This window comes from Vibrio sp. 2092, assembly GCF_033339635.1.
Classification (GTDB): Bacteria; Pseudomonadota; Gammaproteobacteria; order Enterobacterales; family Vibrionaceae; genus Vibrio; species Vibrio alginolyticus.
In genome coordinates this window covers 57,672-115,342 of record NZ_JAWOUY010000017.1, presented here as the reverse complement: position 1 = coordinate 115,342, position 57,671 = coordinate 57,672, and the positions used below count along the sequence as shown (strand labels likewise).

The following is a 57,671-nucleotide window of genomic DNA, read 5'->3' as shown; positions in this document are numbered from 1 at the left end:
AACAGCATGGGGTTAGAGGAGCGAATTGACGCAGCCGCTATCGATTCTGCTGTTCGCGCGACGATGTTCCGTTTGATACCAAATGACAGCCCAGTCACATACCAACGTATTTCTTCTTCTTACGGCAGTCGTATTAATCCGATTTCAGGTAAGAGGCATGTTCATACTGGTATCGATCTGACTTGTAAAAGAGGAGAAGAGATCCTGGCACCGGCTGACGGTGTGGTGGAAACCGTTCGCCCGAGCAATCGTGGTTATGGTAACTATGTCACCATTCGTCACTCATTTGGCTTTATGAGCTCCTTTGCTCATCTACAACGCTTCAAAGTGAAAAGCGGTCAGTTTGTTAGTAAAGGCGACATCATTGCTCAATGCGGTAACTCTGGCAACTCCACGGGGCCACACTTGCACTATGAAGTACGCTTCCTCGGACGAGCACTCAACCCTCAATACTTAATGGAGTGGACGCCAGAAAACTTCAATGACGTCTTTGAAAAAGAGAAAAAAGTGAAATGGGGACCTTTGGTTCAATTGATTGATAACGTTGTACGCCTACAAGTCAATTTAACCAATTCACCCTATCGCGATACCAGTATCAACACAGTATCAAGTGAAGATACGAGTAATACTGCGACGAACTGATTTGTCCATCAACACGAAAAAGAGCAGCTTACGCTGCTCTTTTTGTTTCGGACTCTGCACGGCTAAATGACCCGTGATTAGCCGCGATGAATATTATCATTCGCCTGTTTGAGTAAGTTTTGGCTCTCATTCATAAATTGTTGAGAATAAGTACCAAACCAATCACTCACCTGCTTAAAGCTTTCGATGAATCGCGCTTTGTCTCTGCTATCCAGAATCGCTACTGCATCACCTAAACGCTGATGGAATCGCTTGATCATATCGATATTCTCTTGAGAAGAGAAAATGATATCACCGTACAAGTTCGGATCCTGACCAAACAGTCGTCCCACCATCGCCAATTCAAGGCGGTAGATTGGCGAGCTTAACTTCAACAACTGATCGATGTTCGGATTCTCTTTGCTAAGGTGCATACCGTAAGCAAACGACGTGAAGTGGCGCAGCGCCTGAATCAACGTCATGCCATGATCGTGCTCTTGTGCATCGATTTGGCACAAGCTTGCGCCCCAAATCCCAAACTGTTGCAATAGCCATTGGTAATGCTCGTGACCACGGCCATCACAGTACACAATAACCTGCTTGGCAAGGCTCGGAACATCTGGGCCAAACATTGGGTGTAAACCAACTACAGGACCTTGGTGCACATTCAACATTGCTTGCAGAGGCTTCGATTTGATAGAAGTCAGGTCACACAGAATACAGTCTTGCGGCAAGTTCCCCAGTTTTTCGATCACCCCTTCCGTTAGATGAATCGGCACCGTGACCACGACTAAACCCGCGTTGTCTAGAATCTCATCCGCATGATCCCAGTCTTTACTACCGAGAACTTTGACCTGGTAGCCCGACAATTTGAACATACGCCCAAACAGGCCACCCAATTGACCATTACCACCAATAATAACAACTGAGCGTAAATCAGGGTTCAAACACTTAAAACCGGAATCTTTCTCGCTGGCATAAGACTCACGCATTGTTCGACGCAGAATATCTTCAATAAGCTGTGGAGGAATTCCCATTTTTTCAGCTTCAGCGCGACGAGAAGCTAACATCGCCGCTTCGCGGTCTGGAGCATAAATTGGCAAACCATGTTCGCTTTTTACTTCCCCAACTTTCTCTACGAGCGCTAAACGCTGAGCCAATAGCTCCAACATTTGCTTGTCGACTGCATCAATCTGATCGCGTAATGCGTTAAGTTCAACTGCCATTGATGTTCCTTAAATCCTGTATTAATTAGCCTTTAGACGATTTTCTAAGAAAGGCACTAGCTCTTCATGTGCATGACGTAATAGTGCCTCAGTTGAATCCCAATTGATACATGCGTCAGTGATAGATACACCGTATTTCATCTCTTCAAGAGCTAAGTCAGAAGATTGATTTCCTTCATTGATATGGCTTTCAATCATAAGACCGATAATAGATTTATTGCCTTCACGGATTTGATGAATCACATCCTCCGCGACTAATGGCTGGCGACGGTAATCTTTACGTGAGTTGGCGTGACTGCAATCCACCATTAATGAAGCATCAAGACCAGATTTCGCCATCTCTTGCTCACACTCAGTGACTGATACCGAATCGTAGTTAGTTTGCTTGCCGCCACGTAAGATCACATGTCCATTAGCATTGCCCTGGGTGGTCAACAGTGCGACTTGTCCCTCACGGTTAATTCCCATAAAACGGTGGCTAGAGGACGCAGCTTGCATCGCGTTAATTGCGGTTGCCAAACTGCCATCGGTGCCATTCTTAAAACCGATTGGCATAGACAGGCCGCTTGCCATTTCACGGTGAGTTTGTGACTCCGTCGTACGAGCACCGATGGCTGCCCAGCTAAAAGTATCCGCCAAGTATTGTGGGCTAATTGGGTCTAGAGCCTCAGTCGCGAGCGGGATTTCCATCTCTGCCAACTCCACCAGAAGTTCGCGTCCAACATGCAGACCGTGTTCAATATCGAAACTGCCGTCTAGGTGTGGGTCATTGATCAGGCCTTTCCAGCCGACCGTGGTGCGCGGCTTCTCAAAGTAAACACGCATAACAATATACAGTTGGTCACTTAGTTGTTCAGAGAGTGCTTTAAGTCGCTTTGCGTAATCCTTCGCCGCTTCTACGTCGTGGATAGAACATGGACCGCATACAACAAGCAGGCGGTGATCCTTCTTGTGAATAATATTAGCGATAGTTTGACGAGACTCTTGAATAAAGCGACGTGCTTTTTCACTCAAAGGAAGCTTGGTTTTTAGTTCCTCCGGAGTAATAAGAACCTGTTCTTCGATAATATTAATATTGCTCAACTCACTTTTCTGCATAACTCTAACCTGTATATTTATTTTTACACCCAACCAAACCTTTGGTGAGACAACTAAGCTTTAACGACAAGATAACAGGCTAAAAAAGAAAAACAAGCGTACACAATAAAAAACATTTAGTGTAAACTTAGGTTTACAGTCAAATAAAAAGCCAAAGTATAATTAACTTTGGCTTCTCATCGCTGTTTTGAATCTTTTACAAGAGGTTTAGCTAGTCAAGCGTTTCATCGCTTCACTCGCCGCTTTCCACTCTTGAGATAGCTTAAGTTCGCTTGGAGAAAATGACTGTTTTTTCAGTAATCCATCCGCGAGTGGCACGGTTGAAACCGGTAAGTTGTCTAATACCTCAACGTGCGCTTCTCGTTTATTACACATTAACAACATATCGCAACCAGCTCTCAATGCTTGAGCACCTCGCTCGGCTGGGCTGCCCATAATCGCAGCGCCTTCCATGGTCAAGTCATCCGAAAAAACCAAACCTTTAAAACCCAATTGCTGACGCAGGACCTGTTTTAACCAGTATTCAGAACCGCTGGCTGGTTGAGCATCATAATGTGGGAAAATCACGTGAGCAGGCATCATGGCATCTAAAATACCGGCATCAATTTGCGCTTTGAAGATCGCCATATCTTGTTCAAAAATATCACTGCGCTCGTCGTATGGTGTTTCTAGATGTGAGTCTGCAATCACGCCACCATGTCCAGGGAAGTGCTTGCCTGTCGTTGCCATGCCAACACTCTTCATTCCTTGCATATAAGCAGTGCTATAGCGAAGAATGGTATCGGCATCTTCACCGAATGCACGGTTACCGATCGCTTTACATTGATGGCCTTGGTCAAGTACCGGGGCAAAGCTTAAATCAATATCATGGGCAATCAGCTCTGCTGCCATTAACCAACCGCCCATACGAGCAAGCTCTTCACCATTTTGATGTTTAGCGTACTCATCAGCAGCAGGAATTAATGAGAAACCTTCACGAAAGCGCTGCACTCGGCCGCCTTCTTGATCCACACCGATCAAAAACGGGCGCTTAGCCGCCTTTCGGATGGATTGAGTAAGTGCTTGAAGCTGTTCGCTATCATGATAGTTGCGGGCAAATAGAATTAAGCCACCAACCGTAGGATGCTCCAAGATTTCTTTGTCTTCAGCGGTCAGTTCATACCCCGCAACGTCAACCCATAACGGTCCCATGTTTTCTCCTCAAAATCGGCTGAATATCTCGTATTCGATGAGGTTATTCGCTTCAGATTTGCTTTACAATAAGTGAATGAAGAATTGACGAGATCGGCTATGAAATTTAACGAACTGTACATTGGTGTGATGTCTGGAACGAGTATGGATGGTGTTGATACCGCTCTAGTTGAAATAAGCGATGAGCACGTTCGCCTGATTGCGCACGACGACTACCCAATGCCCGCAGCACTAAAAGACATGCTGTTATCTGTTTGTACCGGTCAAGCAACAAATTTAAAAGCCATAGGTGAACTTGACCACCAGCTCGGCCACCTATTTGCAGATGCCGTGTTACAGCTGCTCAATAAGTCTGGTTACGTCGCAGAGCAAATTCGTGCGATTGGTAATCACGGTCAAACAGTGTTCCATCAGCCTACCGGAAACTTGCCGTTTACCACTCAATTGGGCGATGCCAACATTATCGCGGTCAAGACAGGCATTGATACGGTAGCGGATTTTCGTCGTAAAGACATGGCGCTAGGTGGACAAGGTGCCCCACTCGTCCCTGCTTTCCATAAAAGCATTTTTGCGATGCAGGATTCCACAACTGTGGTACTTAACATTGGAGGCATTGCCAATATCTCGGTACTGCATCCAGAACAACCAGTCATTGGCTATGACACAGGCCCGGGCAATATGTTGATGGACGCATGGTGTGCGCTGCATACTGGGCAAAGCTTCGACGAAGATGCACAATTTGCACTTAAAGGAACGGTAAACGCTACTTTGTTGACTCAATTACTCAAAGAAGCTTACCTCGCCATGCCTGCCCCTAAAAGTACCGGGCGAGAACTGTTCAATATTGACTGGCTGCATCTACAACTGGCCCATCACAATTTACCAATCGAAGACGTACAACGTACACTTTGCGAGTATTCTGCAATTACCATTGCCAACGAAGTCGACAAGTTTTCTCATGGCATCACACCTCAACTATTGGTCTGTGGCGGTGGAGCAAGAAACCCGCTTTTGATGCAACGACTGGCCAAGTTATTGCCACAATGGAGCGTTGCGACAACGGCAGAAAAAGGTGTTGATGGCGACTACATGGAAGCAATGGCGTTTGCTTGGCTTGCGCAGCGCCATATTCACGGCCTCCCTAGCAACTTACCGGAAGTTACGGGGGCAAGTCGTCTCGCTTCACTGGGTGTACTCTATTCAAAAAATTAAGGGCAATAGATCCTAAACAAAAAGGCTTAATTCATTATGACGAACGATGCACTTATCGCAGCTTTATCCCATCTGGTATCTGAAGGGCGAAATCCAGACACCATGGACATCGACTTGCTGCCTTCTCTCGATATTGTTCAACGCATCAACCAACAGGACAAACTCGTTCCTCTTGCCGTTGAAAAAGTATTGCCTGAGATCGCTGAAGCCGTTGATAAGATCACGGAAGCATTTAAGGTCGGAGGTCGGTTGTTTTACATCGGTGCGGGTACCAGTGGTCGACTTGGCGTTTTGGACGCTTCAGAATGCCCACCAACTTTTGGCACAGATCCAGAGATGGTCGTTGGTATTATTGCCGGTGGAAAAGAGGCAATGTTCCGTGCAAAAGAAGGGGCGGAGGACGACCCTACATTAGGCGAGCAAGATCTTAAAGAGAATACGCTAACACAACGCGATGTCGTCGTTGGTATTGCGGCAAGTGGACGAACACCTTACGTGATTGGTGGCTTAGAGTATGCGAACGAGCTTGGTGCCACCACTGTAGCACTATCTTGTAACCCTGACTCTCCGATTGCAGATATTGCTGATATTGCGATTAGCCCCGTTGTTGGACCTGAAGCGTTAACGGGATCCACTCGCTTAAAATCAGGGACGGCACAAAAACTCGTACTAAACATGCTCACTACCGCAAGCATGATTCGCCTGGGCAAAAGTTATCAGAACTTAATGGTAGATGTGAAAGCGACGAATGCAAAGCTAGTTGCAAGAGCGGCTCGTATTGTTATGCAAGCAACAGATTGTACTAACCAAGAGGCTAAAACGGCGCTCAAAGAAACGGACTACGACGCCAAGTTAGCGATTTTGATGATTTTAACCGGGCTGGATAGAGAAAGCGCGACTGAGCAACTGAACGCCAAGCAAGGATATTTAAGAAAAGTCGTGATCGCGCAAACTAATCAATCTTAATCAATAAAGCGCCTCACTTATTTAAAAGTCAGGCGCCTTTTATGGCTTAATTTAGTAGTTCAATCGTTCAATGTGAGTAATACCGACTTTACCTTCAAGGTCACTGAACATATGAACCATTGCTGGGTATGGTTGTGCTCCAGGGTAGACAACTTCTGCATTACAGAAAAACGCATAGTTTTGTCCGGCTACGACTTGAGTAGCCACAACCAAAGGGGAGTATTTGACACCGACAAACCCCTCGATACCTTTAGCAAATACTTCTTTATTCTCTGCTGTGAGTTCATGAAATGGACTCCAGCCACCAGCCATTTGCGTTGACATAATGTGATTCCTTTTTTTGCTGTGCTCACTATCAATCAATATGAACATAGTTTAATAAGGAAGATTTTGCCACATTTATGTGATGCAGACAGTGTAACAACGGCTTTATTGACTATTAATTTGAGTATTCATTCCAACCACGTTGCCATTCCATGCGGAATTTTTGCGATTGCTCAGTACCTTCACAAACCCCTTCGTAATACTGACCAGATAACCCCATTTGATACGCAAAAGCAGGATTACAGTACTCACGTAAACCTTCTAAATAACCTTGGTCGTAGTCACTTTGCTTAACACTACCCAACTCACGAAGCTCGCTCATCGTGCGCGATGTGTGTCCGGTTATGCCATCTTGATATCCGATCTGATGCCAATCTCCCGACTTGGCAAGATCTGCTGTCGTTGCTGTGCATCCTGCAAGTAAAGCCAGTGCCAGACCTACCGTTACCTTTTTCATGGTTCTTCCTTAAGTAATTGTTTTCAAAAATAAGCTTACCACTAATTATTGGCGCTTGCCGCTGAGCTTGCAGATTTAACCACTGATGACTCAAATCAGCCGCTCAAGCAGCATATCGACCACTCAGTGCTCTATTCGACCACTCATCTACTAACCGAATGCATTTAACACAAGTGACGCATAACATGCATCCTGAGATTAAAAAATTACCCTACCCAACTAAGACCAAGGACAATTGCTATGATGTGGTTTCTAACCTGTGTCGCAGCCCTAATCGGCGGATACTTCATCTACGGCGCTTTCGTCGAGAAGATTTTCGGCATCAATGAAAAACGCCAAACGCCAGCTCACACCAAATCGGACGGTGTTGACTTCGTTCCAATGTCAACAAAGAAAGTTTACCTAGTTCAACTACTTAACATCGCAGGTGTTGGTCCAATTTTTGGCCCGATCATGGGGGCACTATACGGTCCTGCGGCGATGCTTTGGATTGTAGTCGGTTGTATTTTTGCTGGTGCAGTACACGATTACTTCTCAGGCATGCTTTCAGTGCGTAACGGCGGTGCATCTGTACCTACCATTACAGGTCGCTACCTAGGTAATGGCGCAAAACACTTTATGAATATTTTTGCCATTGTCCTATTGCTTCTAGTTGGCGTAGTGTTCGTTTCAGCCCCTGCTGGCATGATTACTAACCTCATCAATGATCAAACAAGCTTGAGTGTAAGCATGACAACGATGGTTATTGCTATCTTTGCTTACTACATCATTGCGACGATTGTTCCTGTCGATAAAATCATTGGTCGTTTCTACCCACTGTTTGGCGCCCTACTTATCTTTATGTCTGTTGGCCTAATGACAGCCGTTGCTTTCTCTAGCGAACACACAGTAATGGGTGACTTCCAAGTTTCGGACATGTTCTCTAACCTCAACCCAAATGACATGCCGTTATGGCCTGCATTGTTCATCACTATCGCATGTGGCGCTATCTCTGGCTTCCACGCAACTCAGTCTCCACTGATGGCGCGTTGTATGGAAAATGAGAAAAACGGTCGCTTCGTATTCTACGGTGCAATGATTGGTGAAGGTGTTATCGCGCTAATTTGGTGTGCTATCGCTCTGTCTTTCTTCGGCTCTCTAGACGCTCTATCAGAAGCTGTGAAAAACGGTGGTCCTGGTAACGTGGTATACAGCGCATCATTTGGTCTGCTAGGTGTGTTCGGTGGTATCCTTGCGTTCCTGGGGGTGGTTATCCTACCAATTACGTCTGGCGATACAGCGTTCCGTTCAAGCCGCTTGATCCTTGCTGAATACTTCAACATGGAACAAAAAACGCTACGTAACCGTCTACTGATGGCACTTCCACTGTTCGTTATCGGCGGTATCTTAACTCAAGTAGACTTCGGCATTATCTGGCGCTACTTCGGTTTTGCAAACCAAACAACAGCGGTAATGATGCTTTGGACTGCGTCCGCTTACCTACTGCGTCACAACAAGCTGCACTGGATTACCACTATCCCAGCTATCTTCATGACCACGGTATGTGTCACGTTCATCTTAAACAACAGCTCGCTAGGTTTTGGTCTGCCAATGCAACTATCAACTATCGTAGGTATTGTGTTTGCCCTAGCTGTGACAGGTTACGTTATCAAAACCTCTAAGGGTAAAGGTGAAACTGAACTGGCTGACGAAGAGAAACCACAAGCCGTATCAGAAACAGCGTAATACTCGTCACATCTGAGTGACTAAGATAGGAGCCTGCCAATTGCAGGCTCTTTTTGTTTTATACCCAAGTCACTTTAAGACTCAGAAAGCACAGCGCAGCATCATTTACTTAGCTGTTCTTATCTATCTGAGCCAAGCATCTTGAGGTTACTTAGGTATACAATAACAACATTGATTCTAGGTTAGGTTCACTATGGAACTGGTCATCTCCCTTTTACAACAGATGTGTGTGTACTTAGTTTTGGCTTACATGCTAAGTAAAACGCCAATCATCTTACCTTTGCTGAGTATTTCTTCGCGCTTAAGCCACCGCCTAATTTGTTACGTACTCTTCTCTGGCTTTTGTATTCTCGGCACCTATTTCGGTCTGCACATCAACGATGCTATTGCCAATACTCGTGCGATCGGCGCAGTTATGGGCGGGCTGTTTGGTGGACCTGTTGTAGGTTTCGCCGTCGGATTTACTGGTGGCATCCATCGATACTCTCTTGGTGGCTTTACTGACCTAGCCTGCGCAATTTCAACCACCGCCGAGGGCGTAATTGGTGGCTTGCTCCACGTTTACCTTATCAAGCGAAATAAAGGCGCATTGCTGTTTAATCCAAGCGTCGTATTCAGCGTCACGTTTGTTGCAGAAGTGGTGCAAATGATTTTGCTGCTCGCCGTCGCGAAACCTTTTGATCAAGCCTATGAACTGGTGTCCGCTATTGCAGCGCCTATGATCATCGCGAACTCATTTGGTGCGGCGTTGTTCATGAGTATCCTGCAAGACAGAAAAGCAATCTTTGAAAAGTTTTCTGCGACGTTTTCGCGTCGAGCGCTCACCATTGCTGATCGCTCAGTGGGAATTCTAAGCAACGGCTTCAACACCGAAAACGCAGAGAAAATCGCACGTATTATTTACGAAGAAACCAAAGTGGGCGCTGTCGCGATTACTGACCAAGAAAAGATCTTGGCGTTTGTGGGCATTGGCGATGATCACCATAAACCGAACACGCCGATTTCATCGCAAAGCACATTAGACTCCATGGAGAAAAACGACATCATTTATCTTGATGGTGCGGAGCGTCCATACCAATGCTCCATTGCAAAAGATTGCAAGCTCGGATCTGCGCTGATCATCCCACTGCGTGCAGGGAAAGAGGTCATTGGTACCATAAAGCTGTATGAACCGAAGCGTAAATTGTTCTCGACGGCCAACATGTCGATGGCGGAAGGAATAGCCCAGCTTCTATCTAGCCAAATCCTTTATGGCGATTACCAACAACAACAAGCCTTACTCGCCCAAGCAGAAATAAAATTGCTTCACGCTCAGGTGAATCCACACTTTTTGTTTAATGCTCTCAATACTATTAGTGCGATTACTCGTCGTGACCCTGACAAAGCGCGCGAGCTAATCCAAAATCTATCGCACTTCTTCCGCAGCAATTTAAAGCAGAACATTAATACCGTGACGCTAAAGGAAGAGCTTGCACATGTGAACTCGTACTTGAGCATCGAAAAAGCGCGTTTTACGGACCGCTTAGAGGTTGAAATCGATATTCAACCTGAATTGCTGGACATCAAATTACCAAGCTTTACACTCCAGCCTTTGGTTGAGAACGCCATTAAACATGGAATTTCAAACATGCTTGAAGGTGGTAAAGTTCATATATACAGCGAAGCACACCCACAAGGTCACTTGATTACCGTCGAAGACAACGCAGGCAGTTTTGAACCGCCAAAAGAAAACCACTCAGGGCTAGGTTTAGAAATTGTCGACAAACGTCTCACTAATCAATTTGGACGTGATGCAGCGCTAAAAATTACGTGCGAGCCACATCAATTTACTAAAATGAGCTTTATCATTCCCCCAAAATCATAAAAGCACGCTGAAGCAATAAAGGTAATGTTGGATGTTAACCGCACTCGTCATTGATGATGAACAGTTTGCTCGTGAAGAGCTAGCAGAGTTACTGGATGAAACAGGCCAAGTCGAGGTCGTGGGCGATGCCTCAAACGCAATCCTTGGCCTAAAAAAAATCAATGAACTTAAGCCTGATGTGGTGTTTCTCGATATCCAAATGCCTCAAGTCACGGGGATTGAACTACTTGGGATGCTTGATCCAGAAACCATGCCTTATGTGGTTTTTGTCACGGCTTATGATCAGTATGCGATTCAAGCATTTGAAGACAATGCCTTTGATTACTTGCTCAAACCTGTCGACCCATGCCGGTTAACTAAAACGGTCAAACGACTAAACAAAGTCATTAGCCAATCCGCCCTAACGCAACGACTGTCTGCTATTACACCTGACACGTTGGATCAGATACCGTGCATCGGACACAACCGCATCGTTATCATGGCCACCGACACGGTGGAATGTGCTTACAGTGATATCAGCGGCGTGCATGTACGCTCCACCAGCCAAACCGCGAGCACCCAACTGACATTAAAAACGTTGGAAGAGAAAACCCCTCTAGTCCGCTGCCATCGTCAATACTTAGTCAGTATTAAAGCGATTAGCGAAATCAAGTTACTGGAAAATGGGTTAGCGGAAATCATTACCAAAACAGGCTTTGAGATACCAGTAAGCCGCCGCTACTTAAAGGTGCTCAAAGAGATGCTCGGCATTAGCCACTAACACAAAAACTTCACACATCATCGCTGAGTTTCCGCTAGCGTATAAATAGGACGCTCTGAAAAGACGAGGCGATGATGTATAAAGTTTTATTCATATGTAAGCACAACGCTGGACGAAGCGTCCTCGCGGAGTCAATCGCAACCAATATCCTGCCAGCAGATTTTAGTGTCACCAGTGGAGGCTCACATCCCACAGGCAAGGTGCACCCAGTGGTGCAAAAATATTTAGATGACCACCAACTCCCCATTCCGCATATCCACACGCATTCATGGGAGGAGCGAACTCAGTTTCTTCCCGACATCGTTATTATTCTCTGTGATTCTTTACATCAAGAAACCGCTCCTCAGTGGCTTGCAGGTGGTGTTCGAGTAAACTGGCAAGTTGATGCTTTTCCGACCGATGGTTCTGATGAAGACATGTACGCACATTGCGAAAAGGTTGCTCAATCGCTTGAGCGAAGAATCACGAAGGTGTCTGATATGATTATCGATGGTTTAGGAAAAGACCAAATTCGTGATTACCTAAATGAGTTAAGAGAGATGTAAAAAAGGCGACACACAGGTCGCCTTTTGAATATTCGATAAATAGAGACTAATCCACTTGCTTGATTTGAAGTTCTTTAGGTACTTCAAAGAACATATTCTCTTCACGGCCAAGTACTTCATCAACCGCTTCGGCACCAACGAGTTCTTTGATTCGCTCTAGAATCTGATTAACGAGCTCTTCCGGAGCAGATGCTCCCGCAGTCACGCCGACCTTTGTTTTGCCTTCGAACCACTCAGGTTTGATATCTTCCGGACAGTCGGTTAAGTAGCCAGGTGTCCCTAGCTTTTCAGCTAGCTCTTTAAGACGTGTAGAGTTTGATGAGTTTTTAGAACCCACCACAACCATCACATCTACGTCACCAGCTAATTCACGTACGGCATCTTGGCGGTTTTGTGTCGCATAACAGATATCGTCTTTACGTGGACCTTGGATATCTGGGAACACGCGGCGTAGCTCTTCGATAACATCGGCAGTTTCATCGACAGAAAGCGTCGTTTGGCTTACGTAATGAAGATCGGATGGATCTTTCACAATCGCCTTCAGTTTCTCAACATCGGCTGGAGTTTCAACCAAGTACATACCACCGGTTTCACTGGCGTATTGCCCCATCGTACCTTCGACTTCAGGGTGACCTGCGTGACCAATCAGAACCACTTCCATATTACGACGGCTCGCACGCGCCACTTCCATATGCACTTTGGTTACTAAAGGACACGTTGCGTCAAATACGGTCAAATCACGCTGCTTGGCTTCCTGACGAACTGCCTGCGATACACCATGAGCGGAGAAAATCACAATGTTGTTGTCTGGCACTTCGTGCAGTTCTTCAACGAAGATAGCACCACGCTGTTTTAGACCTTCAACCACAAAACGGTTATGCACCACTTCATGACGCACATAAATCGGTGGCTGATACATCTCTAGCGCACGCTCTACGATGCTAATCGCGCGGTCAACACCAGCACAGAAACCACGTGGGTTAGCTAACAGGATTTTCATTTCATTGCTCATGGAAGTTATCTTTTATTTGGTTCGCTATTCTACTGACAAAATTTCAACTTCGAAAGTCACGTCTTGTCCCGCTAGAGGATGGTTGAAGTCCACAGTGACTGAATCGCCTGCAATCTCTGTAATAATGCCCGGGATTTCCATGCCATCAGGGCCACTGAAGGCCATGATTGTACCAACTTCCACTTCTGCATCACCTACAAATTTAGTGCGATCCATATAGTGAATATGATCAGGGTTTGGCATACCAAACGCGTCTTCTGCCTTTAGCTCAATCGCTTTTTGTGCGCCTGTTTCGAGGCCTATCAAGCACTGCTCAAAGTTTTCACTCAAGCTGCCATCACCCATAACAAATTTCGCTGGTTTACCCATGTTATGAGTACTATCTGCAACCGATCCGTCTTTCATTTTAATCGTAAAGTGAAGGGTTACTACCGATTCATTGGTTATTGTTGTCACGTTAATGCTTCCTTGTTCTTGGGTTATTACGCTGTCAGCTTGGTCTTTTTATACATTGATATGCTGATTGGCGCTCCAACATAATAAAAAGCGTCGCTCGAATCAACGGACGACGCTTAGGGTTATTCGATATACCGCAAAAGATTACTTGTCAGCGTCTTTTTTACGGAAGCCATCCAGAATAATCATTGCCGCACCAATACAGATCGCCATGTCAGCAAGGTTGAATGCTGGCCAGTGGTAGTTACCCCAGAAGAAGTCTAGGTAATCAACAACAAAGCCATGAACGACGCGGTCAAACACGTTGCCCACTGCACCACCAATAATCAGTGCATAAGCAATGTTGTTCCATTTTTCTTTTGCTGGAAGCTTACTCATCCAGTAGGTCAAAAGACCCGTAACAACAAACGCGATACCTGTAAATAACCAGCGCTGCCAACCGGCTTGATCGCTCAAGAAGCTGAAAGCGGCACCGTAGTTATGAACGTAAAGTAGGTTGAAGAATGGCAACACCTCAATTCGGTTTGCCCACCCGTAGCCCATGTTGTCCATCACCACCAATTTGATGCCAATATCTGCAATAAATACCAGAATTGCTAACCACAGCCAGCGAACTCCAGATTGCTTTAACGTCAGTGCTTTTTCACTCATTACTTTACCTACAAACAGCCCCAGTAAATACTGGGGCTGTTAATTTTAAAAAAAGTTCAGTCGTTCTAGGCAATTACGCGAATTTACGTACTTCACCTTCGCCGTCTACGTTAGACACACAACGACCACAGATCTTCTCGTGACCTTCAATTGTGCCTACGTCTGGCGTGTGGTGCCAACAACGGTCACACTTCTCGCCTTCAGCTGCTGCTACTTCTACAAACAAGCCTTCGATATCCGTCGCTTGTGCTGCATCCGTCTTCTCACCTAGAGGCTTAACTTTCGCAGCAGATGTTAGTAGAACAAAGCGCAATTCATCTTCAAGTTTGTTGATCTTCGCCGCTAGTGCGTCATCAGCAAATAGAGTCACTTCAGCTTGTAGTGCACCACCAATGGTTTTCTCTTTACGCGCATCTTCTAGAAGTTTGTTAACCGCACCACGAACCGCTTGGATCTCAGACCAGAATTCGTTGTTCAGCTCTTCACCTTCAGCAAGACCGAATAGACCGTCGAACCACTCACCAGTGAATACGAACTTGTCGCGTTGACCTGGCATTTCGTTCCAGATTTCATCTGCAGTGAACGACATGATTGGCGCCATCCAACGAACTAGCGCTTCTACGATGTAGTAAAGTGCAGTCTGACAGCTACGTTGAGCGTTGCCGCCACGTTTTGCTGTGTACTGACGGTCTTTAATTACGTCTAAGTAGAAAGAGCCCATTTCGATTGAACAGAATTGCATTAGACGCTGAGTTACACCGTGTGTGTTGTACTCTTCGTATGCTTTAACAATCTCTTCTTGTGCTGCTAGTGCACGACCAACCGCCCAACGATCTAGCGCAACCATCTCTTCAACAGGAACGATGTCTGTTTCAGGGTTGAAGCCGCTCAAGTTAGCTAGGAAGAAACGCGCTGTGTTACGGATACGACGGTACGCATCTGCGCTGCGTTTTAGGATTTCATCAGAAACCGCAACTTCACCAGTGTAGTCTGTAGAAGCAACCCATAGACGAAGAATGTCAGCACCTAGCTTGTTGGTTACGTCTTTTGGCGCAACCACGTTACCGATAGATTTAGACATCTTACGACCCTGACCATCAACCACGAAACCGTGTGTCAGTACTTGTTTGTAAGGCGCTTCGTCTTTCATCGCGATAGATGAAATTAGAGAAGACTGGAACCAACCACGGTGTTGGTCAGAACCTTCTAGGTATAGGTCTGCACTATTGCCGTTGTACTCTTCACGAGCATCAACAACAGAGAAGTGAGTAACACCTGAATCGAACCATACGTCTAGCGTATCTAGCACTTTTTCGTATTGGTCAGCGTCAGCACCTAGTAGTTCAGCAGCATCTACATCCCACCATGCTTGAATGCCTTTCTCTTCAACCAGCTTAGCGACTTTCTCGATCAGCTCTAGCGTGTTTGGATGAAGTTCTGCTGTTTCTTTATGAACAAACAGAGCAATTGGCACACCCCAAGTACGTTGACGAGAGATACACCACTCAGGGCGACCTTCGATCATACCTTCGATGCGGCTTTGACCCCACTCAGGCATCCACTCTACATTCTTGATTGACTCTAATGCTTTAGCACGTAGGCCAGCTTGGTCCATAGAAACGAACCATTGAGGTGTAGCACGGAAGATGATTGGAGTCTTATGACGCCAACAGTGTGGGTAGCTGTGCTCGTAAGCGTGGTGGTGTAGTAGTGCACCTTTTTCTTTTAGTACTTCTACTACTGCATCGTTCGCTTTAAATACGTGCTGACCAGCAAATAGCTCTGTATCTGGTAGGTAAACACCGTTTGAGCCAACTGGGTTTGCTACTTCTAGGTTGTACTTGTTACCAACCGCGAAGTCTTCTTGACCGTGACCAGGAGCAGTGTGAACAACACCAGTACCTGAATCAGTCGTAACGTGATCACCAAGGATCGCCGGTACAGTGAAATCGTAGAATGGGTGTTGGAATTGAGAAAGCTCTAGGTCCGCACCTTTAGCAAAGCCAAGGTTGTGGAAGTGCTCGATACCCGCACGGTCCATTACGTCTTTCGCTAGCTCAGCAGCAACGATGATACGCTCAGCGTTGTCGCCTTCTGTTTGGATAAGCACGTACTCTAGATCATCACGTAGACATACTGCGCGGTTTGCAGGCAGTGTCCAAGGTGTTGTTGTCCAGATAACGATAGATACGTCACCGTGACCTTCATGACCTTCAGTCAGTTCAAATTTAGATAGCAGTGCTGTTTCGTCAGCCGCTTTAAAACGAACGTCGATAGATGGTGATACTTTATCTTTGTATTCTACTTCCGCTTCAGCAAGAGCAGAACCACAGTCTGTACACCAGTGAACAGGTTTGAAACCTTTTAGCAGGTGACCATTGCTTGCGATCTTACCAAGAGCACGAATAATGTTCGCTTCAGTTGCGAAATCCATAGTGCGGTATGGCTTGTCCCACTCACCCATGATACCAAGGCGTTTGAAGCTCTCTTTCTGACCTTCAACCTGACCTGCTGCGTATTCACGACATTTCTCGCGGAATTCCGCTGCTGTCACTTTTTGGCCTGGCTTACCTACTTTCTTCTCTACCATTAATTCGATTGGTAGACCGTGGCAGTCCCAGCCTGGGATGTAAGGTGCGTCAAAACCTGAAAGTGTTTTGGATTTAATAATAATGTCTTTAAGAATCTTGTTTAGTGCGTGACCAATATGAATGTCACCATTTGCGTAAGGAGGGCCATCGTGCAATACGAATGACTTTTTGCCTTTCTTAGCTTTACGGATTTCACCGTAAAGATCTTCTTTGTACCAACGCTTAAGCATTTCTGGCTCACGATTGGCCAGGTTGCCGCGCATTGGAAACCCTGTTTCAGGTAAGTTCAGGGTATCTTTATACTCACTCATCGATTCTTAATTCCGTTATATTGGGCGAAAATTAGACATTATGTTGAACGGTGGAATAAACCGCTCAACGCTTAAGCTGACGCAGCCACACCCTTGCTGCTTCAGCATCCAATTCGATTTGTTGTTTAAGTGCTTCAAACGACTCAAACTTTTGCTCATCTCGAAGTTTATGCAAAAGTTCCACTTCTAGTTGCTTGCCATATAAATTGGCATGAAAGTCGAATAAGTGCACTTCTAACTGTTGGCGAACACCATTGACGGTTGGTCTTTGACCAATATTAGCAACACCACCAACTGGCTTATTTCCTAAGCCAAGCGCTTGAACAACATAGACTCCGGAAACCGGAGAAACACAGCGTTTCAAAGGAATATTTGCAGTAGGGAACCCAATGGTTCGACCTAGCTTTCTTCCGTGAGAAACACGACCGCTGATGCTGTAGTTTCTTCCCAGCATCTGTTGCGCGGAATGCAAATCGTCACGCGCCAGCGCTTGACGGATAGCCGTACTGCTGACACGTAATTGTTGTAAACAAAAGCTCTGGGTACTTACGACATCAAAGCCGTATTTTTCCCCTGCTTCCTGCAGCATTGCAAAGTTACCTGTACGGCCTTTGCCAAAGCAGAAATCATCACCAACGACAAGAAACTTAACACCCAAACGCTCGACCAACAAGTCACGGATAAACTCTTCCGCGGTTAAACTTGCAAAATGGCGATTGAAATTGACACACAGTAAGCGGTCAATATCGAGCTTACTCAATTGCACGAACTTATCGCGTAATCGCGTCAACCTTGCAGGTGCCTTGTCTTTGGCAAACAGCTCCATCGGCTGAGGTTCAAAGGTCATCACAACAGAAGGCAAGGATAGCCTGTCCGCTTGCTCAGACACTTGCTGCAATACTTGTTGATGGCCTTTATGGACACCATCGAAATTGCCAATAGTCAGCACACAACCATGATGTCGCGGGTTGATATTGTGAATGCCTCTAATCAGTTCCATTGGATACTGCTTTCTGCCTCTGTTTTACTTTACACTGTGTGAAACTGACGGATTATATACTAATCACCCTCAGTCTGTCCCAGCTTTTAGGTCTTTTAAACGCGCACCAGTTAAAAATAGAACCACTAGGTAAACCACGGCTCCTAAACCGATCAACATCCCTAGCACCGCGCTTCGGTGAGCAAAGCTCCAGCCCAGCCATACTGACATATCTTCCAGTTGCCATAAGATTGCCGCCACCATCGCCGCGCCAGCAATAGATAAACGTATAATAAAGAAGACGGTTCGCTTAGTGATTTGGTATACCTCTGCGATGTGCAGGCCACGATACAGCAGTGCCATATTCACAAATGCCGATAGTGCTGTCGCGATAGCCAAGCCAACGTAGCCATAGAAGTACGCAAAAATTGCATTAAATACCATGTTGGTCACCATCGCAATGATGCCGTATTTCACTGGCGTTTTGGTGTCTTGACGCGAGTAATACCCCGGAGCGAGCACTTTAATCAGCATAAAGTTCAACAAGCCTGAAGCGTAAGCAAAGAGTGACAATGATGCTTGATGTACGTCTTGTGGCGAAAACTCACCTCGCATGAATAACACCATCAACATAGGTTTTGCCAGTACCATCAAACCAAGCATTGCAGGAAGGCCAAGTAAGATCACCATGCGCACCCCCCAGTCCATGGTTTGTGCGAATCCTTCATTTTGTGCGTCAACATGTTTGCGTGATAATGCTGGTAAAATCACCGTTGCAATCGCAATACCAAACAGACCTAACGGGAATTCCAACAAACGATCTGAATAGTACAACCAACTGATCGAACCGGTTTGCAGAAAGCTGGCAATAAAAGTATCAAACAACAAGTTGATTTGGCTTACCGACACACCGAACAAAGCAGGAATCATTAAGGTTCGGATCTTCACCACGCCCGGATCGCGCCAGCCCCATTTCGGCTTAACCATAACCCCCGCTTTAATAAGGAAAGGGATTTGAAATAAGAACTGAACCAAACCACCAAGGAAAACACCGATGGCAAGACCAATCTCTGGCTGTGGCATCTGCGGCGAGATAAACCATGCTGCCAAAATGATCATTACGTTGAGGAAGACGGGAGTAAAAGAAGAAACCGCAAACTTACCTAGTGTATTGAGAATGGCTCCCGATAGGGCAACAAAAGTGATGAACCATAAATAAGGAAAGGTAATCTTGAGCATCACGCTAGCAAGTTCGAACTTCTCAGCCGCGGGACCACCATGCATCCAGTCTAGGAACCAACCAAAACCAAACAGTGCAGTCACCACTCCGGAACCTAGAACACCTAAGATGGTAACAATTGAGACTATCACCCCTAATGTACCCGCCGCACGAGCAATGAGCTCCCGAGTTTTATCCATGTCGCCTTGAGCATGGCTTTCCGTTAAAACAGGTACAAACGCTTGGGAAAAAGCACCTTCAGCAAACAAACGTCGTAAAAAATTAGGAATTTTATTGGCGAAGAAAAAGACGTCTGCGCTTGCTCCTGCCCCCATTAAATTTGCCACTACAACATCACGAACTAGGCCAAGAACGCGGGAAATAAATGTCATAGCACTGACGATCATGCCAGACTTGAGTAGTCGTTTACTCACTGTAACCTCGGAATATCACCATAAGACAGCTAACTCTATACTGTTTCTCTGACAGGTGCTGTAAATAGACGTCAAAAATCTATCCGCGGGTTGTAAGGAATAAGTGTGCCTTTCGCGGATAATTATTAGCATTGGTATAAAAATGCTGTTAGAATCCCCGCCATCTTAACCGCGATAACCTCTCTTACCAAAATTTGTTTTGGCTTAGATCGGTTTTTGCACAAATCATTTGACATTTAAGCGCAAATGAGGGATATTCCTCGCCCTTAAATTGTCACAGAACTAAGTTTTTGGGAGTTAGACCCTTGGCAAATAGTAAATCTGCTAAGAAGCGCGCTATCCAAGCTGAGAAACGTCGTCAGCACAATGCTAGCCGTCGCTCAATGATGCGTACTTACATGAAGAAAACTGTTGCTGCTATCGAAGCAGGCGACAAAGAAGCTGCAACTGCTGCATTCGCTGTAGTTACACCTATCCTAGACCGCATGGCAACTAAAGGCCTTATTCACAAGAATAAAGCAGCTCGCCATAAGTCTCGTTTCGCTGCACAAATCAAAGCTCTTTAATAGAGTCCTGATTTTACAGTGAAGAAAAAACCGACCTTGTGTCGGTTTTTTTATATCTACAAAATTTTCTTAATAAAAAAAGCTGGCAATGCCAGCTTTTCTTTTTCTGAATGTCCCATTTAAAGACATCAGCTTATTCATTACCCATATAACGCTCAAACTAGAAAGCACTAATAAAACACTTGAGAACAAAGCAAATTGGTCGATGAGTAGTACCCTATCATCAAAAGTTTAACGCCACTCTCAAATATTCCAACAAATTAGATTCACACTCTAAGATGGGCAGTATATTAGGACTATTTAATTAATGTTGAGCACTCTCAGCACAATAAAGACTATGCAGTGTTTTTATTAACGCTTTCACTTCATCACTCTTTAATGTGTAGTACACCGTTTGTGCTTCTTTCCTTGTCGTGACTAACTCATCACGGCGAAGCCAAGCAAGATGCTGAGATAATGCCGACTGGCTTAGCTCTAACTTTGCACACAGCTCTCCCACGGACAGCTCTTGGTTATGCAGCATACAAAGGATTTGTAGGCGTCTCTCGTTTGCCATCGCTTTGAGCAACACGACGGCTTTTGCGGAGTTCTGCTCCATTTCTTGTAGATTCATGTGTTGGACCTCTAGCTACAACTTACTTATTCCAACCCTGGCCAGCTTGTTGTGTTGCACTGATTTATATATCTAAGAAAATCAAGATACACTTCCAGAGTCTTCATTATTAGAACCTCTAATTTAGTTGTTAGTGATACACCAATATTATCCACCAAGGACTTTAATTGGTGCGCCATCAATAATTAATAGTTTTGCTCACTAAAACAAGTATCTTGCTTACTTAGATATTATTTAGAATTATATTTTTATTGATAGTAATCTATTTATTTACGCAACGATACGGGTTTACTCAAACATTTGACTGAAATCAGCATCACAAACATTTTTTACCGCGGGGTGTTGGATCATTCGTTCCGCAAAAATCACGTAGTACTCTTCTTTTAGCCCATCGACATGGCCAATTAGCTGTAAATTTCGGTCGTCTTCAATCTCCGACATGTATACGGTCGGTGCCAAGAAAATCACATCATCGTGGTACCGAGCAAAAGCTTTCATCAACGCAACATCATCAAACTCCCCCAGCACATTGGGTTGAAGGCCTTGACGATCAAACCATTGAATAACTTTACGCCCCATAGCCGTTCGGCTCGCGGGAATCAGAAGTTTTTTTTGTTCCAAGATCTCAGGGAATCGCACATTTTCAATTTCAGAAGAAGCAAAAAAGCTCATGCTACTTTCACCTAACTTTTTGCTATAAAGGCCAGGACTTTGAGTAGAATCAACGGGACAATCTGAAAGGATCATATCTAGCTTGTGCTGAGAAAGGCGTTCAAGTAGCAGTTCGTGGGTTGATTCATAACAGCGTAAATGAATACTGTTATCTTCCGGGACGGTCGTCATCAGTACTTTACTGACCAAGCGTTTAGATAACGCATCGGCTACACCAACTTCAAATAGAATGTTCGAGTGCTGGCTGTAATTGACGATATCTAACATCTCATAACTCAAACCGAACATCCGGTCGGCGTACTTAAACACAAGCTGACCTAACTCAGTGGGCTCAACTGTACGACCATTGCGCTTGGTTAACTTTCCTTTCATGCGCTCTTCAAGCGCTTTAATCTGTCCTGTCACGGTTTGCGGTGTCAGGAAGAGCGCGTCAGCCGCCTTAGTTACAGAGCCCTGTTTGCACACCATCCAGAAATAATAGAGATGGTTGTAGTTTAGATGTGACATGATCGAGTCCCGAAAAGAAAGTGATACTTTTTATACCAAATGTGACAGAGACAAACAATAAACTCGACAAAACCATACAATACCTTACAAAAGCATAAGTTTTACCGAAAGTATAAAGTCAACACTGTCATAAAAGTTGAACTGAGGCGCATTTTCTCTACAAAAAAAACGCAAAAACCAAACAAAACGAAATCAAAATTTAACCATTAAAATCAACAAGTTAAAAATTAATTTTCTTCCTCTTTTACGCCATTATCAAAAAGAACAATAAAAATCTCTCACAGCAAGAAATCTGTAATATTACTGAAATATTTGTTCTCTAACATCGCCCGCAGATTCAACTACAGACCGAAAAATGAACTGAAAGGTCAACGGAGAAAATTATGATGAACCAAGCTACTTCAACAGTGGCACCAATTTCGAGCACAGCTCGTTGGTTACGCTGGGCTAACTTGGCATTCATGTTATATCTGCTTCTTCTAGCAGTATCTATGGTTGGTAGTGGCTTTAAATGGGCAACTGGCGATCAAGCTAAGGTGCTATTTGAATTTGCCGCACACCCAGTTGCAGGTCTAATGATCGGCTTGGTGGCAACAGCCTTAATTCAGTCTTCAAGTACTGTAACGTCTATTATTGTAGGCTTGGTTGCAGGTGGCTTACCTGTAGAAACCGCTATCCCTATGGTGATGGGTGCTAACATTGGTACCACAGTGACCAATACGCTTGTATCTCTTGGCCACGTGCGCTGTAAAGAAGAGTTCAAACGTGCATTTGCAAGTGCAACCATTCACGACTTCTTCAACTTGCTTGCTGTCGCTATTTTCCTTCCGTTGGAAATGATGTTCGGCATTTTAGAGAAAGTTTCTCACTGGCTTGTTTCTCCACTGCTTGCTACTGGTGATATGAGCATTAAAGGCTTCAACTTTATTAAACCAATTACAAAGCCAGTCGTAGGCGCAATTAAAGAGCCACTTTCTACCTTCGGTGATACTGTTGGCGGCGTCATGCTTATTGCTTTGGGTATTGCGACTATCTTCGTTGCAATCACAGTGATGGGTAAATTGATGAAGAGCCTAATGGTTGGTCGCGCACGTGAAATTTTGAAAAACGCCATCGGTCGTGGTCCTATTCACGGCATCGTATCAGGCTCAATCGTGACCGTTCTAGTACAATCTTCCTCAACCACGACAAGTTTAATGGTTCCGTTGGTTGGTACTGGCGTGTTGAAAGTACGAGATATCTACCCTTTCACTCTGGGTGCTAACATTGGTACTTGTATTACGGCACTACTAGCAGCGACAGCGGTATCTGGAGAGTTCGCAGTATTCGCACTTCAAATCGCTCTAGTCCACTTAGTATTTAACATCATGGCGACGCTGTTTATCTTTGGAATTCCATTCCTACGTGAGATTCCGGTTAAAGGCGCTGAGATGATTTCTGAAATGGCTATTAAGAATAAAGCTGTTGTTGGTGGCTACCTAATGTCAGTATTCGTTATTCTACCAGGTGCGATTCTAGCCCTAACAACGTAACAACAACGACATACCATCGCTTATTGTTTAGGCTCCACATCGTGGAGCCTTTTTTATGATAATTAAACTGTTCAAATCGATTGTCCAGTGATAATTTGAGCCACATCAGCATGCTTATGCTGAGCTATCTCATTTGGAGTCGACAACATGACGCAGCTTAATGACGCTATTTCTGATCAGCTACTCGCAATAGACGAAAACCTAACCCAACTGGTTGCTGATATTGATATCCTCAGTAGCGTGAATCCTCTTAATTATGCTCAAGAAAGAGAACGTTTCATTAAAAACAAATATTCTCAAGAGCCTAATTTTCAATATTCAATTACTAATGTAGATACTCACAGCGCAAAGCGACGTCTATATGAGCTACCTCTAGAAAACATTCAAGACACCCAATTGCAAAGGCTGTACGCGGATGTAATTCAGTCTTATGCAGATAAACTGGATCAAGTGAATACCATCGGCACGCAAGAGTTTCTTTATAACTCCTTACGCTATTATGGGGAACCGAGCGCCAAAGATATTGCCAACGCCCATTTCATATTGCACCTTCCTACAGAAGAAGAAAAAGAACCTCAGCACGATAGCCGTGCAATAGCACGTTTCATGCAAAATTTTGCTCAACGCAATGGGTATGAATGTGAAATACAGGTGTTGGACGGGATGTTAGCAAACGCACTAGTTTCAGGGTCTCGAGTCAAAATTAACCACGCGGCGTACATCACCACTGATGAGCTGGAGGCTCTTGCACATCATGAAATGGGAGTACATCTCCTGACTACGCTTAACGGTCGTCAACAACCGCTAAAAGTCCTGAGCTTAGGTTGTCCTGCCAATACCAACACTCAAGAAGGGCTGGCTATATTATGTGAGTATCTGTCAGGACATTTCAGTATCAAGCGCCTAAGAACCTTATCCTTACGAGTTCTGGCAGTAGAGTCGATGATCAAGGATCGCGATTTCCGCCATACGTTCATGCTATTAAAAGAACAGTATAAAGCTTCTGATCTTCAAGCATTTACAACGACTGCCCGAGTCTATCGAGGTGGAGGTTTAACGAAGGATTACTTGTATCTTAGAGGATTCCGAGAGGTGCTCAATGCCTATGATAAATTGGGCGATGACTTTTCACTATTGTTGTGCGGGAAAACAGAGCTGAAGTACTTTGAGCTTATCCGTTCATTAGTGAGTAAAGAAATATTCACTCAACCTAAGTTTATTAGCCCGGCACTGTCCACACCGATGCAGACCAACCCAATTCACCGTTATATTGTCAGTGCACTAAAATAATACCTTCTAAGTACAAAAAAGAAAAAAGCTCCATTCGGAGCTTTTTCTATATCTTGAAGAACGATACTCGTTACACTGAGAATGGGTAACGAATAGGATCGTGATGCTCGTAGCCTTCAACCCAAAAGTCATCCAGTGTGACCCATGTTTCCAAATCTTCTAGAGATTTAATCTCTGGGTTGATATGGAACGTCGGCGCTTTTAATGGCTCACGCTTCAACTGAACATCGCGCATCAGTTCAAGCTGGTCTTCATAAATGTGAGCATTCACAATCTTATGAAATGCCTGACCAGGTTTCTTGCCCGTAATTTGCGCCATAATCGCCAAGAATACGTAAACTTGAACCATATTGAAGTTTAAGCCAAGCGGTACATCACACGAACGCTGAGTACTATTCAGGTAAAGCGTATCATCCAGCAATGAAAAATGGTGACTGTACATACAAGGACGCAAGCACCCCATGTGGAACTCACCCGGGTTGTAGAAGTTCAAGATTTCACCGCGATCATCAACACCACGCGTTAAGTCATCCACTATCTTACGTAGTTGGTCAACATGACCACCATCAGGTTTCGCCCAGGCGCGCCCTTGAACCCCATAGACACGGCCCATGTCGTCTTCACCTTTACGGTATGGGTTATTCAACCAGGCATCATTTAGGTTGGCATTGGCATCCCAGGTTTTCGTGCCCAGCTTACGAAAATCTTCCGCATTATCGTAACCACGAATATACCCTAATAGCTCTGCAACGGCCGCTTTCCAAAAACTTTTACGTGTGGTGACCAACGGAAATTGATTGTTCGCAACATCGTAGGTTAAATCCGCGTTGATTACGGTCAGGCAGCGCTTGCCTGTACGCTCATTTTCAACCCAAACACCTTGGTCAACGATGCGTTGACACAAATCTAAATACTGTTTCACACCAATACCTTACTTCGTCTTTTGTGGTAATTCGTCTTTGTAATGACCACGTTTGTATGCCCAAACCATCATGAGGACACCGATAACCACCATTGGCAGGGATAAAATCTGTCCCATGGAAATAAAGCCACCGAATAAACCCAAATGAGCGTCTGGTTCGCGCACGTACTCAACTAAGAAGCGGAATGTACCATATCCAGCTAAAAATAGCCCTGAAACAGAACCTAGAGGACGAGGTTTCTTGATGAACCAATTCAAGATGAAGAAAAGTACGATACCTTCAAGCGCCATTTCATAAAGCTGCGATGGATGACGTGGCAGTGGACCGCCATTTGGGAAAACGATCGCCCAAGGCACATCCGTTACTCGGCCCCACAACTCGCTGTTCATGAAGTTACCTAAACGCCCCATACCCAAACCAAATGGCACAAGCGGCGCGATAAAGTCAGCAACACCGAAGAAAGTTCGCCCGTTTTTGTGTGCATACCAGAACATCGCAGTAATCACACCCAGTAAGCCCCCGTGGAAAGACATACCACCGGTCCACACTTTAAATAGATACAAAGGGTCAGCCAGGAAGAGCTCAAAATTGTAGAAAAGCACGTAGCCTACACGGCCACCAATCACCACGCCAAGGAAGCCTGCGAACAACAAATCAGAAACCTGCTCTCGTGTCCAACCACTTCCAGGCTTATCTGCACGTCGGTTCGCTAACCATAGAGCAAACATAAAGCCCACAAGGTACATCAAACCGTACCAACGAACCGAAACAGGACCAATAGAGATTAAAACCGGATCAATATTGGGAAATTCAATATATCCCTGAGACATAAATCATTCTCTTCTTATCACAACAAAATAAATATACCCAAGTAACCTCTAGATGCTTGGTTCAGCGAGAATGACTTGGGTACAAACTTAGAGCAGCATGGTCGCTGCAACAAACATTAAGAACACCGCGAATATCTTTTTTAATACCGCAGTTGGAAGGTTAGTTGCGAGCTTCGCACCCACTTTTGTTGTGAGCATCGAGGCCATAGCAATCGCTAATAAAGCGGGAAGATAAACATAGCCAATACTGTATGAAGGTAAGCCTTCCACTTTATAGCCATGTAAGATGAAGCCGATCATACCAGAAATAGCAATCACGCAACCACAAACGGAGGATGAGCCCACCGCTTTACGCATCTCTATCCCATGTTTATTTAAAAATGGTACCGACAGTGAGCCACCACCAATACCAGCAAGGCTTGATACGACACCAATTCCCGTGCCGTAAACTACAGTCACAGAGCTGCTCGGCATAGGTTTACTGCTCGTAACTTTAATGGAACGAAACATTTGTACTGACAGGCAAAGAACAATGACACCAAACACTTTCGGCAAATAGTGTGTAGGGATCCACTCAGCAATATTGGCACCAACAAAGCCACCAATGACCACACCAGGCATCAACCATTTTACGACAAACATATCGACATTGCCGAGCTTAAGGTGATTCATCGCCGATGAGCCAGACGTGACAATAATACTCGCTAACGAAGTGGCTAAGGCCATGTGCATACTCATTTCTGGAGAGATCCCAGCAAGAGGAAGCAAATACAACAAGGCAGGAACAACAATCAAACCACCACCGATACCGAGTAACCCCGCCATCACACCCACAAAAGCGCCTAGCGCCAACAATAACAAAAATAAAGAGACGGTCACGATTTCCTACTTTTTACCTGCACGGATAAAGCCCGCAAAGCCCTGTTGAATGAAGAAGTCATGCATCATTTGATGAATGTCCTCCCCATAGGACTTTGTCATTGCTTGCTCCGCTAATTTTTCTAATTCTTCTTGTTGGCTATGACGAATCAAATATTTCACCTTAGCCACATTGGAGGTGTTCATACTCAAACTGGTATACCCTAACCCAAGTAAGAGAAGAGCGCCAAATGGATCACCCGCTAGCTCACCACAAATACACACGGGCACCTGATATTTATCACACACCTCATGGATTTGCTTAAGCGCTAACAGTACCGCAGGATGCATAGATTCATAGACATCCGCTACGCGCGAATTGTTCCTATCTACCGCTAATAAATACTGAGTTAAATCGTTTGTCCCGACAGAAACAAAATCAACACGGTGAGCAATCGTTGGCAACAGATACACCATCGATGGTACTTCAATCATGACCCCAATTTGTGGGAATTGAATTCTATCATCAAGCAAAACGGCTTCGCTGTGAGCTTGATTAATCAAGCTAATGGCATCGTCTAGCTCTTTTACCCCTGACACCATTGGCAATAAGATACTTAAGTTTCCGCTTTCTGCACTCGCTCTTAACATTGCACGCAGCTGGATCAAGAAAATGTCTGGATGATCCAATGTAAAACGAATGCCACGCCAGCCTAGAAACGGATTATCTTCTTCGATGGGCAAATACGGCAAAGGTTTGTCACCACCAATATCCAAAGTACGCATCACTACTCGTTGATTCGGATAGCTGTTAAGTATTGCTTGGTATTGATGATACTGCTCATCTTCCGAAGGAAAGTGATGCTGGAGTAAAAATGCAATCTCAGTTCGGTACAACCCAACACCATCAACACCTGTGTTGATGGCAATATTACTGTCTGCACTGAGTCCCGCATTCAGCATAATTTCGATATGGTGATTATCTTGCGTAACCGCAGGGAGTGCGAGGTCCTTGTTTACCATGGCAAACAGTTCAGACTCTTCGCTTACTAAGCTGCGATACTCTCGCAACAACTGGCGGTTTGGCTCTAAGAAGATCTCACCCGTATAGCCGTCGACTATCCCGAGTTTGCCATTCACCACATCCGGATTAATGTTGGCGCCCATGACTGCAGGGACCCCAAGAGCTCGAGATAAAATGGCAGCGTGAGAGTTTGCGCCTCCCTCTAATGATACGACGGCTAACAAAAACTCTTTAGGTACAGAAGCGAGCAAGGTGGCAGTGAGTTCGTTCGCCACCAAAATAATGGGACGATCAATTGCAGAATTTTCTTGCTCACTGTTGTGCAGAAAATAGAGCAGCCTTTGCCCTAACTCTCGGATATCTTGCGCTCTTTCACGCATGTATACATCCGACATTCTTGCAAATCGATTCGAGTATGACTCTACAACTTGGCGTAACGCCCAGTCTGCCCTATCTCCTTTTTCAATCTGCTTCTTCAAATCACCGCGAAGCATCGGATCATTCAGTAAGTGAGTAAACAGATCGAAGATCGCCAGCGCATCTTTGTTGATTTCACTGTCCAGCTTTTTCCGCATACGGCGAAAGTCATTTAACGCTCGCTCTATGGCCACCAGTAATGTCTCGTGCTCGCGTTCTTTATCTAACGTGGACGAAGGGAAAACATCCGATAAACTCGGCTGGGTATTGTCGAACCAAAACTCTCCAATCGCTACACCAGTAGACGCAGGCAAACCTTTTAATACCGTGGGTTTAGATGCTAACTGCCAATGCCCAAGATTCTGCGCATGTGCAATGAGCACCGCTAACTGAGCGGATAAGGTAACAAGAAACGATTCTTCCATTTCACTAAACAAGCGCGGTGTTTTTTGTTGGATCACCAACACACCTAAAACTTGTTTACGATGAATGATTGGAGTAGCTAAAAAAGAGTGGTAAATCTGTTCGCCGAGTTGAGGAAAGAATTTGAACTCGGGATGTTTTGAGGCTTCGGCAAGGTTAAGAGGCTCAGCGCTTCGTTTTACCAACCCAACCAAGCCTTCATTGAAGTTGATATGAATACTATCACCTTCAAAAATAAGGCCTTGAGTTGCCATTAACTCAAGGCGCTGCATTTCTTCATTAGCAAGATAGATAGTACAGCACTCAGTACTAAGGGCAGCACAAGTCTCTTTCACCAATATATCGAGTGCCAGATGCACATCATCGACCCTGGAGACTTTCTCAACTATTTCCCTTAGCTGACTGAGCATGATTATCCTCTACGTTGCTTTTTTCTTTTCCCTTTCGCTTTTCTCTCTCGAAAAGGCATGGCTAAGGATGCAAATTCTTTCATCGCTCGTCGATAAACATCTCGCTTGAAAGAAACAACTTGCCTAACTGGATACCAGTAACTTACCCAGCGCCAACCATCAAATTCAGGGGATTTTCCGCGTTGCATATTAATGCGAGACTCATCGCATTCTAATCTCAGCAGAAACCATTTCTGTTTTTGGCCGATACAAACAGGCTTGGAGTCCCAACGCACCAATCGCTTTGGTAGCTTATATCTTAACCAATGACGACTTGTTGCAATGATCTTAACGTCTTTTTTCGTTAAACCGACTTCTTCATATAACTCCCTGAACATGGCTTGTTCAGGGGTTTCACCTTCGTCAATCCCACCTTGTGGAAATTGCCATGAGTGTTGCCCGTATCGTTTAGCCCAGAAGACCTGACCATGGTTATTACATATCACAATACCAACATTAAGTCGGTAACCATCGCCATCTATCACTGGCTAACCTCTATGAATAAATTTTTTATTACCGTGATTTTTCCACATATCCCCATTACTAGCAAACTTACTGATGTGATATGAGCAAGATTTATTACCTTTTCACCATTTTTGGATATCTTTTAATCAAACCATACCTTATCAACACAAGAGTGAGACATCGCCCACATTTATTCACCTTTTCTGTGAATAACTTTGTGAAGAATTCAATTCAAATGAGTAATTCAGTTCAATCCCATCAAATGAAAAACAAATGAACAAACAAAAAAATAAACATAAAACATTGATAAGAAAGTATTTATTTTTAAAAATAACGATAATTCGATCTTCAATTTCTTGATGATCTTTTCACCAAACTCAGATCGGTCAAAGATCCACCAACAGGCTATTTATCCACACTCACCTGCTATTCGTTTAGATGATTACAACAAAATCAACCCCAAAAATGCATTTTAACCCCTGTTTATTCATACAGACCCCGCCAGGATCTTATCAATACCTCCTCCGCCTGTGGATAAGTTATGAATTGATCGTTCTTACACCGCCTCGGTGAAATCTTAAACAGTAGATTTGGTCGGAGTTTGATAAACTATATTTTTTGTAATACCACCTTGTAACTATGAAACCAGAACCACAAACAGAAGCAGAGCTATTGGAACGAGCGCATGATATGGCAGGACTCAGTTTTGCTGAGTTGGCCGCCGAGGCGAATATGATTGTTCCTGAAAACTTAAAACGTGATAAAGGTTGGGTGGGTCAATTACTCGAATGGCACTTGGGCGCTCCAGCTGGCAGTAAACCTCAACAAGATTTCGCAAAACTAGGGATCGAGTTGAAAAGTATTCCGATCAGTTACTCTGGCAAACCTTTAGAAACAACCTTTGTTTCTGTGGCCCCCCTCACTGGTGTTCATGGTCTTACATGGGAAACAAGTCATGTTCGAAACAAGCTATCTCGTGTGCTTTGGGTACCCGTAGAAGGAGAACGAGAAATCCCACTCGCTGAAAGACGTGTGGGCAGTCCACTCATTTGGTCACCAGATGAAGAAGAAGAACGGATTTTGCGAAATGACTGGGAAGAGTTAATGGAGATGATCGTCTTGGGAAGATTTGATCAAATTTCCGCCAGACACGGAGAAGCGCTGCATCTTCGCCCTAAAGCCGCAAATGCAAAAGCGCTCACCGAAGCATATAACTCAAATGGTAAGCCGATGAAAACTCTGCCCCGAGGCTTTTACCTTAGAACACAGTTTACTGAACAGATCTTACTCAAGCACTACATTAACACTCAACCAGAATAAAACTATATCAGCTATTTAGTGCGTCACGAGCGATAACTCAATATCGCAGTACGAGGCTGCCTCTTCAGTGCCACATTCGTCATACGCATTACGCAGCCTTAAATACGCTTTATCGACCCCTAGCCTCAATAATTCTTCTTTTACTAAGTCTAGAGAGCCAAAATGTATCGGGTCTTCACCGTCTTTAATCGGCTCAAGTTGATGCTTGTACTCCACAGCTAAAAGATAGTCAGAGACATCAGAACACCCAATCACAAATACTTTGGGAGTTTTATAAGTATCTTTATGTGGACCATGTAGCCACATGTCCAATTGATGCTTCTGCATAACATACCTCCTTCACACGATTATTTAAGTGTAGTTAGGCTAACTGTAGCTTTCGAGTTTGCTCTCCCTTTATACGTAAATCATTTGCGATTGCGGCTAAAAATCCCCTATATTGGAGTCACTTATTTAGTCGGTAACTCTTCAAGGACGTGATATGCAATACACAAAACTACCGCACTCATCACTTGAGATCAGTAAAATCTGCCTCGGCACTATGACGTTTGGCGAGCAAAACACAGAAAAGGACGCCTTTGAACAGCTCGACTTTGCCCTCGATCATGGGGTGAACTTCATCGATACCGCAGAGATGTACCCTGTACCGCCAAACTCGGAAACACAAGGGCTCACCGAGCAATACATCGGTAATTGGTTAGCAAAAAGCGGCAAAAGAGAGAAAGTAGTACTGGCAACAAAAGTGGCAGGCCCTCGCAATGTTCCTCACATTAGAGACAACATGAGCCTTAATCGTCGCCACATCCATACAGCAATTGATGACAGCCTTAATCGTCTACAAACCGATTATGTCGATTTGTACCAACTACATTGGCCGCAGCGTCAAACCAACTGCTTTGGTCAACTCAACTACCCATACCCTGACAAACAAGAAGAAGTCACGTTAATTGAAACGTTGGAAGCGCTTACTGAATTAGTGAATGCAGGTAAAGTGCGCTATATCGGCGTATCCAACGAGACGCCGTGGGGTGTGATGTCGCTATTGCGTTTGGCAGAAAAACACGATTTGCCAAGAATTGTCTCCATTCAAAACCCATATAACTTATTGAACCGCAGCTTCGAAGTTGGCTTGTCTGAAATCAGCCATTACGAAGGCGTTCAGTTACTTGCCTACTCTCCTTTGGCATTTGGCTGCCTGAGTGGTAAATACCTAAACGGGGCAAAACCTGAAGGCGCTCGATGCACTAAGTGGGAGCGTTTTGCGCGCTACTTCACTCCGCAAGGTGTTAAAGCGACCGAAGCTTACGTCAATTTAGCTCAAGAGCATGGTCTAAACCCTGCACAAATGGCGCTCGCGTTTGTCAATCAGCGTCCATTTGTTGCTTCTAACATTATCGGAGCAACAAACCTAGACCAATTAAAAGCCAATATCGACAGTATTGATTTGCAACTTAGCGACGAACTACTTACTGAAATTCAAGCAATAGGTACAACTTACTCGAATCCTTGCCCTTAACAGTACCACCTTCAAACGAAAACAGCTGATCTTCAAGATCAGCTGTTTATCCAATGAAGTCATACTTCATATAAAAAGTTAAGCGTGTTGAATGACTCGTTAGCAACTCAGTCAGCCCAACACGCTAACGATTACGTCATTATTCGCGACGTTAAGACTCGACGAAGGTGACGAACTCGACGTTCAACTTTTACTGCATCCGGAACATTGGCACGTGTAGAACGACCATCGCGATCTAAACCAATATCTCTCAATAGATGAACATTCGTCCATGGAATATCATGAGCAGTTCGGCGTATGGTGCGCTGCCATTGCTTTTCTTCGCGTTTAAGGTCTGCTTTCAATAGCAAAGTGGCCAATTGTAGGTAAATAGAGTGACGCATAATATTTTCTCCGATTATCGATGTATTCGACTGGGAAAAATAGTGCGTAAAATGAACAGAAATATTCTGTTGATACTAAGCCGCTACTTTTCCGCAGCCTAGTAATAAATATGATAGGTTACGGATTAATTTTTATCTTGTGAGCCAGTGGTATTGGTATCATCCGATTTAAGGGTTATCGGAGCGATAGGCATACGATCAGCGCAAGCAGTGGTGTTAACAACGTAATGTTTCATCTTGCGCCTCCTAGCTAAAAATTAATCCGTTTATGAAAGGTATAACTCATTGAGTTACGGTTAAATTGTAAGCTTTGATGGATATATATCAAACATTTTTTGCCTTTTTGATTAAAAACAAATCAATACACCGCAATTTAGTTTCATATACTTTTACGTATAACATATTCACCTGAGGAATATATAAATTTGCGGATTTTATAAATCAAACCAAACAAAAATAAAAAGAGCGGCTCTGTGGCCACTCTCTTTTATTGTATTTATTCGCCTATTTAACACAGGGAAAGGCCAACTACATGGCTTGTTCGGAAATCAAGTTATGTTTATTAAGTAGTCGATACATGGTTGCACGCGAAACTCCGAGCTCTTTCGCCGCATTTGAAACTTGACCAGAATGAGATTCCAAAACAACCAGCAACGCATCACGTTCACTCTTCTCTCGGATTGATTTCAAGCTGCGCTTTGAGTCATTACGTTGAGGTAAATCTAAGTGATGCTCTTCAATCATTACGCTGTCGGACATTAATACCGCTCGCTTCACTTGGTTCATCAGCTCACGCACATTTCCAGGCCAGAAATAACGTGTCAGTGCCTTGAATGCATCCTCAGAAAAGCTTTTTGCTTGCGAGTTGTACTCTTTTGAGAACTCTTGTAAGTAGAAACGAGCCAGCAATGCGATGTCACTCGCACGTTCTTTCAAGCTAGGGACATTGATGCGCAAAACGTTGATGTAATGGTAAAGCTCTTCATTGAAGTCACCGTCAATCAAAGCTTTTTCAACATCTGACGAGTTAGCAGCAAGAATACGCACGTTAACCGCTTTTACGCCATCTTTGGTATCAATGGTGCCTTCTTGCAAGAATCTCAGCAGATTCATTTGCTGCTCTTTTGAAATGGTAAGAATGTCGTTAAACAACACGGTGCCGCCATCTGCTTGTTCAAGCAGGCATGCTTCCATATCTTCATCGGCGTTAATACCAAATACTTCAGCTTGGAAACGTTGTTCATTGAGTGCGCGACAGTTAATTGCCATAAACGGTTTATGAGAGCGTGAAGAGACTTTATGGATGGCCCTAGCAACCGCCTCTTTACCAGTCCCACTTTCCCCAGAAATCAGAATACTGACGTCCGTTGGACCAATGCGCTTCACTTGATCGCGTAAACGTTTCATCGGGATAGATTCACCGATCAAACCCATATCTAAACTGCTACCAAAACTAGGCCAAACTTTTTTCTCCAACTTAAGCATGCCAAGCTGGTGACCTATTGTGCTTAATAACTGTGCATCTGGGATCGGCGCTGTGAAAAAATCGATACAAAAGTTAACAATGAACTGGCATATGGTGTCAGTGCCAAGCTGAGATTCACGAATAAACGCTAACCAACGTACGTGTTTGTGAGAGCTGACTAAGTTCGCCAAACCATTCAAGCTGAACTCGTCATGGCTGAGATCAACAATACCGATACATGGACCAATATCTTCTAACAGCGTATTAGCTTTGCGTAAGTCACCTACTTGGTGACACTTCCAGCCCACTTGCTCCAGTACCGATAACCAAGGCTCATAAGTACCGCCAACTACCACAAGCGATCCCGGGATGGAATCCATCTTAAACTGCCCAGCCATTCTCTAACCCTTTTTCATTGTTAATAGAAATTTTGTGCCACAAACTTATCTTTGCGAGCGGGTAACATTATCGAGACTCCGCCCCCTCACGTCTGTCTCAGTATTAAGACTATGCAATAGATTGAGATTTGGCGAATGTTTATTTGCATATCCCATTAAAAAGCAAATGCAACAACTTGAATCAGCTTAACTAAAAGGCAAAAAAAACCACCCGAAGGTGGTTTTTTACTCATCCTATCGAATTACGCTTGCGGGCGCATTGCAGGGAATAGGATCACGTCACGGATAGTGTGCGTGTTAGTCAGTAGCATAACCAAACGGTCGATACCGATACCTTGGCCTGCTGTTGGCGGTAGGCCGTGCTCTAGAGCAGTGATGTAGTCTGCATCGTAGAACATTGCTTCGTCGTCACCAGACTCTTTCGCTTCAACCTGTGCTTTAAAGCGTGCATCTTGGTCTTCAGCATCGTTAAGCTCTGAGAAACCGTTCGCTACTTCACGGCCACCGATAAAGAACTCAAAGCGGTCTGTAAAGAACGGGTTATCGTCGCTACGACGAGCTAGTGGAGAAATATCTGCTGGGTAACCAGTGATGAACGTAGGCTGCATTAGCTTAGGTTCTGCTGTTTCACCAAAGATCTCTTCAAGAAGCTGACCACATGTCCAGAAAGGTTCTACTTCAACGTGAACAGATTTCGCGATAGAAACCATTAGATCACGGTTTTGTAGGTCTTCTTCTGTTAGCGCTTGGATTTGCGCGTGGTCTGGGTTGTAGTGCTTGATTGCTTCGAACATGCTCATACGAGTGTAAGTACCACCAAACTCAACCGTTTCATCACCGTAAGGCATTGACGTTGAACCTAGAACTTCTTGCGCCACTGAGCTTAGTAGTTCTTCAGTTAGGTCCATCAGATCTTTGTAGTCTGCGTACGCCATGTAGAATTCCATCATTGTGAATTCTGGGTTGTGGCGTGGAGAAAGGCCTTCGTTACGGAAGTTACGGTTGATTTCGAATACGCGATCAAAACCACCAACAACTAGACGCTTCAGGTATAGCTCTGGCGCGATACGTAGGTACATTGGCATGTCTAGTGCGTTGTGGTGCGTGATAAATGGACGCGCACTCGCACCGCCAGGGATAACGTGCATCATTGGCGTTTCAACTTCCATGAACTGCTTAGAGATCATGAAGTTGCGGATTGCAGACATTACTTTAGAACGTACTACAAACGCTTGACGAGAGTCTTCGTTAACGATCAGGTCAACGTAACGTTGGCGATAACGCATCTCTTGGTCAGTTAGACCGTGGAACTTCTCTGGAAGTGGACGTAGTGCTTTGGTTAGCAACTCGTACTCTTCCATGTTCACGTATAGGTCACCTTTACCAGACTTATGAAGTGCACCTTTAACACCGATGATGTCACCGATATCTAGACCTTGGTATTTTTCTTTAAGTACTTTTTGAACCGCTTTGTCAGCATAAGCTTGGATACGGCCAGAAGTTTCTTGAATTACCAAGAATGGACCACGTTTAGCCATGATACGGCCTGCGATTGCTACTACGTGGTTAAGCTCTTCTAGCTCTTCCTTCGTCTTTTCACCGAACTCTTTCTGAAGGTCGCCCGCTAGTGCGTCACGACGGAAGTCGTTTGGATGGCCGTTCGCTTTGCAGCTCTTTCGGATTGCATCCAGTTTAGCGCGGCGTTCAGCAATCAGCTTATTTTCTTCTAGTACAGTTTCGTTTTGAACAGCATCAGTCATTTTCGATGTATCCTGTTTTTGTCGGTGAAAAGCTTTATAGACCTGATTTCAGGCTAGCTTCAATAAATTTGTCCAGATCGCCATCAAGAACCGCTTGAGTATTACGGTTTTCAATGCCCGTACGGAGGTCCTTAATACGTGAGTCATCCAATACGTAAGAACGGATCTGGCTACCCCAGCCAATGTCAGACTTAGCGTCTTCATTAGCTTGTTTTTCCGCATTTTGCTTTTGCAATTCAAGCTCAAATAGCTTCGCTCGAAGCTGTTTCATTGCCTGATCTTTGTTCTTATGTTGAGAACGGTCATTCTGACACTGAACCACTGTGTTCGTAGGTACGTGCGTAATACGTACCGCAGATTCTGTGGTGTTTACGTGCTGACCACCTGCGCCTGACGCACGGTAAACGTCAATGCGTAGGTCGGAAGGATTAATGTCGATGTCGATGTTTTCATCAATCTCTGGATAGATGAACGCAGAAGCAAATGACGTATGGCGACGACCGCCTGAATCGAACGGAGATTTACGAACAAGACGATGAACGCCCGTTTCAGTGCGTAACCAACCGTACGCATACTCACCAGAGATGCGAACTGTTGCCGACTTAAGACCCGCGACTTCACCTTCAGAGACTTCAATCACTTCAGCTTTGAAGCCCTTCGCTTCTGCCCAACGTAGGTACATACGCAGCAGCATGTTAGTCCAGTCTTGTGCTTCTGTACCACCAGAGCCAGCTTGCAAATCGATGTAACAATCAGAGCTATCGTGGTCGCCAGAGAACATACGACGGAATTCAAGCTTTTCTAGCTTCTCTTCCAACTCAGCAAGTTCTGGTTCAATTTCGTCAAATGTTTCTTGATCTTCTTCTTCTACAGCCAGCTCAAGAAGACCTTCTACATCTTCCACACCTTGCTCTAGTTGATCAATGGTTTCAACAACCGCTTCTAGTGATGCACGCTCTTTACCCAGTGCTTGCGCACGCTCAGGTTCGTTCCATACATCTGGTTGTTCAAGTTCTGCGTTGACTTCTTCTAGACGCTCTTTCTTCGCGTCATAGTCAAAGATACCCCCTCAGGACATTTGTGCGCTGAGACACGTCCTGCAGACGGTTTTTAATTGGATTGATTTCAAACATGTTTACTCAACATTTTAGAATAGAATTTAACCGAGAAATTCTACTGAAAAATGTGACCGAGATACAGGAAAATTTCGGATGAGAAATCAGATTGCGGTGAGAGAGAGCACGGTCATAAAATTTTACACCCACTTCGGGGCAACCGTACTCTATAAGAAAGGTTAATCTAGGTATTACTTAGCTTCGATATGATCGATCATCAATTGCAATGATTGATTACCACGAAATTCATTCACATCCAACTTATACGCGAGACGTACTGTTTTAACCGATGCATCTGGCCATCGGCGTAGATCAACATTGAATGCAATGCCGTCGATCATCATATTGGTAGGGTGACCTTTATAAAGCGGCTCTAACATCAATTTAAGATGCTTCTCACCCACCAGCTTTTGATGCAGTACTTTAAACTCACCATCAAAGATTGGCTCTGGGAAAGCTTGTCCAAAAGGGCCACCCGATCGCAGCTGTTCAGCAACATGCATAGAGAACTCTTCCGGCTTAAGTTCACCATCTGACATGATCACGCCTTTTAGCGCCGCTTCATCGAGTTCCTTTTTTACCACTTCATCAAACAAACGACTGAAACGCTCAAAATCCTGCTCTTTAATCGTTAAGCCTGCTGCCATGGCGTGTCCACCAAACTTGATGATCAAACCCGGGTTTTGCGTGTCGATGAAATCCAACGCATCGCGCATGTGTAGCCCCGGAATAGAACGACACGAGCCTTTAATCGTCCCTTCTCCGCCATCAGCAAATGCAATGACTGGACGGTGAAACTTCTCTTTAATACGCGAAGCCAAAATACCAATCACACCTTGATGCCAATCACGTTGGAACAAGGCTAGGCCATAAGGAAGCTCATTGCCTTCACCAAACTGAAGGCGCTCACAGAAAGCCATCGCTTCTTGCTTCATGCCTTCTTCAATCTCTTTACGTGTTTGGTTCAAGCCATCCAATTCACTTGCCATGCGACGAGCAGCGTGGATGTTGTTACACATCAGCAGTTCAACACCGAAAGACATGTCATCAAGACGACCTGCAGCATTAATACGTGGACCTAAAGCAAAGCCAAAATCGGACGCAACTAAACGACGCGCATCGCGCTTCGCGACCTCAATTAACGCTTGGATGCCGGGACGCGCTTTGCCCGCACGAATACGTTGCAAACCTTGGTGTACAAGAATGCGGTTGTTTTCATCCAATGGAACGACGTCGGCGACGGTACCCAGTGCAACAAGGTCAATCAGTTCCATCAACTTGGGCTCTTGCATCCCCTGTTCTGCAAACCAATTGTGTTTTCGCATATGAACGCATAGTGCCATCATGAGATAAAACGCGACCCCCACACCCGCAAGCGCTTTAGATGGAAAGCTACAGCTCTCAAGGTTTGGGTTCACCATTGCATCCACATCAGGCAACACTTGTCCTGGCAAGTGGTGATCGGTAACAAGCACAGTAATGCCATTTTCTTTTGCGTAACGCACGCCTTCGATTGATGAGACGCCGTTATCCACCGTCATGATCATCTCAGCGCCAAGCTCTAAGGCTTGGTCAACGACTTCTGGACTTAACCCATAACCGTCTTCAAAACGATTTGGCACTAGGTAATCCACATTGTGACTACCAAGCATACGCAGCGCGAGTACTGATAATGCTGAGCTTGTCGCACCATCAGCGTCAAAATCACCGACAACGATGATGCGTTTTTGTTCTTTTATCCCCTGAAACAAAAGATCGACAGCTTGCTCAATCCCCCCGAGTTTTTGATATGAATGCAACCCACGGGCCGACGTTTCTAATTGTGAAAGATCCGTTATCCCACGGTTGATGTAGATACGTTTAAGAATCGGAGGAATGGAATCAGGAAGAAGGGAAAGATCAGGTTCAGGACGTCGTTGAATTTCTATCATGCTTAAAAGAGCCGACAACTTTGCCGACTCTGCTCCTAATGGATTATAGTTGCTTTAAACGTTTCAATAGCTCTGCAGGTGGTAGGTAGCCACCAACCATTTCGCCATTCGGTAAGAAGATTGCTGGCGTACCAGAAATACCCAATTGGCGACCTAGATTGTAATGCGCCTGGATGGTTTCTTTACACTGTTTCAGGTCTTTCGCAGGGTTATCAAATGTACGATTCACTTTCGCGTTGTGCATTGCCGACGCCGGATCTTCAGCACACCAAATCGTTGCCATTTGTTCTGCCACAGGGCCAGTTGCACCTTGGCGAGGGTAAGCCATGTAACGCACTGTAATACCTAGCTCATTATAGCCTTGCATTTGGCTATGCAGACGCACACAGTAACCACATGTGATATCGGTGAATACGGTCACAACGTACTTTTCATCGTCGGCTTTGTATTCGATCATGCTATCGGAGAACTGCGCAATTTTCTCGGCGTTAAGTGGCGCTTGACGCTCTGCTATGACATCTTTGTAACTGCCATCATCCTTAATGGCATAAAGCGTACCGGCGATAAAATGGCTACCATCATTTGAAGCAAACAGGATCCCGCCATTGGTTTGAATTTCCAATAAGCCAGCGACGTCTGATGGTTGAATATCAACGATAGATAAACCAAGCTTTGAGAACTTAGTTTTTAATGCTGCTTCATCAAAGCCGCTCTGGGCAGCTGGCGCCACTTGTTGCGCAGGAGTCTCCGTTTGAGCCTGACTTTCTTCTGCACCACAAGCGGTAACAAAAAATGGTAAAGTCAGCAGAGTTAGTCGGCGTAATACGCTCATGAAATTCACCTTAATGTAAAATCGTTTTTCCAAGAAGACATGGATGAATCTAACCATTGTTATGCTCTTGGGTGGTGTTGACTGTGGATCTGCTTCAATCGTTCAGTCGCCACGTGAGTATAAATTTGCGTGGTCGATAAGTCACTATGTCCTAAAAGCATCTGTACGACCCTGAGATCTGCGCCATAGTTCAATAAATGCGTGGCAAAGGCATGACGCAGTACGTGCGGCGACAGCTGATCAGTATCAATCCCTGCTATCAAAGCATAGTACTTAATACGGTGCCAAAACGTCTGACGAGTCATTTGTCTTGCGCGTTTACTAGGAAAAACAATATCAGATGATGTATCACCAAGTAACGCAGGGCGCCCTTGTTGAATGAACGTCTCGATCCAATCGACCGCGTTTTCCCCCATAGGAACCAGGCGTTCTTTACCGCCTTTACCAGTCACGCGCACCACCCCTTGGCGCAAGCTAACATTTTCCATGGTCAAACTGACGAGCTCTGTCACACGCAACCCTGTCGCGTAGAGTAGCTCTAGCATCGCTTTATCGCGCAATTCTATAGGGTCATTCGGGTCTGGCGCTTCGAGCAACGCGTCCACTTGCTCTTCACTAATATCTTTGGGTAAACGTTGTGGCAGTTTAGGGCTAACCAAGAGCGCACTCGGGTCATCAGCACGCACCTTCTCACGATGCAGGTATTGAAATAAACGACGAATAGCCGACAACATACGCGCACGGGACGTCTGTTTGTAATCTAAGTCTACAAGGTGGCTTTGATATTCTTGCAAGCCAGACAAACTGATAAAATCAAGACGGTATCGATGTTTTTCCATCCACACGAGCAGCTTCATTAAATCGTTTCGGTAGGAAGCCAACGTGTTCTCTGATAGACCACGCTCCATCCACATCGCATCTAAGAATTGCTCAACAAGCGAAAAATCTTGTTGATTGACAGGCTGTTGTGCCGTCATGAATGCTTCCTTATCTGTTTATATTTACAGTATTTAGATTAAAGCACCTGCCAATCCAATACCATAAAAAATCATCCCACATAGGATATTCGCTGCAATCTTCCTCAATTTATGGTTAGAATCTTCCACAACAGCAACACAAATAACGACGAATATAATGAAAATCGGACTCTTTTACGGCTCAACGACCTGCTACACAGAAATGGCAGCAGAGAAAATTCGTACCCTTATTGGTGAAGACCTTGTCGACATTCACAATGTGAAAGAGACACCGTTATCACTAATGGCGGACTACGACTTATTACTCCTTGGCATCTCAACTTGGGATTTTGGTGAAATTCAAGAAGATTGGAACGCGATTTGGCAAGACATCGCGACCACACCACTGAAAGGCAAAGTTGTAGCGCTGTTTGGTCTGGGTGACCAAGAAGGTTACGGAGAGTGGTATTTAGATGCGATGGGCTTACTTCACGATGAATTACAAGCCACAGGCGCAACCTTTATCGGTTACTGGCCAAATGAAGGCTACGAATTTGAAGCATCGAAAGCACTGATCGAAGATGGCAGCAAGTTTGTTGGACTTGCGTTAGATGAAGACTCACAGTACGAACTGAGTGATGAACGCATCGAAAAATGGTGTGAACAAGTTCTTGTGGAATTCCACGACACGCTTTAATAGCGCAAACACGTCATCATTAAAAAGTAAAAAGCCCGATGAAGTAATTCATCGGGCTTTTTATTATCTTGATAACGCGAAGTGATTACGCGGTTTCTTGTGCTAGTTCTGGGCGAGGTTTCGCGATGAAGAACATGCACACGATAGCCGCAAATGTTGGAAGCACCCAACCCATGCCGACTTCGAATAGTGGCAACATGTTAAACGCAGAAACATCAATACCCGATACTTTTGCCGCATCAACCAACGCAAACAACAGAGATACAAGCAGTACCGCGCGGTAAGCAAAACGTGGATTTGGCAGTTTGCTGCGCACAAATGTTAGTGCAACCAACGCAATCGCCACAGGGTACAGCGCAAACAATACTGGCACTGACAGAGAAATCAGCTGTGCAAGACCAACGTTTGCAACCAATGCACAAACAGAACCATTAATCAGTACCCATTGCTTGTATGACAGTGGTGTTTTCGAGCTGAAGAAATCTGAACACGCAGAAATCAAGCCAATCGCGGTTGTCAGACACGCTAGCAATACGATGACAGACAGAACGATTTGACCGTATGGACCAAACAACGCTTGAACGTATTGGCTAAGCACTAGGCCACCATTATCAGCACCAGCAGCAACCGTTGCACTCGTCGCACCTAAGTAAAATAGTGAGATGTAAACAAACGCAAGACCAGCAGCAGCAATACAACCTGCATAGATCAGATATTTAGTAGTTGCAGAGCGCTCAGTAATGCCTTTACCGCGCAGTGCATCAACCATCAGCATACCAAACATCAATGACGCGAACGTATCCATTGTGTTGTAGCCTTCTAAGAAGCCTTTGGTCAGAGGCTGCGTTAGGTATTCACCGTGCGCGCCAATCATATCGCCCTGAGGATCAAGGAAGACAGCGACAGCAAGAATGATCAAACCAACGAACAATGCTGGTGTCAGTACTTTACCGATGAGATCGATCAAACGGCCTTGGAACCATGAGAACATCATCGCCGCAATAAAGAAGATCACTGAAAATGCAGTGAGATGCGTTTGTGACGCTTCAAGGAAGAAAGGTTTCACCGCCATCTCGTAAGCCACTAGGCCAGTACGAGGCGCAGCAAACGCAGGACCGATGATGATGAAGATCAACGCAGCCATAATAACCGCTGCTTTTTTCGGAAGATCTTGCGTTAAGTGATCCCAAGAACCACCAGCAACAGCAATAGCAACGATAGTAATAAGAGGTAGACCTACCGCTGTCAGCAAGAAACCAAACATAGCTGGCATTAAGTTTTCACCCGCTAACTGACCCGCTAGAGGTGGAAAGATAATATTGCCCGCACCTAAAAAGAACGCAAATAGCATAAAGCCTACTGCGATAATATCTGTTAGTTTTAACGTCTGCTTCACAGATAACCCTTGTCTTTTAATTAATGAATGTTGTGTATGCTTAGACCACTTTTTGTATACCTAAAGTCAATAAGTACACGTGGTTCAATCTATAAAATTTTCGCCGCATAATGACGAAAGACTCATCATTTGGCAACCTTTAAGAAAAAAACACCATATTAATTTAGTTTTCAAACTTAAAAGCAGTGGATATAACCAGATCCAAATAACAGACCAGTTCTTTATCTCGATCAATTAACAATACAATTTAATAACCAACAAAACAACAATCTATACAATTAATAAACAATAGAGCAATCCACTTAATTATTGAGCAAATATAAAACAATCATGAAGAACAAAAAACTGAAAACTAAAGGTTTCAATTTTAAGCAATTTTGTATTGAGGGTGGCGAGAGTGGTATGCCAGTCAGCACAGATGGGGTAATGCTTGGTGCTTGGATTCAAAGCCCTAACGACGCTAAAATTCTCGATATTGGCACTGGCACTGGCCTGCTTGCCCTGATGTGTGCTCAACGCTTTACGGAAGCTCAAATAACCGCGGTCGATATCGAATTAACAGCCGTTGCTGCCGCGCAAAAAAATATGGCCCAGTCTCCTTGGTCAGATCGTGTAAGTGTGCATCACACCGACATACTGCACTTTACGCCGACACATCCATTCCAACGCATCATTTGTAACCCGCCCTACTTCAACAGCGGCGAGCAATCGAAACACAGTCAACGTGCAACCGCGAGGCACACTGATACGCTAGGCCATAACGCATTGCTACAGCGTTGCTATCATTTGCTTGATGACGAAGGGAGAGCTAGTTTTGTGTTGCCAATCACCGAAGGCGAGCAGTTCATTGAGCTAGCATTAAACCAAGGTTGGTATCTATCGAGGATCTGTCGTGTGCAACCATCAGAAAAGAAACCAGTACACAGACTGTTATTTGAACTGTCAAAACGACCTTGCGATTTGCAGACGTCACATTTAATTATCCGTTCAAATGACGGCTATAGTGATGATTTCATCCAGTTAACCCGCGAGTTTTATCTTAAGATGTGAAATAACATGTGATCCTTATCACCAATCACTTTATAATGTGCGACCTTTTTGTATTCTATGCTGTTGTGGCGAACCATTAACCAAGCTTTGCTTGTGGAGAACTCATTGTGATCAGAACCTTTGCTGAACTTGATCTAGACCAAAACCTACTTGAAGCCATTGAAGAGATGGGTTACGAACGCCCAACAAAAATTCAGGCAGAAGCGATTCCACAAGCGTTGGACGGTCGTGACATTCTAGCGTCAGCGCCAACAGGAACTGGTAAAACGGCCGCCTTCGTCCTGCCAGCATTGCAATACTTGCAAGACTTCCCTCGTCGTAAGCCTGGACCTGCGCGTATTTTGATCCTAACGCCTACTCGCGAACTGGCGATGCAAATTGCCGATCAAGCACGTGCTTTGGCAAAAAATACCAAACTCAACATTTTCACCATCACTGGTGGTGTTCAGTACCAAGAGCACGCCGACATCCTTGCAACAACGCAAGACATTGTGGTTGCGACACCTGGCCGTTTAAAAGAATACATTGATGCAGAACGTTTTGATTGTCGTGCAATCGAATGGTTAATCCTTGATGAAGCAGACCGTATGCTAGATATGGGTTTTGCTCCTACTGTCGATCGCCTATCTAACGAATGTCGCTGGCGTAAGCAAACCCTTCTGTTCTCAGCAACGTTAGAAGGGAAAGGCGTAGAAGGCTTTACCGCTGATCTGTTGAATGACCCAGCAGAGATCGATGCAAAATCGCCGCTGCGTGAGCGTAAGAAAATTGCTCAGTGGTACCACCGAGCTGATGATGCTGAACACAAACTGGAATTACTAAAACACATTATTACTCAGCAAGCTGAGCGCACTATCGTCTTTTTAAAGACTCGTGAGCGTTTGGCTGAGCTACGAGCGCAGCTTGAAAGTGCACAGATTCCATGTTCTTGGATTCAAGGTGAAATGCCGCAAGATCGTCGTAATAATGCGATTTCTCGCTTCCGCGATGGTACTGTGAACGTGCTGCTCGCGACGGACGTTGCTGCGCGCGGTATCGATCTTCCGGATGTATCACACGTTATCAACTACGACATGCCACGCACGGCTGATGTTTACCTTCATCGTATCGGCCGTACTGCTCGCGCAGGTAAGAAAGGTAACGCTATCTCAATCGTAGAAGCACACGACCAACCAATGATGGATCGCGTTGCACGTTACGTGAAAGAAGACATCAAAGAGCGTTTCGTGAAAGAGATGCGTCCTAAACACAAAAAGCCTGTGTTTAAGAAGAAAAAGAAAAAAGACGACAAGAAAAAAGTAGCGAAAAAGAAAACCGCTAAGAAGAAGTAATCTTGTTGGGGCCAAGTAGCTCAAGCTAGAAAATAACAAAGGGTTGGCAATGCCAACCCTTTTTTCGTTTGTGCTGATAGAGATTAACGTAGACTACGTCTCAATCAGCTTTATTTTTGCTCTTCGCGTTTAAATACTAACTCTGTTGGCGTCGATTCATCTTCCACAAAGTAGTAACCCGCCGTATCAAACTTAGCCAGGTCTGCTACGCTCTCAACACGGTTTTCAATGATGTAACGCGCCATCATACCGCGCGCTTTCTTCGCGTAAAAACTGATGACCTTGTATTGACCATTCTTACAATCTTTGAATACTGGCGTGATCACTTGCGCATCTAAATTCTTTGGCTTAACCGCTTTAAAGTATTCATTTGATGCAAGGTTGATAAGGACATTATCACCTTGAGCAGAAATCGCTTCGTTAAGCTTGTCCGTAATAACGTTGCCCCAAAACTGGTACAAGTTCGTACCCTTGTCGTTTGCAAGCTTGGTACCCATTTCAAGACGGTATGGCTGCATCAAATCAAGTGGTTTTAGTAAACCATAAAGACCCGATAGCATACGCAGATGATCTTGAGCATATTCGAAGTCCGCTTCAGATAAACTTTCGGCGTCTAGCCCTGTGTAAACGTCACCTTTAAATGCAAGAATGGCTTGTCGTGAGTTTTCCGTGGTAAACGTTTCACTCCACTCTTGGAATCGGCCCACATTTAAATCGGCAATCTTGTCGCTCACTTTCATTAAAGAGGCAACATCAGCAGGAGTCAGTTTGCGGCAAACATCGATAAGCTCTTTTGAGTATTCGACCAACTCAGGTTGAGTAAATTTTTCTGTCGCTAACGGAGACTCGTAATCAAGAGTCTTCGCTGGAGAAACTACGATAAGCATGACTTTCCCTTCTCTAATTTTGTTTTTAATAGGGTACAAAAAAAGCCATGCATTGTCTGCATGGCTTTTTACATCGTACTAATAGCTTTCAACTATGAGTGATAGCTCACTTAGTCTTTTTTATCGTTGTACCAAATGCCTTCTTCAAGCTGAGATTTCAGCTCTGGGAAATCATTCGCATCAAATGTTGGCACTTTGCCTTCACCAAGCTGGCGATTGTAATCTTTGGCCAGTTTAATCACGATGCCAGATAGCAAGATGATCGCCACCAAGTTGACTATCGCCATCAGACCCATAGAGACATCAGCAAGCGACCATACGACTGGTAACGAAGCTAGTGCACCAAACATCACCATACCAAGAACAATAACGCGGAAAATGCTTAAGCCCGCTTTATGATTGTGCTCTAGGAAGATTAAGTTCGTTTCAGCATACGAGTAGTTTGCAATGATTGAAGTAAACGCAAAGAAGAAGATTGCCACAGCAACAAAGATGCCGCCCCAATCGCCAACTTGTGAGCTCAATGCACGCTGAGTTAGCTCGATACCCGTCACTTCTGTTGCTTGACCGACATACTCACCAGACATCAGGATGATAGCCACTGTTGCAGAACAGATAACGATCGTATCCATGAACACGCCTAGCATCTGTACGTAACCTTGAGACGCTGGGTGTGGTGGGTAAGGTGTTGCTGAAGCTGCCGCGTTAGGTGCAGAACCCATACCTGCTTCATTCGAGAATAGACCGCGCTTGATACCGTTAATCATTGCCTGTGCAATTGCGTAGCCAAGACCACCTGCTGCTGCTTCTTGCAGACCAAATGCACTCTTAAAGATAAGCATCAATACATCAGGTAATTTCTCTAGGTTAGAGAACATGATGAACAGCGCTAGGGCTAGATAAAGTAGTGCCATGATCGGAACGATCATCTCAGCAACTCTTGCGATACGCTTGATGCCACCGAAAATAACAATTGCAGACAGTAAAACAACGGCAATACCGACATACAGGTTATTCCAACCAAATGCGTTGCTCATTGCATTGGCAATTGAGTTAGCTTGTACGGCGTTGAATACCAAACCAAAAGCGATGATTAGGAAAACTGAGAACAACACGCCCATCCAACGCATGCCCAGGCCTTTTTCCATGTAGTAGGCAGGGCCACCACGGTAGTTGCCATCATCATCTTTGGTTTTGTATAGCTGCGCCAGTGTGCTCTCAGCAAACGATGTTGCCATACCAAGCATTGCAATCAGCCACATCCAGAAGATCGCACCAGGACCACCCGCAGTCAATGCAACTGCAACGCCCGCCATGTTACCTGTACCAACACGTGCAGCAAGACTAGTACAAAGCGCTTGGAAAGAGGAAATACCAGCTTTGTCTGCTTTACGGCTGTTCTTAAGAACAGAGAACATGTGGCCGAAATGGCGGAACTGAATGAACCCTAATCGAACGGTGAAGTAAATACCAACACCAACAAGAAGATAAACCAGAATCGAGCCCCAGAGGAGATCGTTCATCAAATTGATTAAGTCTGTCATGTGTACCTCAAAGTGAGTTGCGCCAGTCTATGCGTCCTAGCCATCCACCAAATTGCCTGCTAAGTGTCAAAGTGTGCTTAGCTTTTTAAGTAATGTTTATGGGCAATCTAGAATCGTAAACGTCGCTTCATGCATCCATTTTACGTACCAGCGTATTTTTTGACGGGCGGATAATGCAACCTAGGAGCGCAAAAATCAATATGCAACAACATGAATAACATTGTTATTTTTCACTATAAAGTCACCAAAAAATAACATAAATAGAAGACTTAACACTCAAACTGCGCAACATTTCAATTACCAAACACCAACATAAATAATTATTCTTCATTAAATGGAATGGTAAACCGTATAAACAAGAACAAGCTAGTATTCACAAGGTGTTACATAAATTTACGCTAGTGACTTACCATCTAATTGAACACTATTTCATCAAACTGATTTTATGCAACTTTAACCTTTGCGCAGTACACCCATTCATCAAATCGAATTAACATAGAAAATCTCTCTATTTAATCGTTTTCTTGAGATCGTTTGTGCATTTTTTATCCACATCGTTGCAATAAAAAGTGTGATTTTGAGAATATTTTTGCACGAAAATGTCATGCTACCGACACAAATGCGAAATATATCATGGTTATTCTCACGGCTATTGTGGTACTTAAAAAACTCCACAAGGACTGGTTACAACAGTTTAGCTTAAGAAAGGTAAAGGTGGCTTATGGAAGGCTTTCAACTAGATGACATTTTTAATCTGGATACTACCTCAACAACCAAATCTCGTGCCAAACCAGTAAAGCGAAAGTGGCGTGAAATAGAAGAGATGAACGACAGACGCAATTTGCTTAAAGAGCTGCGCGAACTTGATGTCTGTACCGATTATAACTTGGAAGACATTAAACTCTAATTCAAACAAAAGGCACCTTACGGGTGCCTTTTGTTTTTTGTTTACAGTGACCGTAAACACCGTGAGTTTATGTACCAAGGTTTAAGTATGAATACCATTATTACTCAATGAGAATCTTCCGTACTTTTTGCCGAGAAATATGCACACTAAATTTTCGGTTGATTCCCAATAAATAAGAAATGTATCTCACAAACCCGAGAGACGGCTTTCGCTCGCTCAGGTTTCATCATTCAGTCTTAAACATATTCAGTATCACTTTGACGAACACGTTCGGCCAACTGCTTATAACGATCAGCAATCGTGTCACCAAACACAGGGTCATCCTCACTGACGCTCCATAAGCTCTCGACATGCTGCCAATCTTCTGTGGTAAATAACTCTTCAATGAGAGGCAAAATTTTTCGCTCTTCTAGCTCCAAGTGGTGCCTTTGCGATTCTATGAAATCTTCTAGGTGAGCGACAAACATGTCTTGTGGCACAACAGCATCCTGAAGGATCATCTCTATCACGGATGAAAACTCTCTGGTTTTACTCGCTAACTCTAGATGTTCTTTCTCTAAATTTTCCATGGTTTGTTGCTTACCATAGTGTTCAAGAAAGTGGTGATAGAGGATATCTTCTTTCGGGTGGTGTACTTTCTCCGAATGATTAGAGAGGTAATCAACAATCTCGCTTACTAACGCATAGTTGATTACACGTTCTTTTTTTATCTCATTAAGCTTATGGCGCAGTATCGCCAACAGACGAACCATATAACCATGTTCGCGTCGAATTCTTTCGATCATCATAGCGTCTCTCCTTAACACCTACTTTTAGTAAGTGTACATGAGAAATTTACTATCAGCCTCGAGCGTGCTCAAAAAAACAGCGATCATACCATCCATGATCGCTGTCTCTTCATTTATACCGTTAATGGCAAATGCCAGTTAATTGGTGCTTTTTCTTGTGATGTAAGCAACTGGTTTGCTTGAGAGAAATGCTTACAACCGAAAAAGCCTCGATGTGCAGAAAGTGGCGATGGGTGTGGGGCAGCTAACACATGGTGCTTGTTGCGATCGATAAAGCGCCCTTTCTTCTGCGCGTGTGCCCCCCACAGCAAGAACACTACACCTTCTTGATGCTGATTAATGGCTTCAATCACTCGGTCAGTAAACGTTTCCCAACCTGTCTTTGAATGTGAATGCGCTTTACCTTGCTCCACCGTTAATACCGTATTGAGTAACAATACGCCTTGTTCAGCCCAGCTTTGCAAAAAACCATGTTGAGGGATTTGGAAACCTTCAATATCTTGCGCCAGCTCTTTATACATATTAACCAGTGACGGTGGCGTTTTAATGCCAGGAAGTACAGAGAAACACAGGCCATGCGCCTGATTTGGGCCGTGGTATGGGTCTTGTCCTAGAATCACGACCTTAACGTCTTTGAACTCGGTAAAACGAAACGCGTTAAAGACATCTTTTGCGGGAGGAAAAATAGCTTTGCCTGCGGCGCGTTCGGCTTCAACAAAACTCAAGGTGTCTACAAAGTAGCTCTGCTTTTTCTCTTCGCCGATCACATCGTGCCAAGTGGGTGACTGATTCATGGAAAGTTCCTGTCCTAAATTTTGCTTCTATTCTAACGAGCGAAACTCAAACAAACAAAAACTTACCACGAACTTGAGACAAGTAATAAAAGACTAATGCTTCTGTGGCGTTCGAAAATGCCCCTGTCCGGTAATGTGACGATTAGGCATCGGTAAGCGAAGCACGCGACGAGTGTAAGCATAAGGAGTAAAAGAGAGTGGTCGAGACATATTGGCATCCTTCTTTGCTAATTCAGAGATTGATGTTCAATGACTAAGAAAGAAAGGTGCCAACTTTGTGGTTACGCCATTAACTGTCAATGGCCGCTAAATGGAATTGACGCAACGTGTTGATCTCTTGCTGCCAAATATCTGGATCAATTGTTTCTAAAATCAGAGGGATACCATCAAAACGAGGGTCTTTCGCGATGTACTCAAAGCAATCCCACCCGATCTCTCCTTTACCTAGAGAATGGTGGCGATCTACTTTGCTGGCAAACTCTACTTTTGAATCATTTAGATGCATTGCTCTTAAATAGTGCATACCTACGATACGGTCGAACTCTGCAAAGGTGCGCTCGCAATCTTCTTTTGTACGTAAGTCATAACCAGCCGTAAAGGTATGGCAGGTATCAATACAAACGCCGACACGATCTTTATCTTCCACTTGCTCGATGATTTCAGCAAGGTGCTCAAACTTCCAGCCTAAGTTAGTGCCTTGACCTGCCGTATTCTCGATAACAGCGATCACATTCGGCACCGCTTTATGCGCAAGATTGATCGACTCGGCGATCGTCGCGAGGCACTCCTGTTCAGAGACTTTTTTTAGGTGACTACCCGGATGGAAGTTAAGCAAAGTCAGCCCCAACTGATTACAACGCTCCATTTCATCAATAAATGCCGCGCGGGATTTATTCAGCTTTTCTTCTTCCGGCGCACCCAAGTTAATCAGATAAGAATCATGGGGAAGAATATGTTCTGCTCCGAAACCCAGCATTTTACAGTTCGCTTTAAACGCACTGATGGTTTTTACTTCTAAAGGCTTCGCCACCCACTGGCGTTGGTTTTTTGTAAATAGTGCGAATGCATTTGCGCCAATTTCACGAGCTCTCAACGGAGCTTGATCGACCCCACCAGCAGCAGAGACATGTGCACCAATGAGTTTATTCCCAAGCTTGTTTTTCATGTTTGTCATTTAATCACTTTAGACTTTCAGTATTGCTACCTAAATACAGATAGTTGCGTTAACCAGTTTAAACTTTAATCTCAATTTGTAGTAAATTTACAACAAAACAAGTTATTAAATATTTTTTATATTATCAAATAAATTGTAATTAGTTTGTTTTCAAAGGTTTTATTGATTTAACTCAATAAAATTACCTTAATAAAAATAATGTTTTTGGTTGTTTTTTGACTCAAATCAATATTAAAATAGTGGATATTAGCTATATAATACTCAGCTCAACGAAAATTCGAAAATTAACACCAATAATCACCACGTAAGTGGTCTAGGAGATAGTGATGATCCAAGGTATCCAAATTACAAAAGCGGCAAACGACGACCTACTAAACTCTATCTGGCTATTAGATAGCGAAAAAAATGAAGCTCGTTGTGTTGCTGCAACTGCTGGCTACGAAGCAGACCAAGTTATCGCAATCAGCGACCTAGGTGAATACGAAAGCCGTGAAGTTGCAATCGAAACTGCTCCTCGTATCGAAGGCGGCCAACACCTAAACGTGAACGTGCTTAAACGCGAAACACTAGAAGATGCAGTTGCACACCCAGAGAAATACCCACAACTAACTATTCGTGTTTCTGGTTACGCAGTACGTTTTAACTCGCTAACTCCAGAGCAACAACGTGATGTAATCGCTCGTACTTTTACTGAGACTCTATAATCTCTCAGTAAACTAGCTCGCTAGAATTTAAAAAGCTTGGTCAGCAATGACCAAGCTTTTTTTGTTTCAGAATCCTTCTAACCCCTTTCTATAGTGGAAAGCAACTCGCCTCTAAGGTGCATTTCTTTGCGAAGGATCTTTCTGAAACGCTTGCGCTACAGAGGTTGGATCAAGCCTATCTCTTTGCAGTGACGCCCCTTCTGCCCACCAAATCAATTGATGCATAGTGCGATTCATATAGTTGTCCCACTGCGTCTGCTCCGACTCATCCGCAGCAACGCCCTGTTCATCAAAGACTTCTTGCGCTTTCGGAATGTGGATCATCGCAGAGACAGGTAGACATCCAAGTTCAGATAAGAAGGTACGCATAGAAACGGCAGCTCTAACACCACCCCATTGTCCGGCAGAATAGGTCACGATAGCACTCGGCTTGTAAGAAAACAGCGAACTGCCGAAATGGTTAAGCATGTTCGCCAAAGCAGGACTCATCGAATGGTTATATTCCGGGCTAACCATCACATACCCATCCGCATGTTTGATTTTGTCTGCTAGCTCACTTAGGTGCTGCGGAACTTTAGAGCGGTGATAAGCAAACTCGGGCTTAAACACATCATCAAAGTCGTAATTCAAAGGGTCGATGATTTCGACCGTATGTTGCGAATGTTGACTCGCGATGAGTTTTTCACACGCTTTACTGACTCGCATTCCTAAACGGGCTGGTCGTGGTGGCGTGCTGTCTCTCACTGAGCCAAGAAAAATCAAAAAATGCATGCTTCTCTTTCCATCTCATTTAGTTAAGTTCGTTTCTCAATCATAAAGAGAGTCAAAACTTACCGACAATAAAAAAGGTGAATGATTACTCATTCACCTCTCGTTATTTCTGTTTTTGATACTTACTATACTTTGAAGCTTACTGCACGCGGCGCAGTACTTGTTTCAATGCGTCAAAGTCTGCGTCGAGCTCTTCCGATAGCAGCTCCATCGCAGCGTGCTTCGCTAGTGGCGCAGGAAGCTCGATATCGGATTCTAGAATATCATCCACGACTTCTTTGAACTTCGCAGGGTGAGCAGTACATAGGAACAGACCGGTTTCACCGTCTTGCAATTGTTCTTCAAGCACTCGGTAAGCAATCGCACCATGCGGTTCGCATAGGTAGCCTAGAGCATGTAAATCTTTCACTGACTGTGCGCTTTGCTCATCAGATACTGCGCCTTTACCTAACGTCTCCAAGCCCCACTCTTTCACGCGGCACAGCTCTTCAATACGAGGCCAGTTGTTTGGTTGGCTCACGTCCATCGCGTTCGATGTTGTTGCGACTGTTGGTTTTGGCTCCCACTTACCTGTTTCTAGGTAGCGAGGAACAGTGTCATTGGCATTAGTTGCCGCGATAAAGCGCTTGATAGGCAAGCCCAGCGCTTTTGCCAGTAGACCAGCAGTTAGGTTACCAAAGTTACCACTTGGTACTGATACCACTAGGTTTTCACGCTCTTGCTTGCTCATTTGCGCAGCTGCTTCAAAGTAGTAACAGATTTGCGCCATCAAACGGCTGATGTTGATTGAGTTTGCAGAGTTCAGACCGATCTCTTCACGCAGTGCTGAATCATCAAAAGCTTGCTTAACCAGTGCCTGACACGCATCGAAGTCGCCATCGATCGCGACAGTGTGAATGTTTTTACCAAGCGTACAGAATAACTTCTCTTGCAGTGGGCTGATTTTTCCTTTCGGGTAAAGAATCACAACATTGATGTCTTCCATACCGTAGAAAGCATGCGCAACGGCTGCGCCAGTATCGCCAGACGTTGCCGTCAGAATGGTGATCTTGCCGCCGTCCGAAACCGCAGCAAGAGATTGCGCCATAAAGCGACCACCAAAGTCTTTAAACGCAAGCGTTGGACCATGGAACAGTTCCAGTGCATAAACACCGTCTTTTACTTGGTTGATAGGCGCAGGGAATTGAAACGCAGCATCAACAAGGGCATTCACTTGCTCCTCTGTAAGTTCATCTCCAATTAACGCCGATAGAATCTTAGTGCTACGAGAGACAAAGTCTTCTGCAAGCAGCGCATCGATATCTTCAAATTTTGGTAATTCCGATGGGAAAAATAGGCCTTGATTGCGACCTAACCCTTGGCGAACGGCTTGGCCAAAGGAAACTTGTTCATCATTTTCTTTTATATTGTAAAGCTTCATAGCTCACTTCCTGTTACTTTCGAACCCTGCTTATCTAGACGACAAACGTGGACGAATCCTTCTTCGTTTTGTACGTAGTTTTGTTCTAACCAGCGAGCAACTCGCTCAGCGACATCTTTCTCTTTGCAAATACTGAACAGTGTCGGACCACTGCCAGAAATACCGGTTGCCAATGCACCCGCAGACGCTGCGTATTGACGTGCATTCGCAAAACCTGGAAGCAGTTTCTCACGATACGGTTCTGCGATCACGTCTTTGATCATTTTTGCAGCAAGTTCTGGCTGACCAGAATGACACGCATGAATAAAGCCCGCAAGGTGGCGACCATGAGCGATGATATCTTGTCGGCGGTATTGAGATGGTAGGATCTCACGCGCTTCCGCCGTTGATACCTTGATACCCGGATACGCCATCACCCAGTACCAATCATCAAAACAAGGCACTTTTTGACTGATGATACCAAGCTCTTCAAGCATCAACTGGACACCACCAAGGTAACACGGCGCGACGTTATCGTAGTGAATACCACCAGAGATTTTGCCTTCCATTTCCCCCATCAGTGCTAGCAGCTCAGTCTCATTCAGCGGTTGACCATGGAATCGGTTTAAAGCATCCAGCGCCGCCACGATAGAACATGCACTTGAGCCTAAACCTGAGCCTATTGGCATGTTCTTTTCTAGCGTCATTTCAAGTGGTTTTAGCTCAACACCTTTTTTATCTAGCTCGCGAGAAAACACGAGCCAACAGTCGTAGACGATGTTCTCTTTTGGTTCAGTTGGCAATTTCTCAACAAAATCACCCGCCGTTTTAAGGCTGAACGGATCAGCCCCAGATTTCACCAATACACGGTCACCCAATAGTGTGCCATCCACTGGAGACACGGCAGCCCCCAGCACATCAAAGCCAACGCTTACATTACCAATTGATGCTGGGGCATAAACCACTACATCCATATCACTTGAACTCATTATTGTTATACCCCTAGTTTCCAACCTAAAGTACGCATCACGTCAGAAAATACACCCGCAGCCGTTACTTCGGTGCCTGCACCATAGCCACGTAACACTAGTGGGATTGGCTGATAGTAACGGCTGTAAAATGCCAGTGCGTTTTCACCGTCCTTGATTTTATACATTGGATCGTTTTCATCCACCGCTGCGATGCTTACTGTGCACTTGCCCTCATTAATCTCACCAACGTAGCGCAGTACTTTGCCTTCTTCCGCTGCCTTTGCAGATAATTCTTTAAAGTAGGCGTCTGCTTCAGGTAAACGCGCCATAAATTCATCAACGCTACCAGAATCATCAAAACCTGGTGGCAGTGCTTGATCAACCACAACGTCTTCTAGTTCTAGAGACATGCCTGCTTCACGAGCCAGGATCAGAAGCTTACGCGCGACATCCATACCAGAAAGATCATCACGAGGATCCGGTTCAGTAAAACCATTTTCTTTTGCGATATTAGTTGCTTCACTTAGGCTCATACCTTCATCTAACTTACCGAAGATGTATGACAGAGAGCCAGAAAGAATACCGCTGAAGCGCTCTAGCTCATCGCCCGCTGAGATTAGGTTTTGCAGGTTTTCGATTACCGGTAGACCCGCCCCCACAGTTGTTTCGTACATCAGCTTGCGACGAGAGCTGCGCGCAACATCGCGAAGCTGATGGTAGTAAGCCATGCTTGCTGTGTTTGCTTTTTTATTTGGTGTAACGACATGGAAACCAGCAGCTAAGAAATCAGCGTATTGATTCGCGATATCTTCACTTGATGTACAGTCAACCAATACTGGGTTGATGATGTGGTTACGTTGAACCAAAGAAATCAAACGCGCTAGGCTGAACTCTTCTGTCGCTGCCGACATACGATCACGCCAATGATCGAGTGGAAGACCTTCACTATCAAGCAGAAGACCTTTGCTGTTTGCCAAGCCACACACGCGGATCACGATGCCTTTTTCCGCAAGCTTCGCCTGTTGACGCTCGATCTGATCCACCAGCTCACCACCAACGCCACCAATACCAACCACGAATACGTCTAAGAAGTGCTTAGAGTTGAATAGGTTTTCGTGACACGCTTTGATCGCTTCAGAGATTTTATCTTCAGGAATCACGGCTGAGATAGCACGCTCAGATGAGCCCTGTGCGATGGCTACAATGTTTACGTTCACTTCAGCAAGAGATGAGAAGAAGCGAGATGCAACACCGCGCGATGTACGCATGCCGTCACCAACCAACGTTATGATTGAAACATTATCAATAAACTCGACCGGCTCTAATAAGCTATCTTTCAGTTCCAACTCAAACGCATCGGCCAGTACTTGT

General features: G+C 44.6%; 53 protein-coding genes (2 of these 53 cut by a window edge). 17 read left to right on the top strand and 36 right to left on the bottom strand.

The window, feature by feature from the left end; genetic code table 11:
- On the top strand, positions 1 to 642 hold the 3' portion of the coding sequence (locus R7P80_RS22795) for a M23 family metallopeptidase (RefSeq protein WP_005381900.1). Its footprint begins 360 nt before the window's first position; 642 of the gene's 1,002 nt are visible here — the last part of the coding sequence; the start codon falls outside the window, past its left edge; it ends in the stop codon at positions 640 to 642.
- A gap of 77 nt (positions 643 to 719) precedes the next feature.
- Here the strand turns inward: R7P80_RS22795 and tyrA are convergent, their stop codons facing one another.
- The 3 genes from tyrA to nagZ all read right to left on the bottom strand — a co-directional run bounded on the left by tyrA (position 720) and on the right by nagZ (position 4,136).
- The gene (gene tyrA / locus R7P80_RS22790; protein WP_005381901.1) at positions 720 to 1,847 is read right to left on the bottom strand and encodes a bifunctional chorismate mutase/prephenate dehydrogenase; all 1,128 of its coding nucleotides are present in this window, start codon (positions 1,845 to 1,847) and stop codon (positions 720 to 722) included.
- A 21-nt stretch (positions 1,848 to 1,868) separates the two neighbouring features.
- Positions 1,869 to 2,945: a 3-deoxy-7-phosphoheptulonate synthase gene (locus R7P80_RS22785; RefSeq protein ID WP_005381904.1), complete on the bottom strand. Its 1,077-nt coding sequence runs from the start codon at positions 2,943 to 2,945 to the stop codon at positions 1,869 to 1,871.
- A gap of 207 nt (positions 2,946 to 3,152) precedes the next feature.
- Complete coding sequence (gene nagZ / locus R7P80_RS22780) at positions 3,153 to 4,136, bottom strand: beta-N-acetylhexosaminidase (RefSeq protein WP_005381905.1); 984 nt, start codon at positions 4,134 to 4,136, stop codon at positions 3,153 to 3,155.
- A 99-nt stretch (positions 4,137 to 4,235) separates the two neighbouring features.
- Here nagZ and R7P80_RS22775 point away from each other — a divergent pair, with 99 nt between their 5' ends.
- Together R7P80_RS22775 and murQ are read left to right on the top strand one after the other, a co-directional pair.
- Entirely contained in the window at positions 4,236 to 5,348 is a 1,113-nt protein-coding gene (locus tag R7P80_RS22775; protein WP_158157247.1) for an anhydro-N-acetylmuramic acid kinase, read from the top strand.
- Between the two features lie 36 nt (positions 5,349 to 5,384).
- Entirely contained in the window at positions 5,385 to 6,314 is a 930-nt protein-coding gene (murQ, locus tag R7P80_RS22770) for an N-acetylmuramic acid 6-phosphate etherase (RefSeq protein ID WP_005381910.1), read from the top strand.
- Positions 6,315 to 6,365: 51 nt separating this feature from the next.
- Here the strand turns inward: murQ and R7P80_RS22765 are convergent, their stop codons facing one another.
- Together R7P80_RS22765 and R7P80_RS22760 are read right to left on the bottom strand one after the other, a co-directional pair.
- Positions 6,366 to 6,638 (bottom strand): hypothetical protein, encoded by a 273-nt coding sequence (locus R7P80_RS22765; RefSeq protein WP_005381911.1) that lies wholly within the window; start codon positions 6,636 to 6,638, stop codon positions 6,366 to 6,368.
- 115 nt (positions 6,639 to 6,753) lie between these two features.
- Positions 6,754 to 7,095: a DUF2799 domain-containing protein gene (locus R7P80_RS22760; RefSeq protein ID WP_225491972.1), complete on the bottom strand. Its 342-nt coding sequence runs from the start codon at positions 7,093 to 7,095 to the stop codon at positions 6,754 to 6,756.
- 240 nt (positions 7,096 to 7,335) lie between these two features.
- Between R7P80_RS22760 and R7P80_RS22755 the strand changes: the two genes are divergently transcribed.
- The 4 genes from R7P80_RS22755 (at position 7,336) to R7P80_RS22740 (ending at position 11,989) form a co-directional block, all read left to right on the top strand.
- Complete coding sequence (locus R7P80_RS22755) at positions 7,336 to 8,820, top strand: carbon starvation protein A (protein WP_005381914.1); 1,485 nt, start codon at positions 7,336 to 7,338, stop codon at positions 8,818 to 8,820.
- A 193-nt stretch (positions 8,821 to 9,013) separates the two neighbouring features.
- A complete protein-coding gene (locus R7P80_RS22750) occupies positions 9,014 to 10,684 on the top strand; it encodes a sensor histidine kinase (protein WP_005381915.1) in 1,671 nt (556 codons plus the stop codon).
- Between the two features lie 31 nt (positions 10,685 to 10,715).
- Positions 10,716 to 11,444, top strand: a complete 729-nt coding sequence (gene btsR, locus R7P80_RS22745) for a two-component system response regulator BtsR (RefSeq protein ID WP_225491973.1) — start codon at positions 10,716 to 10,718, stop codon at positions 11,442 to 11,444.
- Between the two features lie 71 nt (positions 11,445 to 11,515).
- A complete protein-coding gene (locus tag R7P80_RS22740; protein ID WP_033906110.1) occupies positions 11,516 to 11,989 on the top strand; it encodes a low molecular weight phosphatase family protein in 474 nt (157 codons plus the stop codon).
- 46 nt (positions 11,990 to 12,035) lie between these two features.
- On the opposite strand, the gene ispH is transcribed toward R7P80_RS22740, so the two are convergent.
- From ispH to murJ, 6 genes are all read right to left on the bottom strand, one after another.
- A complete protein-coding gene (gene ispH / locus R7P80_RS22735) occupies positions 12,036 to 13,001 on the bottom strand; it encodes a 4-hydroxy-3-methylbut-2-enyl diphosphate reductase (RefSeq protein WP_005381920.1) in 966 nt (321 codons plus the stop codon).
- A 24-nt stretch (positions 13,002 to 13,025) separates the two neighbouring features.
- Entirely contained in the window at positions 13,026 to 13,457 is a 432-nt protein-coding gene (fkpB, locus tag R7P80_RS22730; RefSeq protein ID WP_005381922.1) for an FKBP-type peptidyl-prolyl cis-trans isomerase, read from the bottom strand.
- A gap of 144 nt (positions 13,458 to 13,601) precedes the next feature.
- On the bottom strand, positions 13,602 to 14,108 hold the full coding sequence (lspA, locus tag R7P80_RS22725) for a signal peptidase II (protein ID WP_005385948.1): 507 nt from the start codon (positions 14,106 to 14,108) through the stop codon (positions 13,602 to 13,604).
- A 73-nt stretch (positions 14,109 to 14,181) separates the two neighbouring features.
- Complete coding sequence (ileS, locus tag R7P80_RS22720; RefSeq protein WP_225491974.1) at positions 14,182 to 17,010, bottom strand: isoleucine--tRNA ligase; 2,829 nt, start codon at positions 17,008 to 17,010, stop codon at positions 14,182 to 14,184.
- A gap of 64 nt (positions 17,011 to 17,074) precedes the next feature.
- Positions 17,075 to 18,010: a bifunctional riboflavin kinase/FAD synthetase gene (gene ribF, locus R7P80_RS22715; protein WP_005381933.1), complete on the bottom strand. Its 936-nt coding sequence runs from the start codon at positions 18,008 to 18,010 to the stop codon at positions 17,075 to 17,077.
- A gap of 69 nt (positions 18,011 to 18,079) precedes the next feature.
- A complete protein-coding gene (gene murJ / locus R7P80_RS22710; protein ID WP_213891748.1) occupies positions 18,080 to 19,642 on the bottom strand; it encodes a murein biosynthesis integral membrane protein MurJ in 1,563 nt (520 codons plus the stop codon).
- A gap of 305 nt (positions 19,643 to 19,947) precedes the next feature.
- Here murJ and rpsT point away from each other — a divergent pair, with 305 nt between their 5' ends.
- Positions 19,948 to 20,208, top strand: coding sequence for a 30S ribosomal protein S20 (gene rpsT / locus R7P80_RS22705; RefSeq protein ID WP_005381938.1), 261 nt, complete (start codon positions 19,948 to 19,950; stop codon positions 20,206 to 20,208).
- A gap of 304 nt (positions 20,209 to 20,512) precedes the next feature.
- On the opposite strand, the gene R7P80_RS22700 is transcribed toward rpsT, so the two are convergent.
- Positions 20,513 to 20,821, bottom strand: coding sequence for an ArsR/SmtB family transcription factor (locus tag R7P80_RS22700; protein ID WP_005381940.1), 309 nt, complete (start codon positions 20,819 to 20,821; stop codon positions 20,513 to 20,515).
- A 288-nt stretch (positions 20,822 to 21,109) separates the two neighbouring features.
- Positions 21,110 to 22,000: a transcriptional activator NhaR gene (gene nhaR, locus R7P80_RS22695; RefSeq protein WP_005381942.1), complete on the bottom strand. Its 891-nt coding sequence runs from the start codon at positions 21,998 to 22,000 to the stop codon at positions 21,110 to 21,112.
- A 386-nt stretch (positions 22,001 to 22,386) separates the two neighbouring features.
- Here nhaR and R7P80_RS22690 point away from each other — a divergent pair, with 386 nt between their 5' ends.
- The gene (locus tag R7P80_RS22690) at positions 22,387 to 23,532 is read left to right on the top strand and encodes a Na/Pi symporter (protein WP_025768431.1); all 1,146 of its coding nucleotides are present in this window, start codon (positions 22,387 to 22,389) and stop codon (positions 23,530 to 23,532) included.
- Between the two features lie 147 nt (positions 23,533 to 23,679).
- Positions 23,680 to 24,822: a flavohemoglobin expression-modulating QEGLA motif protein gene (locus R7P80_RS22685; protein ID WP_206959261.1), complete on the top strand. Its 1,143-nt coding sequence runs from the start codon at positions 23,680 to 23,682 to the stop codon at positions 24,820 to 24,822.
- 70 nt (positions 24,823 to 24,892) lie between these two features.
- On the opposite strand, the gene R7P80_RS22680 is transcribed toward R7P80_RS22685, so the two are convergent.
- The 5 genes from R7P80_RS22680 to rppH all read right to left on the bottom strand — a co-directional run bounded on the left by R7P80_RS22680 (position 24,893) and on the right by rppH (position 30,231).
- Complete coding sequence (locus tag R7P80_RS22680; RefSeq protein WP_005381947.1) at positions 24,893 to 25,744, bottom strand: thymidylate synthase; 852 nt, start codon at positions 25,742 to 25,744, stop codon at positions 24,893 to 24,895.
- A 9-nt stretch (positions 25,745 to 25,753) separates the two neighbouring features.
- A complete protein-coding gene (gene lgt / locus R7P80_RS22675; protein WP_005381948.1) occupies positions 25,754 to 26,575 on the bottom strand; it encodes a prolipoprotein diacylglyceryl transferase in 822 nt (273 codons plus the stop codon).
- Between the two features lie 87 nt (positions 26,576 to 26,662).
- Entirely contained in the window at positions 26,663 to 27,454 is a 792-nt protein-coding gene (locus R7P80_RS22670; protein ID WP_213901859.1) for a sulfite exporter TauE/SafE family protein, read from the bottom strand.
- Positions 27,455 to 27,460: 6 nt separating this feature from the next.
- Positions 27,461 to 29,707 (bottom strand): phosphoenolpyruvate--protein phosphotransferase, encoded by a 2,247-nt coding sequence (gene ptsP, locus R7P80_RS22665; protein WP_005385966.1) that lies wholly within the window; start codon positions 29,705 to 29,707, stop codon positions 27,461 to 27,463.
- Positions 29,708 to 29,709: 2 nt separating this feature from the next.
- Positions 29,710 to 30,231, bottom strand: a complete 522-nt coding sequence (gene rppH / locus R7P80_RS22660; RefSeq protein WP_005381953.1) for an RNA pyrophosphohydrolase — start codon at positions 30,229 to 30,231, stop codon at positions 29,710 to 29,712.
- Positions 30,232 to 30,850: 619 nt separating this feature from the next.
- On the opposite strand from rppH, the gene mutH reads away from it, so the two are divergent.
- Positions 30,851 to 31,531 (top strand): DNA mismatch repair endonuclease MutH, encoded by a 681-nt coding sequence (mutH, locus tag R7P80_RS22655; RefSeq protein WP_017821501.1) that lies wholly within the window; start codon positions 30,851 to 30,853, stop codon positions 31,529 to 31,531.
- A gap of 15 nt (positions 31,532 to 31,546) precedes the next feature.
- On the opposite strand, the gene R7P80_RS22650 is transcribed toward mutH, so the two are convergent.
- Positions 31,547 to 31,858, bottom strand: coding sequence for a DUF6482 family protein (locus R7P80_RS22650; RefSeq protein ID WP_005381772.1), 312 nt, complete (start codon positions 31,856 to 31,858; stop codon positions 31,547 to 31,549).
- Positions 31,859 to 32,012: 154 nt separating this feature from the next.
- On the opposite strand from R7P80_RS22650, the gene R7P80_RS22645 reads away from it, so the two are divergent.
- On the top strand, positions 32,013 to 33,047 hold the full coding sequence (locus R7P80_RS22645; protein WP_005381774.1) for an NADP(H)-dependent aldo-keto reductase: 1,035 nt from the start codon (positions 32,013 to 32,015) through the stop codon (positions 33,045 to 33,047).
- Between the two features lie 131 nt (positions 33,048 to 33,178).
- On the opposite strand, the gene R7P80_RS22640 is transcribed toward R7P80_RS22645, so the two are convergent.
- The 7 genes from R7P80_RS22640 to xerD form a co-directional block, all read right to left on the bottom strand.
- Positions 33,179 to 33,430 (bottom strand): hypothetical protein, encoded by a 252-nt coding sequence (locus R7P80_RS22640; RefSeq protein ID WP_005381776.1) that lies wholly within the window; start codon positions 33,428 to 33,430, stop codon positions 33,179 to 33,181.
- Between the two features lie 528 nt (positions 33,431 to 33,958).
- Positions 33,959 to 35,293, bottom strand: coding sequence for a cyclic-di-GMP-binding transcriptional regulator VpsR (vpsR, locus tag R7P80_RS22635; protein WP_017635067.1), 1,335 nt, complete (start codon positions 35,291 to 35,293; stop codon positions 33,959 to 33,961).
- A 242-nt stretch (positions 35,294 to 35,535) separates the two neighbouring features.
- The gene (lysS, locus tag R7P80_RS22630) at positions 35,536 to 37,053 is read right to left on the bottom strand and encodes a lysine--tRNA ligase (protein WP_005382861.1); all 1,518 of its coding nucleotides are present in this window, start codon (positions 37,051 to 37,053) and stop codon (positions 35,536 to 35,538) included.
- Between the two features lie 34 nt (positions 37,054 to 37,087).
- Positions 37,088 to 38,186 (bottom strand): peptide chain release factor 2 gene (prfB, locus tag R7P80_RS22625; RefSeq protein WP_100068604.1). Its coding sequence is split into 2 segments (ribosomal slippage): positions 37,088 to 38,110 and positions 38,112 to 38,186, totalling 1,098 coding nucleotides; the frame shifts between segments, so codons are not numbered across the junction.
- Between the two features lie 173 nt (positions 38,187 to 38,359).
- Positions 38,360 to 40,099: a single-stranded-DNA-specific exonuclease RecJ gene (recJ, locus tag R7P80_RS22620; protein WP_225491975.1), complete on the bottom strand. Its 1,740-nt coding sequence runs from the start codon at positions 40,097 to 40,099 to the stop codon at positions 38,360 to 38,362.
- 43 nt (positions 40,100 to 40,142) lie between these two features.
- Positions 40,143 to 40,931 carry a bifunctional protein-disulfide isomerase/oxidoreductase DsbC gene (gene dsbC, locus R7P80_RS22615; RefSeq protein WP_042521854.1) on the bottom strand — a complete coding sequence of 263 codons (789 nt, stop codon included), beginning with the start codon at positions 40,929 to 40,931 and terminating at the stop codon, positions 40,143 to 40,145.
- A gap of 59 nt (positions 40,932 to 40,990) precedes the next feature.
- The gene (gene xerD, locus R7P80_RS22610; protein ID WP_005381788.1) at positions 40,991 to 41,908 is read right to left on the bottom strand and encodes a site-specific tyrosine recombinase XerD; all 918 of its coding nucleotides are present in this window, start codon (positions 41,906 to 41,908) and stop codon (positions 40,991 to 40,993) included.
- Positions 41,909 to 42,065: 157 nt separating this feature from the next.
- Here xerD and fldB point away from each other — a divergent pair, with 157 nt between their 5' ends.
- Entirely contained in the window at positions 42,066 to 42,584 is a 519-nt protein-coding gene (gene fldB / locus R7P80_RS22605) for a flavodoxin FldB (protein WP_005381790.1), read from the top strand.
- An 85-nt stretch (positions 42,585 to 42,669) separates the two neighbouring features.
- Here fldB and brnQ read toward each other — a convergent pair whose 3' ends face one another.
- Positions 42,670 to 43,980 (bottom strand): branched-chain amino acid transport system II carrier protein, encoded by a 1,311-nt coding sequence (gene brnQ, locus R7P80_RS22600; protein ID WP_005382851.1) that lies wholly within the window; start codon positions 43,978 to 43,980, stop codon positions 42,670 to 42,672.
- Between the two features lie 330 nt (positions 43,981 to 44,310).
- On the opposite strand from brnQ, the gene R7P80_RS22595 reads away from it, so the two are divergent.
- The gene (locus tag R7P80_RS22595; protein WP_053306891.1) at positions 44,311 to 45,030 is read left to right on the top strand and encodes a tRNA1(Val) (adenine(37)-N6)-methyltransferase; all 720 of its coding nucleotides are present in this window, start codon (positions 44,311 to 44,313) and stop codon (positions 45,028 to 45,030) included.
- Between the two features lie 107 nt (positions 45,031 to 45,137).
- Positions 45,138 to 46,361, top strand: a complete 1,224-nt coding sequence (gene srmB / locus R7P80_RS22590) for an ATP-dependent RNA helicase SrmB (protein ID WP_005381797.1) — start codon at positions 45,138 to 45,140, stop codon at positions 46,359 to 46,361.
- A 110-nt stretch (positions 46,362 to 46,471) separates the two neighbouring features.
- Here the strand turns inward: srmB and yaaA are convergent, their stop codons facing one another.
- Together yaaA and R7P80_RS22580 are read right to left on the bottom strand one after the other, a co-directional pair.
- Positions 46,472 to 47,248, bottom strand: a complete 777-nt coding sequence (gene yaaA / locus R7P80_RS22585; protein WP_005381798.1) for a peroxide stress protein YaaA — start codon at positions 47,246 to 47,248, stop codon at positions 46,472 to 46,474.
- Between the two features lie 110 nt (positions 47,249 to 47,358).
- On the bottom strand, positions 47,359 to 48,792 hold the full coding sequence (locus tag R7P80_RS22580) for an alanine/glycine:cation symporter family protein (RefSeq protein ID WP_005381800.1): 1,434 nt from the start codon (positions 48,790 to 48,792) through the stop codon (positions 47,359 to 47,361).
- A gap of 721 nt (positions 48,793 to 49,513) precedes the next feature.
- Between R7P80_RS22580 and R7P80_RS22575 the strand changes: the two genes are divergently transcribed.
- The gene (locus R7P80_RS22575; RefSeq protein ID WP_005381805.1) at positions 49,514 to 49,699 is read left to right on the top strand and encodes a DUF3545 family protein; all 186 of its coding nucleotides are present in this window, start codon (positions 49,514 to 49,516) and stop codon (positions 49,697 to 49,699) included.
- Between the two features lie 236 nt (positions 49,700 to 49,935).
- On the opposite strand, the gene R7P80_RS22570 is transcribed toward R7P80_RS22575, so the two are convergent.
- From R7P80_RS22570 to nfo, 3 genes are all read right to left on the bottom strand, one after another.
- Positions 49,936 to 50,487, bottom strand: a complete 552-nt coding sequence (locus tag R7P80_RS22570) for a hemerythrin domain-containing protein (RefSeq protein ID WP_005381807.1) — start codon at positions 50,485 to 50,487, stop codon at positions 49,936 to 49,938.
- Positions 50,488 to 50,600: 113 nt separating this feature from the next.
- On the bottom strand, positions 50,601 to 51,281 hold the full coding sequence (ung, locus tag R7P80_RS22565; protein WP_005381808.1) for a uracil-DNA glycosylase: 681 nt from the start codon (positions 51,279 to 51,281) through the stop codon (positions 50,601 to 50,603).
- A 289-nt stretch (positions 51,282 to 51,570) separates the two neighbouring features.
- On the bottom strand, positions 51,571 to 52,455 hold the full coding sequence (gene nfo / locus R7P80_RS22560) for a deoxyribonuclease IV (RefSeq protein ID WP_005381812.1): 885 nt from the start codon (positions 52,453 to 52,455) through the stop codon (positions 51,571 to 51,573).
- Between the two features lie 326 nt (positions 52,456 to 52,781).
- Between nfo and grcA the strand changes: the two genes are divergently transcribed.
- On the top strand, positions 52,782 to 53,159 hold the full coding sequence (gene grcA, locus R7P80_RS22555; RefSeq protein ID WP_005381814.1) for an autonomous glycyl radical cofactor GrcA: 378 nt from the start codon (positions 52,782 to 52,784) through the stop codon (positions 53,157 to 53,159).
- 111 nt (positions 53,160 to 53,270) lie between these two features.
- Here grcA and R7P80_RS22550 read toward each other — a convergent pair whose 3' ends face one another.
- The 4 genes from R7P80_RS22550 to thrA form a co-directional block, all read right to left on the bottom strand.
- Positions 53,271 to 53,930: an NADPH-dependent FMN reductase gene (locus R7P80_RS22550; RefSeq protein ID WP_005381816.1), complete on the bottom strand. Its 660-nt coding sequence runs from the start codon at positions 53,928 to 53,930 to the stop codon at positions 53,271 to 53,273.
- Positions 53,931 to 54,069: 139 nt separating this feature from the next.
- Entirely contained in the window at positions 54,070 to 55,350 is a 1,281-nt protein-coding gene (gene thrC, locus R7P80_RS22545) for a threonine synthase (protein ID WP_005381818.1), read from the bottom strand.
- On the bottom strand, positions 55,347 to 56,303 hold the full coding sequence (gene thrB / locus R7P80_RS22540; RefSeq protein ID WP_206959440.1) for a homoserine kinase: 957 nt from the start codon (positions 56,301 to 56,303) through the stop codon (positions 55,347 to 55,349). Before thrB ends, thrC begins: the two co-directional genes overlap by 4 nt.
- Positions 56,304 to 56,323: 20 nt before the next feature.
- Positions 56,324 to 57,671, bottom strand: partial view of a bifunctional aspartate kinase/homoserine dehydrogenase I gene (gene thrA, locus R7P80_RS22535; RefSeq protein ID WP_225491976.1) — the 3' portion only. 1,112 nt of this gene lie beyond the right edge of the window; the window shows 1,348 of its 2,460 coding nt (coding positions 1,113–2,460); its start codon lies beyond the right edge, outside the window — the gene reads right to left on this strand; it ends in the stop codon at positions 56,324 to 56,326.

What these genes read in the sequence shown, in the direction of transcription:
- tyrA (WP_005381901.1), bottom strand. Translation starts at nt 1,847, where the DNA reads ATGGCAGTTGAACTTAACGCATTACGCGATCAGATTGATGCAGTCGAC.
- R7P80_RS22785 (WP_005381904.1), bottom strand. Translation starts at nt 2,945, where the DNA reads ATGCAGAAAAGTGAGTTGAGCAATATTAATATTATCGAAGAACAGGTT.
- nagZ (WP_005381905.1), bottom strand. Translation starts at nt 4,136, where the DNA reads ATGGGACCGTTATGGGTTGACGTTGCGGGGTATGAACTGACCGCTGAA.
- R7P80_RS22775 (WP_158157247.1), top strand. Translation starts at nt 4,236, where the DNA reads ATGAAATTTAACGAACTGTACATTGGTGTGATGTCTGGAACGAGTATG.
- murQ (WP_005381910.1), top strand. Translation starts at nt 5,385, where the DNA reads ATGACGAACGATGCACTTATCGCAGCTTTATCCCATCTGGTATCTGAA.
- R7P80_RS22765 (WP_005381911.1), bottom strand. Translation starts at nt 6,638, where the DNA reads ATGTCAACGCAAATGGCTGGTGGCTGGAGTCCATTTCATGAACTCACA.
- R7P80_RS22760 (WP_225491972.1), bottom strand. Translation starts at nt 7,095, where the DNA reads ATGAAAAAGGTAACGGTAGGTCTGGCACTGGCTTTACTTGCAGGATGC.
- R7P80_RS22755 (WP_005381914.1), top strand. Translation starts at nt 7,336, where the DNA reads ATGATGTGGTTTCTAACCTGTGTCGCAGCCCTAATCGGCGGATACTTC.
- R7P80_RS22750 (WP_005381915.1), top strand. Translation starts at nt 9,014, where the DNA reads ATGGAACTGGTCATCTCCCTTTTACAACAGATGTGTGTGTACTTAGTT.
- btsR (WP_225491973.1), top strand. Translation starts at nt 10,716, where the DNA reads ATGTTAACCGCACTCGTCATTGATGATGAACAGTTTGCTCGTGAAGAG.
- R7P80_RS22740 (WP_033906110.1), top strand. Translation starts at nt 11,516, where the DNA reads ATGATGTATAAAGTTTTATTCATATGTAAGCACAACGCTGGACGAAGC.
- ispH (WP_005381920.1), bottom strand. Translation starts at nt 13,001, where the DNA reads ATGAGCAATGAAATGAAAATCCTGTTAGCTAACCCACGTGGTTTCTGT.
- lspA (WP_005385948.1), bottom strand. Translation starts at nt 14,108, where the DNA reads ATGAGTGAAAAAGCACTGACGTTAAAGCAATCTGGAGTTCGCTGGCTG.
- ileS (WP_225491974.1), bottom strand. Translation starts at nt 17,010, where the DNA reads ATGAGTGAGTATAAAGATACCCTGAACTTACCTGAAACAGGGTTTCCA.
- ribF (WP_005381933.1), bottom strand. Translation starts at nt 18,010, where the DNA reads ATGGAACTGATTAGAGGCATTCACAATATCAACCCGCGACATCATGGT.
- R7P80_RS22700 (WP_005381940.1), bottom strand. Translation starts at nt 20,821, where the DNA reads ATGAATCTACAAGAAATGGAGCAGAACTCCGCAAAAGCCGTCGTGTTG.
- nhaR (WP_005381942.1), bottom strand. Translation starts at nt 22,000, where the DNA reads ATGTCACATCTAAACTACAACCATCTCTATTATTTCTGGATGGTGTGC.
- R7P80_RS22690 (WP_025768431.1), top strand. Translation starts at nt 22,387, where the DNA reads ATGAACCAAGCTACTTCAACAGTGGCACCAATTTCGAGCACAGCTCGT.
- R7P80_RS22685 (WP_206959261.1), top strand. Translation starts at nt 23,680, where the DNA reads ATGACGCAGCTTAATGACGCTATTTCTGATCAGCTACTCGCAATAGAC.
- lgt (WP_005381948.1), bottom strand. Translation starts at nt 26,575, where the DNA reads ATGTCTCAGGGATATATTGAATTTCCCAATATTGATCCGGTTTTAATC.
- ptsP (WP_005385966.1), bottom strand. Translation starts at nt 29,707, where the DNA reads ATGCTCAGTCAGCTAAGGGAAATAGTTGAGAAAGTCTCCAGGGTCGAT.
- mutH (WP_017821501.1), top strand. Translation starts at nt 30,851, where the DNA reads ATGAAACCAGAACCACAAACAGAAGCAGAGCTATTGGAACGAGCGCAT.
- R7P80_RS22650 (WP_005381772.1), bottom strand. Translation starts at nt 31,858, where the DNA reads ATGCAGAAGCATCAATTGGACATGTGGCTACATGGTCCACATAAAGAT.
- R7P80_RS22645 (WP_005381774.1), top strand. Translation starts at nt 32,013, where the DNA reads ATGCAATACACAAAACTACCGCACTCATCACTTGAGATCAGTAAAATC.
- R7P80_RS22640 (WP_005381776.1), bottom strand. Translation starts at nt 33,430, where the DNA reads ATGCGTCACTCTATTTACCTACAATTGGCCACTTTGCTATTGAAAGCA.
- vpsR (WP_017635067.1), bottom strand. Translation starts at nt 35,293, where the DNA reads ATGGCTGGGCAGTTTAAGATGGATTCCATCCCGGGATCGCTTGTGGTA.
- lysS (WP_005382861.1), bottom strand. Translation starts at nt 37,053, where the DNA reads ATGACTGATGCTGTTCAAAACGAAACTGTACTAGAAGAAAATAAGCTG.
- recJ (WP_225491975.1), bottom strand. Translation starts at nt 40,099, where the DNA reads ATGATAGAAATTCAACGACGTCCTGAACCTGATCTTTCCCTTCTTCCT.
- dsbC (WP_042521854.1), bottom strand. Translation starts at nt 40,931, where the DNA reads ATGAGCGTATTACGCCGACTAACTCTGCTGACTTTACCATTTTTTGTT.
- xerD (WP_005381788.1), bottom strand. Translation starts at nt 41,908, where the DNA reads ATGACGGCACAACAGCCTGTCAATCAACAAGATTTTTCGCTTGTTGAG.
- fldB (WP_005381790.1), top strand. Translation starts at nt 42,066, where the DNA reads ATGAAAATCGGACTCTTTTACGGCTCAACGACCTGCTACACAGAAATG.
- R7P80_RS22595 (WP_053306891.1), top strand. Translation starts at nt 44,311, where the DNA reads ATGAAGAACAAAAAACTGAAAACTAAAGGTTTCAATTTTAAGCAATTT.
- yaaA (WP_005381798.1), bottom strand. Translation starts at nt 47,248, where the DNA reads ATGCTTATCGTAGTTTCTCCAGCGAAGACTCTTGATTACGAGTCTCCG.
- R7P80_RS22580 (WP_005381800.1), bottom strand. Translation starts at nt 48,792, where the DNA reads ATGACAGACTTAATCAATTTGATGAACGATCTCCTCTGGGGCTCGATT.
- R7P80_RS22575 (WP_005381805.1), top strand. Translation starts at nt 49,514, where the DNA reads ATGGAAGGCTTTCAACTAGATGACATTTTTAATCTGGATACTACCTCA.
- R7P80_RS22570 (WP_005381807.1), bottom strand. Translation starts at nt 50,487, where the DNA reads ATGATGATCGAAAGAATTCGACGCGAACATGGTTATATGGTTCGTCTG.
- ung (WP_005381808.1), bottom strand. Translation starts at nt 51,281, where the DNA reads ATGAATCAGTCACCCACTTGGCACGATGTGATCGGCGAAGAGAAAAAG.
- nfo (WP_005381812.1), bottom strand. Translation starts at nt 52,455, where the DNA reads ATGACAAACATGAAAAACAAGCTTGGGAATAAACTCATTGGTGCACAT.
- grcA (WP_005381814.1), top strand. Translation starts at nt 52,782, where the DNA reads ATGATCCAAGGTATCCAAATTACAAAAGCGGCAAACGACGACCTACTA.
- R7P80_RS22550 (WP_005381816.1), bottom strand. Translation starts at nt 53,930, where the DNA reads ATGCATTTTTTGATTTTTCTTGGCTCAGTGAGAGACAGCACGCCACCA.
- thrC (WP_005381818.1), bottom strand. Translation starts at nt 55,350, where the DNA reads ATGAAGCTTTACAATATAAAAGAAAATGATGAACAAGTTTCCTTTGGC.
- thrB (WP_206959440.1), bottom strand. Translation starts at nt 56,303, where the DNA reads ATGGATGTAGTGGTTTATGCCCCAGCATCAATTGGTAATGTAAGCGTT.